The organism is Vibrio sp. 811, from assembly GCF_033339195.1.
In genome coordinates this window covers 1-57,671 of the sequence record NZ_JAWOUB010000018.1, presented here as the reverse complement: position 1 = coordinate 57,671, position 57,671 = coordinate 1, and the positions used below count along the sequence as shown (strand labels likewise).

General features: G+C 41.0%; 43 protein-coding genes, 1 other RNA gene and 4 pseudogenes (1 of these 48 running past the window's edge). 15 read left to right on the top strand and 33 right to left on the bottom strand.

Annotation, left to right across the window (positions count from 1 at the left end; genetic code table 11):
* Positions 1–194, bottom strand: the beginning of a protein-coding gene (gene sul2, locus R7Q46_RS20350; RefSeq protein ID WP_001043260.1) for a sulfonamide-resistant dihydropteroate synthase Sul2. Its footprint begins 622 nt before the window's first position; only the first 194 of its 816 coding nucleotides appear in the window; the start codon lies at positions 192–194; its stop codon lies beyond the left edge, outside the window.
* Positions 195–666: 472 nt separating this feature from the next.
* Between sul2 and R7Q46_RS20345 the strand changes: the two genes are divergently transcribed.
* The 3 genes from R7Q46_RS20345 (at position 667) to R7Q46_RS20335 (ending at position 4,858) form a co-directional block, all read left to right on the top strand.
* The gene (locus tag R7Q46_RS20345; protein ID WP_005381684.1) at positions 667–2,190 is read left to right on the top strand and encodes a Na+/H+ antiporter NhaC family protein; all 1,524 of its coding nucleotides are present in this window, start codon (positions 667–669) and stop codon (positions 2,188–2,190) included.
* A gap of 212 nt (positions 2,191–2,402) precedes the next feature.
* Entirely contained in the window at positions 2,403–4,085 is a 1,683-nt protein-coding gene (locus R7Q46_RS20340) for a chitinase (protein WP_137281743.1), read from the top strand.
* 182 nt (positions 4,086–4,267) lie between these two features.
* Entirely contained in the window at positions 4,268–4,858 is a 591-nt protein-coding gene (locus R7Q46_RS20335; RefSeq protein ID WP_005381682.1) for an acetate uptake transporter, read from the top strand.
* 100 nt (positions 4,859–4,958) lie between these two features.
* On the opposite strand, the gene R7Q46_RS20330 is transcribed toward R7Q46_RS20335, so the two are convergent.
* Positions 4,959–6,506: an alanine/glycine:cation symporter family protein gene (locus tag R7Q46_RS20330; RefSeq protein WP_005381681.1), complete on the bottom strand. Its 1,548-nt coding sequence runs from the start codon at positions 6,504–6,506 to the stop codon at positions 4,959–4,961.
* Between the two features lie 307 nt (positions 6,507–6,813).
* The gene (locus R7Q46_RS20325; protein ID WP_047102136.1) at positions 6,814–8,070 is read right to left on the bottom strand and encodes a D-amino acid dehydrogenase; all 1,257 of its coding nucleotides are present in this window, start codon (positions 8,068–8,070) and stop codon (positions 6,814–6,816) included.
* 106 nt (positions 8,071–8,176) lie between these two features.
* Here R7Q46_RS20325 and R7Q46_RS20320 point away from each other — a divergent pair, with 106 nt between their 5' ends.
* The 4 genes from R7Q46_RS20320 to R7Q46_RS20305 all read left to right on the top strand — a co-directional run bounded on the left by R7Q46_RS20320 (position 8,177) and on the right by R7Q46_RS20305 (position 12,844).
* Positions 8,177–9,088 carry a LysR substrate-binding domain-containing protein gene (locus R7Q46_RS20320; RefSeq protein WP_213871972.1) on the top strand — a complete coding sequence of 304 codons (912 nt, stop codon included), beginning with the start codon at positions 8,177–8,179 and terminating at the stop codon, positions 9,086–9,088.
* Between the two features lie 117 nt (positions 9,089–9,205).
* Complete coding sequence (locus R7Q46_RS20315) at positions 9,206–10,474, top strand: O-acetylhomoserine aminocarboxypropyltransferase/cysteine synthase family protein (protein WP_151514547.1); 1,269 nt, start codon at positions 9,206–9,208, stop codon at positions 10,472–10,474.
* Between the two features lie 208 nt (positions 10,475–10,682).
* Entirely contained in the window at positions 10,683–12,014 is a 1,332-nt protein-coding gene (locus tag R7Q46_RS20310) for an aspartate aminotransferase family protein (RefSeq protein ID WP_054575103.1), read from the top strand.
* The gene (locus R7Q46_RS20305; protein ID WP_151514548.1) at positions 12,005–12,844 is read left to right on the top strand and encodes a 3-keto-5-aminohexanoate cleavage protein; all 840 of its coding nucleotides are present in this window, start codon (positions 12,005–12,007) and stop codon (positions 12,842–12,844) included. The genes R7Q46_RS20310 and R7Q46_RS20305 overlap by 10 nt, the downstream gene beginning before the upstream one ends.
* A gap of 74 nt (positions 12,845–12,918) precedes the next feature.
* On the opposite strand, the gene R7Q46_RS20300 is transcribed toward R7Q46_RS20305, so the two are convergent.
* The 4 genes from R7Q46_RS20300 to R7Q46_RS20285 all read right to left on the bottom strand — a co-directional run bounded on the left by R7Q46_RS20300 (position 12,919) and on the right by R7Q46_RS20285 (position 17,796).
* A complete protein-coding gene (locus R7Q46_RS20300; RefSeq protein ID WP_005381672.1) occupies positions 12,919–14,286 on the bottom strand; it encodes a Na+/H+ antiporter NhaC family protein in 1,368 nt (455 codons plus the stop codon).
* A 180-nt stretch (positions 14,287–14,466) separates the two neighbouring features.
* Positions 14,467–15,054, bottom strand: coding sequence for a DedA family protein (locus R7Q46_RS20295; RefSeq protein ID WP_005383738.1), 588 nt, complete (start codon positions 15,052–15,054; stop codon positions 14,467–14,469).
* 204 nt (positions 15,055–15,258) lie between these two features.
* Positions 15,259–16,794, bottom strand: coding sequence for a bifunctional GNAT family N-acetyltransferase/carbon-nitrogen hydrolase family protein (locus R7Q46_RS20290; RefSeq protein ID WP_005381670.1), 1,536 nt, complete (start codon positions 16,792–16,794; stop codon positions 15,259–15,261).
* 120 nt (positions 16,795–16,914) lie between these two features.
* Entirely contained in the window at positions 16,915–17,796 is an 882-nt protein-coding gene (locus tag R7Q46_RS20285) for a LysR family transcriptional regulator (RefSeq protein ID WP_085569924.1), read from the bottom strand.
* Positions 17,797–18,194: 398 nt separating this feature from the next.
* Between R7Q46_RS20285 and R7Q46_RS20280 the strand changes: the two genes are divergently transcribed.
* A complete protein-coding gene (locus tag R7Q46_RS20280; RefSeq protein ID WP_005381668.1) occupies positions 18,195–18,758 on the top strand; it encodes a porin family protein in 564 nt (187 codons plus the stop codon).
* Positions 18,759–18,879: 121 nt separating this feature from the next.
* Here R7Q46_RS20280 and R7Q46_RS20275 read toward each other — a convergent pair whose 3' ends face one another.
* From R7Q46_RS20275 to R7Q46_RS20250, 6 genes and pseudogenes are all read right to left on the bottom strand, one after another.
* Positions 18,880–20,019: a lipase family protein gene (locus R7Q46_RS20275; protein ID WP_213871973.1), complete on the bottom strand. Its 1,140-nt coding sequence runs from the start codon at positions 20,017–20,019 to the stop codon at positions 18,880–18,882.
* Between the two features lie 3 nt (positions 20,020–20,022).
* Positions 20,023–20,487 carry a DUF6795 domain-containing protein gene (locus R7Q46_RS20270; protein ID WP_021707772.1) on the bottom strand — a complete coding sequence of 155 codons (465 nt, stop codon included), beginning with the start codon at positions 20,485–20,487 and terminating at the stop codon, positions 20,023–20,025.
* 1,113 nt (positions 20,488–21,600) lie between these two features.
* Positions 21,601–21,894: pseudogene (locus R7Q46_RS30820) on the bottom strand (helix-turn-helix transcriptional regulator); the annotation flags it as partial.
* Between the two features lie 281 nt (positions 21,895–22,175).
* Positions 22,176–23,507 carry an ATP-binding protein gene (locus tag R7Q46_RS20260; protein WP_318077749.1) on the bottom strand — a complete coding sequence of 444 codons (1,332 nt, stop codon included), beginning with the start codon at positions 23,505–23,507 and terminating at the stop codon, positions 22,176–22,178.
* A 281-nt stretch (positions 23,508–23,788) separates the two neighbouring features.
* Positions 23,789–24,571, bottom strand: coding sequence for a metallophosphoesterase (locus R7Q46_RS20255; RefSeq protein WP_069516251.1), 783 nt, complete (start codon positions 24,569–24,571; stop codon positions 23,789–23,791).
* 612 nt (positions 24,572–25,183) lie between these two features.
* On the bottom strand, positions 25,184–25,570 hold the full coding sequence (locus tag R7Q46_RS20250; protein ID WP_069516253.1) for a transcriptional regulator: 387 nt from the start codon (positions 25,568–25,570) through the stop codon (positions 25,184–25,186).
* Positions 25,571–25,927: 357 nt separating this feature from the next.
* Between R7Q46_RS20250 and R7Q46_RS20245 the strand changes: the two genes are divergently transcribed.
* Positions 25,928–26,503, top strand: coding sequence for a DUF2913 family protein (locus tag R7Q46_RS20245; RefSeq protein ID WP_025506924.1), 576 nt, complete (start codon positions 25,928–25,930; stop codon positions 26,501–26,503).
* A 285-nt stretch (positions 26,504–26,788) separates the two neighbouring features.
* On the opposite strand, the pseudogene R7Q46_RS20240 reads toward R7Q46_RS20245, so the two are convergent.
* The 4 genes and pseudogenes from R7Q46_RS20240 to R7Q46_RS20225 form a co-directional block, all read right to left on the bottom strand.
* Positions 26,789–27,523: pseudogene (locus tag R7Q46_RS20240) on the bottom strand (IS5/IS1182 family transposase); the annotation flags it as partial.
* 446 nt (positions 27,524–27,969) lie between these two features.
* Complete coding sequence (locus R7Q46_RS20235; RefSeq protein WP_318077748.1) at positions 27,970–30,330, bottom strand: bifunctional diguanylate cyclase/phosphodiesterase; 2,361 nt, start codon at positions 30,328–30,330, stop codon at positions 27,970–27,972.
* A gap of 13 nt (positions 30,331–30,343) precedes the next feature.
* Complete coding sequence (locus tag R7Q46_RS20230) at positions 30,344–31,018, bottom strand: helix-turn-helix domain-containing protein (protein WP_318077747.1); 675 nt, start codon at positions 31,016–31,018, stop codon at positions 30,344–30,346.
* On the bottom strand, positions 31,015–31,650 hold the full coding sequence (locus tag R7Q46_RS20225; protein ID WP_318077746.1) for an EAL domain-containing protein: 636 nt from the start codon (positions 31,648–31,650) through the stop codon (positions 31,015–31,017). The genes R7Q46_RS20230 and R7Q46_RS20225 overlap by 4 nt, the downstream gene beginning before the upstream one ends.
* A 346-nt stretch (positions 31,651–31,996) precedes the next feature.
* On the opposite strand from R7Q46_RS20225, the pseudogene R7Q46_RS20220 reads away from it, so the two are divergent.
* Together R7Q46_RS20220 and R7Q46_RS20215 are read left to right on the top strand one after the other, a co-directional pair.
* Positions 31,997–32,116: pseudogene (locus R7Q46_RS20220) on the top strand (transposase); the annotation flags it as partial.
* A 61-nt stretch (positions 32,117–32,177) separates the two neighbouring features.
* A pseudogene (locus R7Q46_RS20215) lies at positions 32,178–33,305 on the top strand (IS3 family transposase).
* 559 nt (positions 33,306–33,864) lie between these two features.
* On the opposite strand, the gene R7Q46_RS20210 reads toward R7Q46_RS20215, so the two are convergent.
* The 3 genes from R7Q46_RS20210 to abiEi all read right to left on the bottom strand — a co-directional run bounded on the left by R7Q46_RS20210 (position 33,865) and on the right by abiEi (position 37,646).
* On the bottom strand, positions 33,865–34,257 hold the full coding sequence (locus tag R7Q46_RS20210; RefSeq protein WP_014234433.1) for a hypothetical protein: 393 nt from the start codon (positions 34,255–34,257) through the stop codon (positions 33,865–33,867).
* A 904-nt stretch (positions 34,258–35,161) separates the two neighbouring features.
* Positions 35,162–36,835, bottom strand: a complete 1,674-nt coding sequence (locus R7Q46_RS20205) for a DUF262 domain-containing protein (protein ID WP_140263155.1) — start codon at positions 36,833–36,835, stop codon at positions 35,162–35,164.
* A 271-nt stretch (positions 36,836–37,106) separates the two neighbouring features.
* Complete coding sequence (gene abiEi / locus R7Q46_RS20200; RefSeq protein ID WP_301605819.1) at positions 37,107–37,646, bottom strand: type IV toxin-antitoxin system AbiEi family antitoxin; 540 nt, start codon at positions 37,644–37,646, stop codon at positions 37,107–37,109.
* Positions 37,647–38,525: 879 nt separating this feature from the next.
* On the opposite strand from abiEi, the gene R7Q46_RS20195 reads away from it, so the two are divergent.
* Both R7Q46_RS20195 and R7Q46_RS20190 read left to right on the top strand, forming a co-directional pair.
* Positions 38,526–38,813 (top strand): hypothetical protein, encoded by a 288-nt coding sequence (locus R7Q46_RS20195; protein ID WP_318077745.1) that lies wholly within the window; start codon positions 38,526–38,528, stop codon positions 38,811–38,813.
* Between the two features lie 626 nt (positions 38,814–39,439).
* A complete protein-coding gene (locus tag R7Q46_RS20190) occupies positions 39,440–40,030 on the top strand; it encodes a recombinase family protein (RefSeq protein WP_134647881.1) in 591 nt (196 codons plus the stop codon).
* A 994-nt stretch (positions 40,031–41,024) separates the two neighbouring features.
* On the opposite strand, the gene R7Q46_RS20185 is transcribed toward R7Q46_RS20190, so the two are convergent.
* The 10 genes from R7Q46_RS20185 to smpB form a co-directional block, all read right to left on the bottom strand.
* Positions 41,025–41,726 carry a M48 family metallopeptidase gene (locus tag R7Q46_RS20185; RefSeq protein WP_115385765.1) on the bottom strand — a complete coding sequence of 234 codons (702 nt, stop codon included), beginning with the start codon at positions 41,724–41,726 and terminating at the stop codon, positions 41,025–41,027.
* Positions 41,727–41,757: 31 nt separating this feature from the next.
* On the bottom strand, positions 41,758–45,129 hold the full coding sequence (locus R7Q46_RS20180) for a type I restriction endonuclease subunit R (RefSeq protein ID WP_318077744.1): 3,372 nt from the start codon (positions 45,127–45,129) through the stop codon (positions 41,758–41,760).
* Between the two features lie 101 nt (positions 45,130–45,230).
* The gene (locus R7Q46_RS20175) at positions 45,231–46,463 is read right to left on the bottom strand and encodes a restriction endonuclease subunit S (RefSeq protein WP_318077743.1); all 1,233 of its coding nucleotides are present in this window, start codon (positions 46,461–46,463) and stop codon (positions 45,231–45,233) included.
* 4 nt (positions 46,464–46,467) lie between these two features.
* The gene (locus tag R7Q46_RS20170) at positions 46,468–48,135 is read right to left on the bottom strand and encodes a class I SAM-dependent DNA methyltransferase (protein ID WP_318077742.1); all 1,668 of its coding nucleotides are present in this window, start codon (positions 48,133–48,135) and stop codon (positions 46,468–46,470) included.
* A 196-nt stretch (positions 48,136–48,331) separates the two neighbouring features.
* Entirely contained in the window at positions 48,332–49,411 is a 1,080-nt protein-coding gene (locus R7Q46_RS20165; RefSeq protein WP_318077741.1) for a hypothetical protein, read from the bottom strand.
* 4 nt (positions 49,412–49,415) lie between these two features.
* On the bottom strand, positions 49,416–50,741 hold the full coding sequence (locus R7Q46_RS20160) for a hypothetical protein (RefSeq protein WP_318077740.1): 1,326 nt from the start codon (positions 50,739–50,741) through the stop codon (positions 49,416–49,418).
* A 137-nt stretch (positions 50,742–50,878) separates the two neighbouring features.
* Positions 50,879–51,157, bottom strand: coding sequence for a helix-turn-helix transcriptional regulator (locus R7Q46_RS20155; protein WP_000115789.1), 279 nt, complete (start codon positions 51,155–51,157; stop codon positions 50,879–50,881).
* A gap of 396 nt (positions 51,158–51,553) precedes the next feature.
* On the bottom strand, positions 51,554–52,780 hold the full coding sequence (locus R7Q46_RS20150; protein WP_318077739.1) for an integrase domain-containing protein: 1,227 nt from the start codon (positions 52,778–52,780) through the stop codon (positions 51,554–51,556).
* A gap of 183 nt (positions 52,781–52,963) precedes the next feature.
* Positions 52,964–53,332: a transfer-messenger RNA gene (gene ssrA, locus R7Q46_RS20145) on the bottom strand.
* A gap of 66 nt (positions 53,333–53,398) precedes the next feature.
* Positions 53,399–53,884 (bottom strand): SsrA-binding protein SmpB, encoded by a 486-nt coding sequence (gene smpB / locus R7Q46_RS20140; RefSeq protein WP_005381642.1) that lies wholly within the window; start codon positions 53,882–53,884, stop codon positions 53,399–53,401.
* 119 nt (positions 53,885–54,003) lie between these two features.
* On the opposite strand from smpB, the gene R7Q46_RS20135 reads away from it, so the two are divergent.
* Together R7Q46_RS20135 and R7Q46_RS20130 are read left to right on the top strand one after the other, a co-directional pair.
* A complete protein-coding gene (locus R7Q46_RS20135; RefSeq protein ID WP_005381641.1) occupies positions 54,004–54,447 on the top strand; it encodes an SRPBCC family protein in 444 nt (147 codons plus the stop codon).
* Positions 54,437–54,796, top strand: a complete 360-nt coding sequence (locus R7Q46_RS20130; RefSeq protein ID WP_213872083.1) for an RnfH family protein — start codon at positions 54,437–54,439, stop codon at positions 54,794–54,796. Before R7Q46_RS20135 ends, R7Q46_RS20130 begins: the two co-directional genes overlap by 11 nt.
* Positions 54,797–54,897: 101 nt before the next feature.
* On the opposite strand, the gene bamE is transcribed toward R7Q46_RS20130, so the two are convergent.
* The 3 genes from bamE to recN all read right to left on the bottom strand — a co-directional run bounded on the left by bamE (position 54,898) and on the right by recN (position 57,668).
* Positions 54,898–55,257, bottom strand: a complete 360-nt coding sequence (bamE, locus tag R7Q46_RS20125; RefSeq protein WP_017820585.1) for an outer membrane protein assembly factor BamE — start codon at positions 55,255–55,257, stop codon at positions 54,898–54,900.
* Between the two features lie 242 nt (positions 55,258–55,499).
* Positions 55,500–55,982: a GNAT family N-acetyltransferase gene (locus R7Q46_RS20120; RefSeq protein ID WP_025768876.1), complete on the bottom strand. Its 483-nt coding sequence runs from the start codon at positions 55,980–55,982 to the stop codon at positions 55,500–55,502.
* Positions 55,983–56,003: 21 nt separating this feature from the next.
* A complete protein-coding gene (gene recN / locus R7Q46_RS20115) occupies positions 56,004–57,668 on the bottom strand; it encodes a DNA repair protein RecN (RefSeq protein WP_005383750.1) in 1,665 nt (554 codons plus the stop codon).
* Positions 57,669–57,671: the final 3 nt, after the last annotated feature.

Here is a 57,671-nt window from a genome sequence, read left to right as displayed (position 1 = left end):
ATTTCTGTGTCGGACGAAACAGGCGCGGCGTCGGGATTGCTGGATGCCGGACCGAGGTCGATCACATCTGCCCCCTCGGCCATCAGCTTACGCGCCTGCGCAATGGCTGCGTCTGGCGCCAGATACCGGCCTCCATCGGAGAAACTGTCCGAGGTTATGTTGACGATGCCGAAAATGATGAGCGATTTATTCATGGGGGCTTCTATAATAATAATAATCGAGCATGAGTCTCATACGGATGCTCGGGTCGAAAGGGAATCCCCAGGCGAGTAACCTGTTTGCGGTGATCCATTAGCTGCAGGAGCAGAATAGCATACATCTGGAAGCAAAGCCAGGAAAGCGGCCTATGGAGCTGTGCGGCAGCGCTCAGTAGGCAATTTTTCAAAATATTGTTAAGCCTTTTCTGAGCATGGTATTTTTCATGGTATTACCAATTAGCAGGAAAATAAGCCATTGAATATAAAAGATAAAAATGTCTTGTTTACAATAGAGTGGGAATAATTTTCCTCTAGACAGTTGAGTTTATAAGAACCAGCCTTCGGGCTGGTTTTTTTGTACTTCAAGTTTGTGAAGAGCTGGCTCAACTTTTTCGTGAGAGATATATACACGCGGTTAAATTAAATATATATTCACTTTAATTGTTTAATTATCATAAATGGTATTGCTATGGAACAGGCTGACGTTACCTCTCTCATTCCTATCCTTATTACTCTTTTCCTCGCGCTGACCACAAGAAATGTCGTTGTTGGTTTATTCGCCGGTGTGGTGAGTGGTGTCGCTATGCTTGAAGGGACATTTGTCGAAAAAGGGCCACTAGACTCGTTTAGTGCATTGATGAAAAGCTATCTACTGCCGCAATTAACTGACAGCTACAATGCGGGCGTCATTTTGCTCTTGGTCTTTATTGGTGGCTTTGTTGCCTTGATGGAGAAATCTGGCGGTGGTGTGGCGTTTGCTAAAAAGGTCACTCAATGGGTGGCGAGTAAGTGCCAAGCTCAACTGTCCGCATGGTTCGGTGGTGTTGTTATTTTCTTCTCAGACCTTGGTACACCACTGATTGTTGGCCCTGTTTTTCGCCCTTTATTTGATAAGTTAAAAGTATCACGCCAAAAATTAGCTTTTATTATCGATTCAACTTCCTCTCCGGTGGCAATCTTGATTCCTTTTATCGGATGGGGTGTTTACATCATGGGGTTGATTCAAAAAGAGTTTACTGCCCTGAATGTCAGTATGAGTGATTGGGATGCTTTCATTGGTGCGATCCCGTATCAGTTTTACGCCTTTCTTGCGATCGCGATTGTGCCGATTGTCTCTTTCTTCAAATTAGACTTCGGACCGATGGCGAAGGCTGAACAACTAGCAGAGCAGGGCTCCGACTTTGGGAAAGTGCAGGAGTCCATGAATGTGTTTACGCATAAAAATGCAAAATCTAGTTTTGTATGGGCACCTTTGCTCGTTATGTTGGTGGTTCTATGTACCATTCTGGTGCCACACGGTTTTCCATTTCAAAAAGTAGCAGGCTCAACGTTCAGGGCTGCACTTTCTTCGGCATATTTCTTCGCAGCCTTTACTTTGATTGCGCTGATGGCGTTTTATGGCGTAAGAAAGCTTTCGGATGGTATTCAGGTTTATCTGAAAGGGATGTCAAACATGATGTCAGTGGCGGTGATTCTGGTATTGGCTTGGGCGCTTAGCTCAGTTGGGAAAGAATTAGGTGCAGCTGCATACATTGCTGAACAAGCTCAAGCCGGTTTCCCTTACTGGTTATTGCCAGCGGTTGCGTTTTTACTGGCCGGTATTATCTCGTTCGCTACGGGATCATCTTGGGGGACGTTTGCCATCATGATGCCATTAGTGATCCCAACTGCCGTCGCGATTGATGCACCACTGTTGGTTTGTATTGGTGCGGTATTATCTGGTGGCTTGTTTGGCGATCACTGTTCTCCCATCTCTGAAACTACGATTTTGTCGTCGACAGGAGCGGGGTGTGAACAGTATGAGCACTTCCGTACACAATTGCCTTACGCATTACTCAATGGAATGATCGCATTGGGGTGTTTTCTTTTAGCTGGAATCAACGCCTCACCAGTGATTGTGCTTGCCGCAATTATTTCTCAGTGTGTGGTTTATTTTGTGCTGTCTAAACAAAAGTCAACCGCGAAGCTAGAGGTGGTTTCGGCAGAACAATAAAGAGAGAAACATCACAAAGCGGAGGCTCACAGGGTCTCCGCTTTTCTTTTGAGTCAAGGTAACATTTTTCTTGTGACAAAATGTGTGTGAGGACCTATTTATTCATTTTGTCTCGCAGAATCAACGTACTTGGCTCGGTGTTTCGTATATATGATCCACTATATGTCTAGTTATTCCTCGTATATTGTATTGTTGAAATCCGGAGACTAGACATGTTTGCACTCAAACATCTTCCTCTTGCATTGAGTTGTGTCTTAGCAGCACAAGTGAATGCGAGTATGAATATTCAGCCCGATCCGCAAAATCCGAATGGTTATGTTATTGCTCGTGGTGACGTTCAAGCCGTAGAGCAAAGCAAAACTTCTGATCCTATGTATGCCATTTGGTCACAAGCATTAGAGACACGCCCGAACTCAGTGGTTGAAGCGATTGTTCCAGGGGCGACAACCAACCCAGAAAACGTGAAGCGTGTAGAGCGTGTATTCCCCGAAAGTGAGTGGGACTTCCTGACTCAAATGGCGGCACCTGAATACACTTACACGCGTTTCCTACGTGCAATTGGCAAGTTCCCAGCATTCTGTGGTGAGTACACTGACGGTCGTGATTCGGATGCAATTTGTAAAAAATCGATCGTGACAGCGTTTGCTCACTTTGCACAAGAAACCGGTGGCCATATTTCGATTGATAACGTATCGGATAATCCGCTTGGGTTGGAAGAGTGGCAGCAAGCTTTGGTTCATGTGCGAGAAATGGGATGGTCTGAAGGGCAAGAAGGTTACACAACAGGTTGTGGTCAAAATGACTGGCAAAACAAACGTTGGCCATGTGAGCCTGGACAAGGTTACTTTGGACGTGGTGCAAAGCAGCTTTCTTACCATTTTAACTATGGCGCGTTCTCTGAAGTGATGTTTGATGGCGATGCATCTGTATTGCTGAAAAATCCAGGCTTGGTTGCGGATTCGTGGCTGAACTTAGCATCGGCTATCTGGTTCTTCCTAACCCCACAAGCACCGAAACCTGCAATGCTACATGTGATTGACCGTACTTGGGTACCTTCACAGCGTGAGCTTGATGCTGGCATTGGTTACGGCTTTGGTACCACCATCAACGTGATCAATGGTGGTATTGAGTGTGGGGAGCAAAACAAAGATAAAGGTCAACCTGTTAACCGTATTCGCTATTGGGAAGGACTTGCCGCTCATTATCAAATTCCAATTGAAGCCGATGAGACCAATACCTGTTGGCAGCAGACGCCTTACGGCAGCTTAAATCTGAATGGTGCGACAGACGTGTTGTACACTAACTGGGATGGAAACTGGAAATACTACTCAGATCGTCCGGGAGGCCACTCTTTTGAATGTGAACTTGTTGGTTTCCAAACGGCTTACTCTGCGCTAGTTGCAGGTGATTATGAGAAATGTGTAACTAACTTCTACCAATCTCATGCGGGTTGGCCAGAAGTTCGTGTAGTTGACAAGTTAGATCCAGTGGATCCGGTCGATCCGCCTGTAGGTGGTGTGGCAGCTTGGGATTCTGGCAAAGTATATAACACGGGTGATCAAGTTTCTTACCAAGGTGCTGTTTACGAAGCGAAATGGTGGTCACAAGGTAATGAGCCAACGAAAGGAGACCCTTGGAAGCTGGTTTCAGGCACTCCTACGGAGCCGCCTACAACGGAACCTGAACCACCGGTGATTGAGCCAGAGCCGCCAGTAACCGAGCCAGAACCACCAGTGACAGGCAATTTTATTCAGTGGGAGCCGGGTGTAACGCAAGTCGCTAACGGCGATAAAGTGACGTACCAAAACAAATGTTTTGTCGCAAAAAATGGCCCTGGAGTATGGGAAAGCCCAACGCAAAGCAACTGGTTCTGGGACGAGATTTCTTGTCAGTGATCGAGTAAAAAACAACCTAACCATCTATAAAGACTCTGCTTTTTTGCAGGGTCTTTTTTTATATATGTAGTGGTTTATTTATGGAATCTAAGTTTTCAATAACAGCTTTTCTCTTTTGTTCTGCAGCCCATTAAAATTCGCGCGCATTTTTTATCAACATTTTTGAAAAAAGGTATTTGTACATGTCGACAAAACTGGCTAACCCAGCACCGCTAGGTCTAATGGGTTTCGGTATGACCACTATTCTGCTCAATATTCATAATGCAGGATTTTTCCCAATTGACTCTATGATCCTAGCGATGGGCATCTTTTACGGTGGCCTTAGCCAAGTAATCGTTGGCATCATGTGCTTTAAACGCGGTGATACGTTCGGCACAACTGCGTTTACTTCTTACGGTCTATTTTGGCTAACATTGGTTGGTCTAATCGTAATGCCTCACATGGGTCTTCCTGCAAGCCCTGCAAGCTTTATGGGTTGGTACCTAGCGCTTTGGGGCATCTTCACTGGTTTCATGTTCATTGGTTCTCTATGTTACCCAACAGCGAAGCAAGTGGTATTTGGCTCTCTAACTATCCTATTCTTCTTGCTTGCTGCTCGTGATTTCACTGGTAGCGAAGTGATCGGTGCTATCGCTGGCTTCGAGGGTATCTTCTGTGGCGCAAGTGCAATTTACTTCGCAATGGCACAAGTACTGAACAACGAATTTGGTCGTGAAGTGTTGCCTGTAGGTAAAGCAAAAATCGCTCGTAAAGTTGAAGCGGTTATCGCCTAAGCTGTTACTCATAATGAAGAAAGGGGGATTAACCATTGGTTAATCCCCCTTTTTTATGTCCTCAATCGGACCACTGCTTTTTCTTATTTATGTGATAACGCTATGTTGATGGTTGCTCAACAGTTTCTGCGCTATTGCTGTCTGCCGTTGGTGCTTTACCCGTTTTACGTCGGTACTTATCTTCCCAGTAATCTGCGCCTTTAATGCCCAGTGCAACAGGGTTAAATGTAAAATCGGTCACACCACGTTTTTGTTGCTCTTCGTAGTCGTTCAGTGCTTTGAGTGCAGGCTTCGACATAAAGAAGATGATCAAAATACCGATGATGTTTAGCCACGCCATCAGTCCTACGCCTACATCACCCATCGCCCATGCTAAGTTGGCGGTTTTCACGGTTCCGTAGAACACGGATGAAATAATGATGACTTTCAGAATAAACATCAGTCCATTTACTTTGAACGTACGACGAATGTAAGCAATGTTCGTTTCTGCAATGTAGTAGTAAGCCAGAATGGTCGTAAACGCGAAGAAGAATAGAGCGATTGCGATGAATGGTTTACCCACGCCAGGTAGTGCGCTTTCGATCGCCATCTGTGTAAACACAGGACCATTTGCACCAATATCCGCTGGTAGGTTTTGAACCAGGAATGTACCTTCAATCGCACCATTTACGTTGTACGCGCCAGTGATAAGAATCATGAACGCGGTTGCTGAACACACAAGTAGTGTATCGATGTAAATAGAGAAAGATTGAACAAGACCTTGCTGAGCTGGGTGATCAACACTCGCTGCTGCTGCTGCGTGAGGACCAGTACCTTGACCTGCTTCGTTGGAGTAGACACCACGTTTTACACCCCAGCCGATTGCTGCACCAACGCCTGCCATTGGTGTGAACGCGTCACCAATAATCATGCCGAAAATGCGCGGAACCTCACCAATGTTTAGAAGGATGATGACAAACGCAGTAATGATGTAAGCTAACGCCATAAATGGTACAACGACTTGGGTAAAGTTCGCGATACGCTTTACGCCACCAAAAATGATGAAAGCCAAAATGACACAAACAACCGTACCAGTGAAAATTTTAGCAAAACTGAAGGTACCAATAGCGGTTTCAATCATGTCACCTGAGCCAAATGCGGCTTCTACTGCGTTACCGATACTGTTCGATTGAACGCCAGGAAGTAGAACACCACAAGCAAAGATGGTCGCGATAGCAAAGATCCAAGCGTACCATTTTTGTCCCATTGCTTTCTCAATATAGTAAGCAGGGCCACCACGGAACTCGCCTTCGTCTTCTTCTTTATAAATTTGTGCAAGTGTTGATTCTGCGTATGCGGTTGCAGCGCCAAAGAAGGCAACGACCCACATCCAGAATACGGCGCCTGGGCCACCGAAACCGATAGCAGCGGCAACACCAGCAATGTTACCTGTACCTACACGGCCAGATAGTGAAACGGCAAGTGCCTGAAATGATGATATCCCTTTTGTTGAACTCTTCCCTGAAAGTAATAAGCGCCACATCTCAAAGAAGTGACGAATTTGTACAAAACGCGTCATGATTGAATAGAACAAACCTGCGCCAAGGCACAAATAGATCAGTACCGGGCTCCAAATAATTCCATTCAGAAAATCAACTAATGACTGCATGAGTATTTTCCCTGTTAGTTGTGTTTGTGGTTGTTTTTCACACAATACATTACCCTTTATGTAATGCAATTGTTAACTTTTTTAGCTACAAATCCTTTGTAGCGTGATGATGAACACAGAATGGAGAGTAGTTGTTAAAATTTGGTTCTTGTTGCTTATTTGCTCCTTTTAGGTAGAAGATTTGCCTGATGATTAATTATGCAGCACATTGTCATTTAAATGTGCTGCGATTTTGATGAGTTAAAAATGCCAGTGGTTATGCATTTTGTGGAGTAAGTGTCTGCCTGTTTTTTGTTCAGTCATGTCCTCAGGCGTAACGACAAAGGTTAAGCTCCGCATTATCCATCACTTTTGCTTTTTCACCTTTCATTACGCTTGCTAGCAATTGACCTGAGCCACAAGCCATCGTCCAGCCCAGAGTTCCGTGTCCGGTGTTAGTAAAAAGGTTATCGTATTTAGTCGCACCGATAATTGGTGTGCCATCAGGCGTCATTGGCCTAAAGCCGCTCCAAAACTCAGCTTGGCTGAAGTCACCACAACGAGGAAAAAGATCACGGATGACCATTTCGATGGTGTTTTTGCGCTTTTGTGGAAGGGAAGCATCAAACCCTGCTAATTCTGCGGTGCCAGCTACGCGAATTCTGTCATCAAATCGAGTCATAGCGACTTTATAGGTTTCATCCATCACAGTAGATCGAGGAGAGAAGTGTTCATCTTCCATCGGGATGGTGAGTGAATAGCCTTTGACAGGGTAGACCGGAATATCAATATCGAGTTGCTTGAGTAGCGCTGTAGAGTAGCTGCCAGAGGCCACCACATATTGGTCTGCTTTAAATTGTCCTCGGTTCGTTTGGACACCTATGATCTTTTTGCCTACTGTAACCCAATTGCTTACTTCAGTATCGAACTCAAATCGGACACCGTGTGCCTTAGCAAGCTCCGTTAGTTGTTGGCAAAATTGATGGCAATCGCCCGTTTCGTCATCAGGTAGATGCAAGCCACCAACCAGTTTGTCTTTCACAAGTGCAAGCCCTGGCTCTTGTTCAATACATTGTTCGACGTCCATTAGCTTAAATCGGGTTCCGCTTTGTTCAAGGAGCTGCATGTCCTTTTCAATAGCTTGCAGCTGTTGATGTGTTCGGAATACTTGCAAGGTCCCAAACTGACGCCCTTGATACTCAATGGCGTGTTCTTGGCGTAACTGTTCTAAGCAAATACGGCTGTGGTTAGCGATAGAAAGCATGCGAGCCTTGTTAACTTGATAGCGAGGTAGGGTGCAATTCGCGACCATTTTACTCGCCCAGCGGATCATGTCGGCATTCAGGGTGGGTTTGATTTTAAGTGGAGCATGCTCTTCCATTAACCACTTAATGGCTTTAACAGGAACACCAGGCGCAGCCCAAGGTGAAGAGTAACCATATGAGATCTGCCCGGCATTGGCGAAGCTCGTTTCCATGGCACTGCTTGGTTGGCGGTCAATGACGGTAACTTGATAGCCTGCTTGAGATAAATACCAAGCAGAGGTTAAGCCGATAACGCCGCTGCCTAATACGATGACTTCCATTGATGCACTCCACACATTTATCAGAGTGCTCAGTTTCTTTTCTTTACCTTTTGTTAACAATCGATATAAATTACACACTGCGTTTAGAAAAACTATAGGCTCAAGGATGAAAAGTAATCTGATAAGTGGTTTGTGCCTATTTAGCCAAGTCGCGGAGTACAGCAGCTTTACTGGTGCCGCAAGACATTTACACCTCACCACTGGTGCCATAAGCCAACAAATTATTCATTTAGAGGCGTTATTAGGTTTTACTTTATTTGAACGCCACTCTCGCGGTATTCGTTTAACCGTAAAAGGCACTCAGTTACACCAAGCGACGCAGTTTCACTTTTCGGAACTGAGCAAATTGCTTGATGAGCTCAAAGTAGAAAAGCAAACCAATGAAATTCGTTTGAAGTTGACGCCTTCTTTTGCTTTCAAATGGTTAGTCCCAAAGCTCGAAAGCTTCCATCATGATAATCCGGATATCCAAGTACAAATCTTTGCGGAAGGTGCGCTGGTAAATAGTGAGATAAAAGACTATGACGTCGCAATTGACTATGGTCTTCATCCTTATAGAAATGCTAACGCGGAGCTGATTTTGGATGAGCATCTGCTGCCGGTGATGAGTCCAAAATACCTTGAGGATCATGGCTGGCTAAAAACGTTGTTTGGTGAACAAAAAACCTCAATGCCAGTGAAGCAATGGCAAGAGGCGACGCTACTACACGATGCGATGCCATGGGAAAAAGCGACGCGTGACTATGAGTGGCTATATTGGGCGTCAGCGATGGGGTTGGATTTTAAAACCGATATCGGACACTTTTTTAATCGAACGGATATGGCGATGTCTGCAGCCGAAGCAGGCGTTGGGATTGCGATGGCACGAATGGCACTGATTGAGGATGAATTGACGACAGAGCGTTTGGTTTCTCCATTCAAACCGATTCCTGCCAATGCAGGGTATTACTTGATCATGAACACACGTACGAATGCGACAGAAACGTTTCGTCACTGGTTACTTGGACAGTTGAATTAGCGTTTTATCTCTGTGATTCATCCCTACGTTATTTGTTGAAAAATTGGGCAATATAAGTTTTAAGCAAGGTAAGTGCTTTGCTTGCCGCTATTTGAGTGATGAAAGACAGGGAAGAACATGAAAGACGAAACGCTATCCATCCATTTTGGTTACGAAACTGACCCTACCACTAAATCTGTCGCGACGCCGATTTATCAAACAGTCGCGTACGAGTTTGACAACGCGCAGCACGGCGCTGATCTGTTTAACTTGGAAGTGCCGGGGAATATCTACACTCGCATCATGAATCCGACTAACGATGTTCTGGAAAAACGCATGGCGGCGTTAGAAGGCGGCATTGCTGGATTGGTCGTGAGTGCGGGGAGTGCAGCGATTAACTATGCAATTCTGACCTTAGCGCAAGCGGGCGATAACATCGTTTCTACGCCGCAACTTTATGGCGGTACTTATACCTTGTTTGCGCACATGCTCCCAAATCAAGGTATTCAGGTGAAGTTTGCTAAAGATGACAAGCCAGAAAGTTTGGCCGAATTAATTGATGAAAATACCAAAGCGGTGTACTGCGAGAGCATTGGTAACCCTGCGGGTAATATCATCGATTTAGAACGTGTGGCGGAGCTTGCTCATGCACAAGGCGTACCTGTGATTGTGGATAACACCGTTGCGACGCCAGTGCTTTGCAAACCCATCGAATTTGGTGCGGATATCGTAGTTCACTCTCTCACTAAATACGTTGGTGGGCATGGCACCACATTAGGTGGCGTGATTGTGGATTCAGGTAAATTCCCTTGGGCGCAGCACAAAGACCGCTTTCCTGTTTTCAACCAACCAGAACCTTCTTACCACGGCGTGGTGTATACCGAAGCGTTTGGTGAGGCGGCATTTATCGGGCGTGCGCGTACCGTACCACTGCGTAATACCGGAGCCGCATTATCACCGATGAATGCATTTATGCTTATGCAAGGGCTAGAAACGTTACCGCTGCGCATGGAGCGCCATACCGAGAACACACTCAAAGTGGCTGAATTCTTGGAACAGAATGACAAAGTCTGTTGGGTAAGTTATGCCGGATTGCCAAGTTCTGAACACTTCCATCTCGCCGAAAAATACATGAAAGGTAAGCCTTCTGCGATTTTGTCGTTTGGTTTAAAAGACGGTTATGAAGCCGGAGTGCGCTTTTATGACGCTCTGAAAATCTTTAAGCGTTTGGTGAACATTGGCGATGCAAAATCATTGGCTTGCCATCCTGCATCGACGACTCATCGTCAGTTGAGCGAAGCAGAACAAAAACAAGCTGGTGTGTCTCCAGAGATGATTCGTTTATCGGTGGGTATTGAACATATTGACGATATTCTAGCCGATTTAGAACAGGCACTAAACTCGTAAAACGATTCTGTTTTTAGCTTTGGGTTACCCATAGGCCAGCCTTTAAAAAAGCTGGCCTATTTTTATTTTATTGTTTAAATATCAAGGGTTTTGGTGTTTTTGGTTTGTGGCATTCCAAAAGCTCATAGAGGGTGAGATTTATTCTCTTGTCACGTTTGGGTTTGTTCCTGATGATGTGTGCAAGTATTACACATTGGAAGGGACTCAAATGTCTTACGTATTTCACCGTCATTGCCATGCCACGCTGCCAATCATCGATAGAGGTGAAGGTGTTTATCTATTCGATAAGCATGGAAAGCAGTATCTCGATGCTTGTGGTGGGGCTGCGGTATCAAACCTTGGCCACAGTCATCAAGCCGTTAAAAAAGCGATGTTGGAACAGATCGAGCGAGTGCCGTTTGCTCATACTGGATTTTTTACTAGTGATAACAGTGAGCGCCTAGCAGAATTGGTTTGTCAGCACATGCCTGAACAGTTCAACCATGTGTATTTAGTCAGTGGCGGATCAGAAGCGGTGGAGTCGGCACTAAAAATGGCGCGGCAGTATTTCGTGGAATCAGGTAAGCCAGAGAAAAAGCAATTCATCGCGCGTCAGCAAAGTTATCACGGCAATACCTTGGGGGCTTTGGCTGTCGGAGGTAATGAATGGCGACGTGAACCGTTCAAACCCATCTTACACCCGAGCCATCATATCGCCCCTTGCTATGCTTATCGTTATCAGCAGAGTCATGAGTCGGAATTGGATTACTCATTGCGAGCGGCGAATGAGCTAGAGGCAAAAATTCTTGAGTTGGGGGCTGATAATGTCATGGCTTTTGTCGCCGAGCCCATTGTGGGAGCCACCGCTGGAGCTGTGCCTGCCACACAAGGTTATTTCAAGCGTATTCGCGAAATATGCGACCAATACGATGTGTTATTGATCTTGGATGAAGTCATGTGTGGCGTTGGACGCAGTGGTAGTTTTTTTGCGTTTGAGCAAGAAGAGGCAGACCCCGATCTGGTGTGTATGGCTAAAGGGCTTGGTGCGGGTTATCAACCTATTGGCGCGGTGGTTGCGAATGATCGAGTCTACCAAGCTATTGCCGGTGGAAGCGGTTTTTTCCAACATGGCCATACCTTTATGGCGCACCCTGTGGCGTGCGCTGCTGCCGTGGCAACCATTCAAACCATCTTCCAAGATGATTTATTAACGGCGGTGAATCAGCAAAGTGCTTTGCTGCGTAATGAGCTTACTTCTGAATTGGCCCATTTACCGTACATTGGCGACATTCGTGGTAAAGGCTTATTTTTTGGCATTGAGCTGGTGGCGGATAAAGAAAGCAAGGCGCCTCTGAGTAAAGCCACATTGGCAGACAAACGCATCAAACAGCAAGCAATGGAAAATGGCTTAATGTGCTACCCAATGGGAGGAACGATTGATGGCGTTAATGGGCACCATATCTTGCTTGCACCGCCATTCATTATTCAGCCTCACCATATTGATGAGCTAGTTGGCAAACTCTCATTAACGCTAAAAGAGGTAGCGAAGGAATGGAATTAGAAAATCGATGTATACGAGAGCCTATCGCTATTATCGTGGCCCCAAACGGTGCAAGAAAAACTAAGCACGATCACGCCAGCTTACCCATGACAAAAGACGAACTGGTTGCAGAGGCTATCGCTTGTCAAACGGCAGGGGCTGCCATGATCCATTTACATGCTAGAGACGCCAACGGACGTCATTCATTAGACATCGACGACAACATGGCAATTTACTATGCCGTGAAAGAAGCGGTGGGACAAAACATGATGGTACAGCTCACCACAGAGGCGGTGGGCTTGTATTCTCCGCCACAACAGATGGCGTTAGTTAAAGCTGTGAAACCAGAAGCGGCTTCTTTCGCATTGAGGGAGTTCATCCCTGATCGAGCAAGTGAGAAAGAAGGGCATGCCTTTTTCCATTGGGTGGCAGAAAACAACATCGTGAGCCAAATTATTCTCTACGATGCAACCGACATTGAACGTTATTTCCAACTGCGTGATGCGGGCGTGTTACCTAAAACGTATCAGCATGCATTAGTGGTGTTAGGGCGTTATCACCAAGCTCAACAGTCTTCGCCATGGGATTTACGAGGTTTGAATTTGGCGCATTTTGTCGAGGAAGAAATTCGATGTGCCATTTGTGCTTTTGGCGCGCGAGAGCAAGACTGTTTAGCGAGTGCGATGTTACTTGGATTCGATGTGAGAGTGGGGTTTGAGAATAACCACGTCGATGTGGCAGGCGAATTAGCAATCAGTAACGCGGCTCAGGTGGAAGCTCTACGCGATGTGGCGCATCGCTTTGCGATTCCTTTACACAGTGCGCAAAGTTTGCGTTCAGCTTTGAAGTAAATCTGCTCGCGGAAAAGAAAAAAAGAAGAAAGGAAAGTAAAAAGGCTCCATCGGAGCCTTTTCGGTATTTGTCGTTAGTTCTCAGTTTGCGCTACAGGTTGACGAGCGGGATGTTTGATAAACACCGCGACAACAGCCGCTATCGCTAATGCAAAACAGTAGTAAGAATTGGCAACTACTTCAAGTGGCGAGAGGTTGAACACGGAACCTAGCAGCAGTACTTGAGCACCGTAAGGCAACACGCCTTGCACCACGCATGAGAAAATGTCTAACAAGCTTGCTGAGCGGCGAGGAGAGACATTATTCTCTTCCGCCAGTTGGCGAGCAACGCTGCCCGATACAATGATGGCTACGGTGTTGTTTGCCGTACAGCCATTGACCATTGAAACCAAACCTGCAATACCTAGCTCGCTTGCACGACTGTTCGCATGCTTAGAGTGGCTAGAGCCAAACGCGTGGATAAGGCTACTAACGAAATTTGTTAGAAAAGCAAGACCACCTTGGCGACGCATTAGTTCACTCAAACCACCAATCAGCATGGATAACAAGAAGATCTCTTGCATGTTACCAAAGCCTTTGTAAACGTCTTGGGCTAGATTAGTCAGTCCGTAATTGTCAATCGATGCCAAGCTCACGCCGCCAGCCAAAAGAATGCCAATCGACAGAACCACAAACACATTTACACCAGATACCGCTAGGATCAAAATAGTGATGTACGGCAAGACTTTTAGCCACTCAATATCGCCAGTTGCAGGCACTTGAGTCGCGGTACTGTTGAAAGCGAACACTGCAATCGCGATCAACGCCGCAGGTAAAGCAATACGAATGTTCTCTTTAAACTTGTCTTTCATCTCACAACCTTGAGAGCGTGTCGCCGCGATGGTGGTGTCAGAGATGATAGAAAGGTTATCACCAAACATAGCGCCGCTCAGCACAACGCCTGCGGTTAACGGTAAGCTCATTCCTGCTGATTCAGCAATACCCAACGCTACAGGGGCAACGGCTGCGATGGTACCCATCGAAGTCCCCATTGCTGTTGCGATAAAAGCAGAAATCAGAAAAATGCCCGGTAAAATCATGCTGGTTGGAATAGCGGATAAACCAAGGTTTACTGTTGCATCAACACCGCCAGAGGCTTTTGCTACCGCAGCAAAGGCACCAGCAAGCAGATAGATCATACACATTGCGATGATGTCTGGGTGGCCAACACCACGCATGAAGTGTTCGATTGAGCGGTTAAGTTTCTCTTTACTTAAAAGAAACGCAATGATGATGGCTGGTAATACCGCGATGGGTGCAGGCAGCTGGTAGAAGGCAAATTCCACGCCTTGCAAAGATAAGTAAGTGCCTACGCCAATAAATAGCGCAAGGAATACAATTAATGGGATCAGTGCGACCGCAGACGGTGCAACTGTTTTAGTAGTTTGTTGGGAACCGGACATGTAAACGACAATGTTAATGATAAGAGAGAAGAGCAGACTAATATCACATTTCTACATTGTCAACGTCTAGACGTCTAAATGGCTGTTTAAATTTTGCGCGTAAAGAAAAAGATAAAAGCTCGTATTACGTATCTCACTGATACCACGAGCTTTAGTTATGCGCCAATTAAGAGGCTGTCGTTATTGCATTGATTTAGCTTTTTTGCGTTTAACAATACCTAAAACCATCCACGTAAATAAGACAGCAGCAAATGCCCATACCAGATATTTATATTCGGTGTACAGGTTGCTCAACACGCTTAAATGTTCAAATGCAAAGTGAGTTAACAAGCTGAATACCAATACCCAAACCGTCGCCGCGAGGGCGTTACCGAGCAAAAACTCTCTACGTGGCATTTTCGCGATACCGCATGCAAGAGGCATAAATTGCTTCATTCCTTCAATAAAGCGGCTGACGACCAAGCACGTAGGGCCGTATTTCTGGATAGTTAATTGAAGCGTTTGCATCTTCGGGCCGGAAATGTAGCCTTTTTTATCTAACCACCCCTCAAAGTAATAACCGATTAAGTAGCCACAGGTATTACCAAAAAAGCAACTCAGCCACGATACCATCATTACCATACTTAGGTTCATGACTTGTTCTGACGAGAGCAAAGATGCCGCGATCATCAGTGATTGACCAGGCATCGGGATACCTATCCCTTCTAGAAATATACTGACAATCAGCGCAACGTAGCCATATTGCTCAAGCAAAGGCTTCATTGACATGAGAAGTTCGTTAATATGTTCCAAAAGCTTTCCCCTAATAAAAGCGGAACGAAGTTGGAGTGATACTCCGAATGTCCTATTGGGTCAATTCTTGTTTCTCACCGTTGAGAAAAACTGACATGCCTCTGATAATTGCGCTGAATCAACCTGCAGCTTGCTTTACTCGCCGCTACGCTCTTTGGTAGCGGCGAACTAGGGAGATCCTTATGACTCTTTGGCTTTGGTGAATGCGCCATACAAATCAAGGCGGCGATGACGTAAGTTGGTGACAGAGCCTTCGGTATTAAGCTGTTTCAACTTAGTCAAATCAACATCAGCGAAGATTATCATTTCGGTGTTGGCGCTTGCTTCTGTCAAGGTCGCATCGTGTGGGAAATAGATATCCGACGGTGAGAATACGGCAGATTGTGCGTACTGGATATCGACATTATCAACACGAGGTAAGTTGCCGACACTGCCCCCAATTGCAACGTAGCATTCGTTTTCGATGGCTCGTGATTGGGAACAGATTCGTACTCGTTGGTAGCCATTTTTTGTGTCTGTCCAGAAAGGAACGAACACAATTTGTGCGCCTTGCTCGGCGAGCATTCTTCCCAATTCAGGGAATTCGCTGTCATAACAAATCAGTATGCCGACTTTGCCCGCATCGGTTTCGAACACTTGAACATTGTCACCACCGTCGATCACCCAGTCTTTTTGCTCATGGGGCGTGATGTGGATTTTATATTGAGCGTTAATTTCACCATCTCGTTGCAGCAAGTAGGCCACATTATACAGTTTGCCATCCTCGATGACGGGCATACTGCCAGCAATAATGTTGATGTTGTAGGTGACTGCCATCTGCGAGAAGCGGTTTTTGATCTCTTCTGTAAAGCTAGCCAAAAAGCGAATTGCTTCGACGGAATTTTGGTCGTTTTGCAAGCCCATCAGCGGCGCGTTAAAGAATTCAGGAAATAGGGCGAAATCGGCTTTGTAGTTCGCAAGAGAAGAAATGAAAAACTCAGCCTGATCGAGCAAGTCCTCTAAGTCATTCATGGCGCGCATTTGCCACTGCACAACACCAATACGAATCAGCGTTTTTTCTACATCATGGACGGATTGAATATCCTCTTCGTAGAAGAAGTTATCCCACTCCAGTAGAGTTGCGTAGCCTTTAGAAGCACTATCCTCTGGCAAGTAACCACGCATAATACGCTTTACATCGAAGTCATTTGCAAGCTGAAAAGACAAAATAGGATCGTGAAGCTCACGGCGTTTTATCTTGTCGATGTATTCAGCCACGCTCAATTCGTCAGCATATTTGTGGTAATTCGGGATGCGGCCACCGGCTAAAATTGCTTTGAAATTCTTACTCCGGCAAAGTTCTTTACGCGCATCATACAGACGGCGACCTAAACGCAGCCCACGGTAGTCCGGGTGAACAAATACATCGAGACCATACATGGCGTCACCGGTCACTTGGTTTTGGATGACGTTGTTCTCGGTGATGATGTCGGTGTACAGGTGAGGAAGTGAAAATCGGTTGTAGTCCACTTTGATTGTTAGCGCTGCGCCGACAATTTTTCCGTTATCCTCAATACAGATTTGTCCATCAGGAAACTGATGAATGAGATCCATGATGGTCAGGCGTGGCCATGAGCCACCAACATCAGGAAAAACAAGGTCCATTAATTCCGCGAGCTCTGGGTAATCGGTCGGCTCAATGGTGCGTAAAGAGAGTCTTGGCGTGTTGCTGTCCATATCCTACTATCCATTTATCCTTTTTAAATAGTATGGATGAGAATGCCATAAATTTGAGCAGACAGATACCGAAGTCTTTGAGTTGTTTTGGTTTACCTAAACGAGCTTAAAGAAACAACATTAACTTAGCTTGCTCTTCAGCCATTCGTGAAACACCGCTACTTTTTTAGCCGAAAGGCGATAATTTGGGATCATCACGTAATAACCATAACCGCTCTGTAAAGAAAGGTTGAGAACATGCTGAATGTCCCCTCTTAAAATCGAATACTGCGCCATAAAATCGGGAAGCAAGGCGAGCCCTTTTCCCATTCTGACAGCTTCGCAAGCTAGGTAAAAATGTTCGACGCCTACAGGTTGATAGGTAACGGGAGATTCTACAGTGTAGACCGCTTTAAATTGCTCCCATAGCTGAGGGCGAGTGATTTGAGGTATAAAAGGATAATTGCTAACAGCGTGCACACTCTCAATTGCAGGAGCATTTGTACAACCGACTAATAACAATGTTTCTTCGCACAGTAAGTGGCTGTATTCATAATGTGTGGATAATGGAAGGCAGCGAATATGTAAGTCACTTTCGTTGCTCGAATCTTTGACGTTCCCATCCCCAGTACAGACTCTTACTCGGATGTTAGGATGTTGCTGGTGGAAGTCATCAATATTAGGTATCAACCAAAGACTGGCAAAAGAAGGGGTTACGTCCACGGTGAGTAATTCTTGCTTTGAATCTGACTGGATTAAGTTGGCAGTTGCATGCTGAATAAGCTCCAAAGCTTCTGTGACTTGCGGCAGATAACGCTTGCCTTCTTCGGTTAACTCAATACCACTCGCCCCTCTTTGTATTAAAGGTAAACCCACCAATTGCTCCAGCGATGCGATTTGTTTGCTTACTGCGCTTTGCGTAATACATAGGGCATCCGCTGCTTTAGAGAAACTGAGGTAATTAGAGACCGCGACAAACGTCCTTAATGCTCGAATAGAAGGGTATTCACTGCCTTTTAACATACTTCAGTTCCATTAAACTCTGCTTAGGCAAAGAGTAGAATATTCACGGCTTGAAGCAAAGTAAGATGCAACGTATGTGTGATTAGCTTCCTTTCTTATAAAAACTAGCTAAGCGTTTTTTTACTGATTAATCTACAAGAGTATTTTAGATGTTTATTTAATTTCTTTGAAAAATCTACAAATTAACAAGAATCTTTTTCACATCATCGATTAACCTCAATTTAGTATTGTTTATATAAAGTAAACAGACAGATCTTTTTTTCTGTTTTTGTTCGGCGTTCTTTAGAGGATTGTCAGTATTCTATAAAATTAAATATATTTTTCATTAATTTAAAGTTGGCATTGCATTTGCTCTTTACTATTCGAACCTTCAATGGAACTTATATTAGGAGAACGAAATGAAAAGCAATGTTGTTACTTTGATTAGCCTTTTTTCTTTAGCAACGTTTAGTACTTTATCACATGCTGCGGACTCCAACGATCATGGTGTATATGTTGGCGCCAACTACGGTTACTTAAAAGTTGATGGACAAGATGACTTTGATGATGACAGCGACGTTATTCAAGGTTTAGTTGGTTACCGTTTTAATCCTTACTTAGCGTTGGAGGGTGGTTACATTGATTTCGGTAGCTATGGTAATAACCTAGCAAATGCCGAAACGGACGGTTACACCGCAGCACTAAAAGTTACAGCCCCTATTGCTGATCGTGTCGACCTTTACGCAAAAGGCGGTCAAATGTGGTACTCGACGGATTACAACGTTGCTGGCTTCCAAGGCAACAAAGATGATGAAGGTGTATTCGCTGGTGCCGGTGTTGGTTTTAAAGTTACTGATAACTTCTTAGTTAACGCAGAATATATGTGGTACGACGTAGAACTCAATGCGGAGAATGTCGCGAACGGTGCAAACACGGAAACAGACTTTAACCAAGCATCACTAGGTGTGGAATATAGATTTTAATATTGTTAACAACTCTAAGCCCTAATAAAAAGCGAAGCCTAAATAGCTTCGCTTTTTCTGAACTCAATCTAGTTGAGGATAATAGAGCGTTTTTTAGAATAATTGTTCGTGCCTTTTACTGTCACTCTACTATATTTAGAGCATTTCTAACATGACTATCTAACCTTCTTACTAGTCTCGAAAAACAAAGTTTTATCACTCTATAAGTAATACTCGATAGGTCGATCGCTGCGCTACCTGACATTACATTCATGTGACCTAAAATACCGCGAACGTGTTCTGTATACTCGTTTTTTAGTTTTGAGATGTACGCCATAGCTTTAGCTAGTTGATCCCAAGCAGTAAGGCCTACAGTTGCTATTTGTTGTATTATATGACCCAGACCTGAAATTCTTAATAAGGTCAAAATTGAAGAGACTATTTTACTTACCCAACCATCAGTCATCCGAGCATTATATCTATTGTTGAAGTCAAGAAATACGTTGCGTTCTAGGTAAGTTTGAGATTTGGGTTGTAGTGCCGACCACTCATTACTTGTAGCGGTATTGACATAACCCGGAACAGATTTTTTTCCTAGTCCATGAGCGCAGAAGTAGATGCCAGAACTTCCATCTAGCCGATACTCAATACCACCGTGAGTAAATGGCCAAAGAGGAGACATAGGAACTGGATCTGCACCATGAGTGCAGCGATATGAAGAATCTAACTCCCTTCTTGCGTATGGTTTAAAGCCAACTTTTGGTGCGCCAAAAGTATATAGGTGTACGCTATAGCCGTACTGACTCTTCACCCAATCTGCCGCTAATGAAGCAAGAGCACCACCTAAACTATGACCTACACAGTGTATTGCCTTCGGTGCTTTCATGTTCTTTTTCGAATAACCAGCGATGTATGCTGCAAGTTGTGGCTTTATCGTATTGAAGAGATTTACAAAACCTGCATGTACCCTGTAACCGGATGAGGTACCTGATATCCCAATGTTTCCATCGGTCATAATGTCGCCGATGTTTACTTGAGTGCCACGGAAGGAAAATACCAAAGTATCGGCAAACTCGCCCTTACCTCGACCTATCGCTACAAAATCTGATGTCATTCCACCAAATCCCATAAAGCCACTTGTCGTTCCTTTTTTGACATCATTCCTTAGATCAAATGTAAAAAACTTTGCTATATAACCACTAACGTTACGAACATTAGTTGCGAATACAGAATAGGGGATTTCTGCGATTCTAGATGATAGTTTTGGTGAGAGTGATTGCATTCTTTAATTTCCATATAAGTCAGAGTCAATATATCCAAATAAATCACATTGACTATTTACGTAGTAGTCATCGTTTTCGTCATCATCAATTGAAAAAGCAAAGTACTTAAGAGGGTTTGCTGCATCACAGACTAGATTAGCCATATTGTTTTTTACGTAATCCTCTATTTCATAGCCATCGAACGAACCTTCCCAAATAATAACGCTTTCATCAATATCTAGTTCTGTGGTTAAAACAATAGTTACATAATGTTCAATAAGCGGGATCTTAACGCTCTCTTTGTTCTCATACACAGGAGAAAATTCAAACCGACCATTGCTGTCAGTAAATGTTGATAAGTCTATTGATTTTCCTGAAGCGCTTAAACCAATATTAAGACTAACCTTTTGGTTATTAATCGGCTTCCCTTTTTTTGTTATCACACCATTGATTTGTGGTGTGTATTGGTTAACTTTATCGTTATTCAATATACTCTCTCCAAAACTCATATTAATGCTCAACAATATGATTGTAATAAATCCAAATAAGTAATTTCTCACATCGACTTTTTTTCATTTTAAAAATCTATAAATCTATATGTATTGTGTGTTTTTACAATATTTAATTTTAACTATGTGATTCATATTGCATTGCTCTGTAACTTGTGAATTTGAAAATTACATTTTTAGATTTATGTTTATCTATTTGACCGATTTTTATTAGCATTAATAAAGTTTAAATCTGGAAAACTCAGTCTGCGCTAATCTTAGGTAGTTATATTGTATTGGATTTTTGAGGCTTTCATCAGGTAATGTGAAAGCAAAATAAACGAGAGCTACCGAATGATAAAAACTCTATAAATACTAGGTTTCAGACAATGAAATCGTATTGAAAACAGTTAATTATTCGCTTTGTCAAGAGGTATTTTTATTGCTTTACATCGTAATGCTAGATTGACTTGATAATTTATTTTTCCGCCAATTGTGATAACCAAGAGCAAAAGAAAAGGCTTATTTAGTATCTTTTGATGGTTAGTGATAAACCCAAATTGTTCTACTTTAACCCATCATAATTCTATAACTTAGATTTAGCACTCGTAGTTGTTGATAACTCAAAAACTTAGAACACTTTAAATCGAAGAACATATAGACACACTTTTGTCCTTGGATGAGTTCTTCTGAACTTCCGTGTAGTTTTGGTGGTGTATTTATGAGCGTATCGTCTGTTACTTAATACTCAACGAGTTTTTAAATCGGCGTACGTTCAGAGTTATGCAGTAATGCTCGTGAAAAGTTATCAGGTAGCATGAGTGCGTGAGAAAAGAAGACAATGTGGATAGTGGGTTGTTGATACAAAAAAGGCCACCCGAGGGTGGCCTTTTCCAAACGTTTGGTGGAGCTGGCGGGAGTTGAAATGGTTTCTCAATTCTCATAAATTCAGTGACTTATAACGACATTGCCAATTTGGTGTTGCATCAAATGTTACATTAGTTTCCTGCTTCAAAAGGAACTGAACCCGCGTCCATGTATTCCTGAATTATTTAAAAATGCTAGTTTGTTATAGCAATTTAATCTAAAGCAATAGCGCTGACACTGAGTATTTTACCCAGCCTCACCATCCATTAATAGCGATTTTAACGCATCGGAAGAAGAAGGGAGTAGTCCGACTTTTAAGCCAAATGGTTTGAATACCTTATTGAGAATCTCTGTATTGTAGCTGCCCCGATCATTCTCTATATCTGAGAGTGTTTTTCTTGAGACATCGACAAGTCTTGCAAGCACATCCTGTTTGAGTCCCAGTATCTTAATGCGTAAACTTTTCAACGCTTGGCCTTGTGTTAGCTCTCCAAGCAATAAGTGTTTGATGATTTTGTTTGCCTCGGTTTTGCGTTCTGATGGACGAGTGGAGGGGGAGATTTTTGAGACTCTCTGACTTATTGAGGTTTTGGGTGATGTATTAACGACATGGCTCTCTGATATCTCGTGAGGTGCATCTCGATTGGCCCTTAAACGAGCTATGACCTCTTCTACAGACTCTCTTTTTTCTGGAGCAATTTTATTCATAGCAGCCTCGCTTTATCAGATCCTCTAAGCTTATGAATTAGTTATTAATGTTATGAGTAAAAAATTACTCATAACATTAATTCTTAGATGTTAATGAGTATTTTCTTACTCATTTAGCTTTTATCTAGATCTCTGAGGTGATCAAGTAAGTATTCTGTGTAGTAAAGCGGCATCACGATGTGTTCTCTCTCTGTTGCTGGAGAGCCTTGAGTACCTGTAAGTTTGATTGTCTTGTGGGGCTTACATTTCTCGATGTAGGATTGCAATGATTTCGCACGGGTTCGCTTACCGCTTTTTACTTCTACAGGTACGATTCGACCTAGGTCATCAGCGATAATGAACTCTATCTCTGCTCTTGCGTCTCCCCAAGAGAAGCTTGGTTCAATACCTAGCGCAGCGATTTCCTGTTGAACATAGTTTTCGGCGATATATCCCTTGTATTCATATCCTTGCTGTTTGATTTCACGGTAGCCAGTGCCGAGCATATGGTTCAATAGCCCAACATCAAAGAGAAACAGCTTAACCGTATTTTCCTTCTGATAAGCAGCTAAAGGAGAACGAGGCTGCCCTTCAATAGGATGATTTTTTAAAGCAAGCCGACACTTGTGAAGCCATGTGATCGCACTTTCATACTCAGCATAGCGAGACTTGCGTTCGTGAACTCCCTTGAATTTAAAACGTTTAACGGAGTCGTCGAATACCGAAGATAGTTGAGCGGGAATGCTTCGAAATACAGATTCGATGAGCTGTGCATCCACTTTTCCAGAGTACTTTCCGAAATCACGCATGTAGCCCTCAATTAAGTTCCTATGGACTTCAGACACGGCTTCAATGCGTTCAATAATACTGAGTTCTGAGTTTTCGAACCATGAGTTTACGGCTTCAGGCATGCCGCCAACAAAATAATAGTCGGTTAGTAGTTCGATTAATTTTGTATGAGCTGCTGGAGAATTCAGCTTTTGGTCAAACGCTTTTTGCAGTGCTTTTTCTCCAGATGCCCACAAGAACTCCCTGAAAGTCAGTGGCCTTAAATTGTGTTGCTCAACTTTTCCAACGGGAAAGGACGTGAGCAATCCGATATTTGAACCACTAGCAGCAACATAAGCTTTGGGAGCCTTTTCTGCAAAGTACTTAAGAGAGGTGACCGCTCTTTGACATTCACCAATTTCATCTAAAATAAGAAGATCTGTTGATGGCTCGAAGATTTCTCCTGTTAATAGTTCAATGTTGGTGATGACGTCATCAGGGTTTAGAGAGCCTGAAAAAGCTTCAATTAACTCAGGGCTTTCTAGGAAATCGATTCTTATGACATTTTCGAATGTACTTCCTAATAGCTCCTGTAATAAGAATGTTTTACCAGTTTGTCTAGCACCGTCAATCAGCAAAGGCTTCCTTGTCGGCTTGTCTTTCCAGGCGAGTAGGTTTTCAAGTAGTGTTCGTTTCATCTAGCCACCTCAGTTAAAGTGCTTATCTGGTTGAGTGTATATTACACAAAAATGCGCAATTAAATGCAAGGTATAACATTTTTTGCGCTTAAAAGAGGGGGGGGGTGACATTTTTATGCGCGTAAAAGTGTTTTGAGTAATTTCTATGTGAATGATAGTGTTGGGGCTGTGAGGTGATGGATCTATGCATCATTTCTGTTTGGTTGGTTCACAAGGGTAATGATCATAGTGAGAAGGCCCTAGTGGGCTTTCAGATACCAAAGTTTCTTGCTGGCTAGCTCTTATAGGTAATAAGCTTTATTAGTAAGTAATCCACTAGTTAAGCGTACAGAACCCTTGGCGTTAGAAATGAATGTGGTACTACCGCCTGCGATCACTTTCTCTACAGCATCATGTTGATGCCCTGCAACCCAGAACCTCGCTTTTGAGATCAACTCATTACTCAACCCTGCATGGTAGTAGGGGGCATAAACACTATTGGCATTTTCTTCTGTCGCGAAAGCTTCTTTAGAAGGAAGATGATGTGAAACAACAAGATCTACTTTCTCAGGGAGGTTATTGACGAATGCTTTGTACTGCTCTTCAATTATAGAGCTGTCAATAAACTTAGCGTCGTTCATCAACTCAGAATATACATTTACAAGCTCGACCGAATAGGTGTGAATGGGAAACCAAAGGGTTCCACCGAAGATAGTGAATCCGTTCAATTCAATCGACTCATTGTTCAAAAAGAACAGGTTTTCAGTGGTATCGCTATGAGCCTTAAGCTTTGCTAATACTGAATTCTTAGAAACGTTGAGAGAACCAGAGTTAGTATTAGATTCGCACTCACTTGTATATCGGTAGGATTTACTCTTATTGCTATACCATTCATGGTTTCCAGCAACCATGATGACCGCCTTAAAGTGGCGGCAAAGTACATTCTTTACGTATGCTATGCCTAATAGACCGTTTGCCGTGTCACCAGCAACAACCAACGTGGCTTCTTTATCGAACTCATGCCAAAAATCGCGGCGTATTCCGTGAGTGTCCAGGTGTAGGTCAGAAACAACGTAAAACTTCAAACTATCATGGCCTTAAGATTGATTGACTACTTCATGCATGGTACATGGATTATTTGGATTAGAGAAGTGAGCATATGCGCTAAGCATTTCTACTCAAGGTACTTGAAGGGTGCTTTTGAACAGGACAATGATTGGACGTGTTGTTTGATTTTTCGGCACTAAGATTTAGACACTAACTTTTAGTGTCTAAATCTTAGTTGTTATTAACAATTTGAAATTGTTAGTTTTTAGTTGAGGTGCTTTGATTTGGCAACATCGTTGAGGCTAGCAAAAGTGTTAGTGTGCTACCGTAACTACGGCAGGCATTTTTATGAGTGAGGCTTATATGAAGAGCGAGGTTAAGGCTAAAAAAGTGATAACGAGCAAGCCGACTAACATGATCGTGACGTTGCGCTAGATGGGGTTATTGACTTGCTCGATTACGATATCTCTACCAAACACAGGTATGGTAGTTTGAAGTAACTGAAGCCCTCACAGAGCAGCTGGAAGAGAGCATTGGTGACGAGCAGGTTGACCTAGACGGAAAGTATTAAGAATAACCCCTATTTGAGGTTGCACAGCATAAAGCTGTGCTTTTTAAGCGGCATACGCCGCAGTAACGAGTGATAGACATCATGCACAATATCTTTCTTGCAGTGTATCCTCTAATTCTTTGCCCAGAATAATTTCAAAGTCAGTAAATAAAGCGACGGGACGAGAAGTATTGTCTTTCTTCTCTATTTGGATAAACCCTTTCGATGATAGTAAGTGGAGTGTACGTGACAGTTTACGAGTATTATGACCGCTGATGTCCGCAAGTTCAGCTAGATTTTCAGGCTTTTCCCTACTCATCAGGAGCATTAGCTCGATATTTTCATTACACAGTAACTTTGATACTTCATCTAGTGATGTGAACCAAAATGTCGGTAGATGCTTGCTATGACTAATGTTGCCTGCGGCCACACTAATCATGTGCCTACGAATGAGGTCTTCTGACATAACTCCAATACGAGCTTTCATTACTATCCCTCCCAGAACGAAATAACAAAACCCTAGTGTATAAAACGCTGCTCTGAAAGAAAAAGTGGATAGTTATATTCAACGAAAAAACGATACCATCGGACACAACTTTCGAGATCGTGAGGATAATAGAAACAATGAAATCCTAGTATCATTGAGCCTTTTTTCGGGTCACCCTATCCTAAGGTCTACGAGGCTCTTCACTAGAAAAACACTTGTGTATTAGCTGACCAATCAAGACTAGAGAGTTGGTTTTCGTGTGACTCATGGGGGGGCAAAGTAAACTAGTTGCAGTGTTAGTTTGCTTTTCTTTTTATATGTTAGAATAACAGCATGAGTAAATAATCAATGCTTACAATGTCAGAACAATTATATTACAAGCTTTTAAAATCTACTTTTGAAAATGCACTGCTTCATCTTTACTTTAAAGTCAGCGCGTCTCAAAGCTTTGTCAAAGAAGAGCAACGCAACAAAATCCTCATTGATTTCTTAAAACCAAAATTGAAAGAGCAACGCTATTCACTTATCAAAAAGAATTTAAAAACCATCTGTTTAATGAAAAACAAGTTTGGGTCAATCGAGAAATATTTAAATGGGATTGTACAGCAATATAGTTCAATCAAGAGCAAGAGTGATGTAGACAAACTCTATGAGTTGCTTGAGCAGCTTGAGAAGGCAGGGTTTGAAACAAAGTTGATTGAAGAAACTCCAACACAGAATCAAGATGTTGTTTATTTAGATAGAGCACACATTAACAACTGTTTCGATGAGTATGACAATCACCAGGTTGCGCCCATTTCTTTGCTCATTCATACAGAACAAATAGTTAAGTTCACTCAATCCCTAGATGAGCAAGCTTATTTTGAATATGAAGTATTTCAAGTTAATAAATCATTGAAGAGCTATCACTATCGCTTACACCCTCGTTCCTGATTGCTGAACATATAAAAATAATAGTTCCAAGTATTTCGAATATTTCATAATGTAGTCTTGGAACTTTTCTGTACCAAATGTTTAGTTATTCGACTTTACCTTGATACATATTATAAAAATACTTCAAGAACAATATGTTAAGAATTACGCCTTTTCTACTATATCCTGGAAGAATCCTCATAGGATGTTGTTGGTTGCCAATTCATTGGTGCGGATAAGCATTACATTTTCCAATGTCAGGAACATCACAGGGCTTTGTTAAGTAATTCGGATAGATAACCAAACCACCTGAGCATTGTAATTTCTCATGTATATCTTCCTACCAAGCGACTGCTTCACTCTATACATCGTACTTTTTGAGAGTAAATGCTTGCAATAACGATATCGCTTTTTCACTTTTTGTTAAAGCCGTAAAGCTTCTGGCAAACTACCGCTAAGATCCGAGAGTGGCTTTTTCTTGTAGAGATTAGCGGAACAGCTCGCTTAACCCGTATAGTATTGTGACAACTCCTTGTATCATAAGCTCCATCACCAGATATCTCGATAATTCTTCGGCGTGTTTGATTTACAAAGTTAAGAAGGACTTCTGTATCGTAACATGAGATAAACTCAGTTCTTCTGCGATTATTTTGTGAGTGCAGCGTCGGATACTAAATGCAAATTTGCTCAAACTCTACGCATCCGTCAGTACCATGATTTTTGACCTTCCGTTTACCTTCGCCATAAACCTTGAGGCTGCCAGTATCAGTGGCTAGGTATTGTATTGCACCTCCAGTTTTTGTCTCAAAAGAGACCTCAACTTGTTTAACTAAAAGACTGATACAAATGAAGTATGAGAGGGTAAGAGTAGTATTAGACAACATAAACAAGGAATCGATAAACTGATTACATGCTAGTGTTGTTGTTTTTTATTCACCTTCAGTACGGTAGTGATGGCTAAGTCGATGAATCGACGAGGTCTGCTACGGTTGATTAACGCTTTGTTGTACTGTTGCAGTTAGTTTTATTATAACTAGGTCTCGCATAGGCCTAAGATGATTAACTGATATACACGTTTAGCTGTTAAGTTATTGATTTATTTTTAATCTAATTGCCCCCAACCAAACCGTTGAACTAAAACTTACCAAACTTGGAAAGGCTATGGAAGATAAATAGTTTATTGACGGTAGCGAAAAAATAAAAATAGAATAGACAATATCAAGTCAAATAAAGATATGATATTGTCTTAATTTATTAGTCGATTTGATAAGTTAAAATTTGATTTCAGTATTTTTAATGAAACTTTCAAATATAATGATCTAAATTAATTGTATTTAACCTTTTTGTATAAATTTAATGAAAAGCCTATAGTCTTTAAAGATAAATTCACAATCTTTACAAAGGAATTTTTTCTTGATTATAATTTTCTCTATAAACTTTCTTTCTATTCTATAGCATCCAAAACTAGAACAGTTTCTACACTTCATCTAAACCTCTTCCATTAATACATTATTTTTAAAAAGGAATTTATTTACAATAGATTTCATACTTTCTGGTTTTCCATATAAAAAACCTTGAACAAATATACAGTCATTTATTTCTATCAAATGATCATGTTGCGCAATGCTTTCTATCCCTTCTATAACAATTTTATATTCTAAGTTATACAAAAGATTAATTATAGAATTTAAAAGTGAGTTGTCTTTTAATTCATTTGGAACTTTATCTAAAAAACATTTATCTAACTTAACTTCATATAATGGCAATTTTATTAGATTGCTTAACGTAGAATATCCCTTACCAAAATCGTCTAGGGAAAACCTAAACCCTAGCTCAACCAAATCATTTATTATCTCAATTTTATTTTCATTTTCGACAAAAAAAACATTTTCAGTTACTTCAAATATTATATCTGAAGTATCAATTATTTTTTTTATTATTAATTTATTTAAATAGTGTTTTAAGTTTTCATTTATCTGATTTGGTGACAAATTTATTGATAATGTCACATTATTATGAAAATATAATTTATTTTCGTAATAATCTTTAATTGCATAATCTATAACTCTAAAACCGACAGAATCAATTAAATCAGCAGACTCAGCAGTTTCTATGAAAACATCTGGAGGAATATTACCTTTTTTAGGGTGTCTCCACCTAACCAAAGCTTCTAAACCAACTAATTGACGATTCTTGATATCAAACTTTGGTTGATACTCAGTATAGAACTCATTATTTCGACAAGCCTTTCTCAAATCATTTACTAGATCAAATTCAATATTAGCCTTCTGAAGTAGACCAATATTATATTCGGTATAATGTGACCTTCCTTTTTTCTTGGACTCATACATAGCTAAATCTGAATATTGTAATAAAAGATCCAATTTATCTCCATCGTTTGGATATTGAGAAACACCAATACTAGCAGTAGTTTCTATTCTTCTATTTTTTATAAAAACAGGCTTATTTATTGAACGTGATAAATTGTTAATCTTACTTAAAATGTCAACATTACCTTGAAATATAACAATGAATTCATCGCCACCAAATCTATACAAATTATCATCAATATCAATTCCTTCAGTGATATTATTAGATATTTTCTTTAGAAACAAATCACCAAACGAATGGCCTAACGTATCGTTTATATACTTAAAGCCGTCCAAATCAATAAACACTAAATAAAAACTGTTGAGACAAAATGTTTTTCTAAAATCGATTTCCAAACTTCTTCTATTTGGTAAGCCTGTTAAGTAATCGGTTTTTGCTATACTATCAATTTTTTTATTTGAATCTTTTAACTTTTTTTTCTCTAGCAATACTTTATTACTATATTTAGTCAATATACGTGATATTTTTCTATGTAAAAAATAATATATAACAAATGAAAGAGCTAATAGAATAGAGAATGAGCTAACTATTGTTTTGATATCTTCATATAAGAACTCTTTAAATAGATATTTAAAATCATCGTTTAGTTCATATTTGAAGTTTTTAGCCATAGAGAGTGATATATTTATCCCATATTCACTTATGGTTTTGTCAATATAAAGAAACTCACTGCTGCTATCTAATTCAAGAAAGTTGTTATAGATATAATCATAGAAAAAATAAAGTGAACTTTGACTGTTTAAGTATCTATTTTGTTTAACCTTTTGGTCATATATAATACCGTTATGAGTTGAGTAGACCCTATATTCAATATTGTCATCCAAACTTGAATTTTCTAAAAGATTAAATATTTCATCATGTACACGTTCGAGAAGAAACTCGTTAACATATCCACTTGCCAAATATAGTTCTGTGTTAGGTATTTGTTTTATATACGATACTTTGTTAGAACCAAATTTAGAAGGTACTTTATATCTATACATTCCACCATTGATAGGGAAGTTTTCAAAAAAACTATTAGAATATTTATCTTTAAGATTATCATTAAGTTGGTTAAAAATATTTGATTCTATAATGTTCTTATCTTTATAGTTTACTATAAAAACATAATTATCTTTGAAGGTTGAGTTAAACTTATTTACTTTTTCTTTTATAAAGTCTTCTTCTATACTATCTTCATTAGCAAATTCAATGATGGCAGTATTTTTCTTAACACTCTCGATAAGTTCGTTTTCTATTAAATTTATAATTGAATAAATAGAGGCTGAAATAGACTCTGCCTCTTCTATTAATGCATTTCTTTTTTCAACTAGTTTGTTTTCACTAAACTTATCAATATATAATGAATATTGCTCTAAATTACCTACAAATACTCTAAAAAAAATTATAATAAAAAAAGCCAAAAGCAAAAATAGATAAACGGATAAATTAATACGTGAAATCTTATTATTAATCACTGACATATTGATATTAGATTTTTTTAAATAAATTAATGAAAATTTTTGGAGTCATTCCATAAACAATTTTAAACTTCTTTATAAAAAAAGAACTACTGGAAAAACCTAATAATTTCGAAGTTGTAACAACGCTTTCTGTAGATAATAATAATTCCACTGAGTTTTCAAGTTTAACTTTAATCACTAATTCAGACATTGTCACATTTAGCTTAGACAAAACTAATTTAACATCTCTAATACTTAAATTTGACTTTTGACAAAGCTTATCAATATTCCAGTTTATTCTTGGATGTTTTTTTATACACTCTCTTATTTTTTCTAATGTTGGTTCATCTGATTTTATCTTGGGCAAGAAAAGATCTTTTTTAATTAGGTCTAACAGATAATTTTTATAATATATTGATGATAGCTCTAAATCGTTCTTTGTTTTTAAATAAATATAATAATCACGCTTGGACATGATTTGCTTTAAATGACTGAATGATATGACTTTAAGCTCTACTATTTCTTCTTCTACAGAATGATGAATAACTTCTCCTTTCGGAAGATAAAGGTAATCACCTGGTTTAAATATACATGAAAACCCGTTATACGATACAGCGCCACTCCCTTCTTCAATCTGGATAATATGTTCATTCTTATTGAAGTAAGCGCCTAATTTACAAGGTTTAACTTTAACTGATTTCATGATGCAAACCTTTTCGGTGGATTTTTATAATATCCCTGATAGTATATTTTGTTAGAACTTTTTAAATGTTGTTTTATGCTTGAGTCAACGCCATCAATAATTACGCCAACGTTACAAAATGGAATTAAAATTTGTGCTACATGCTTTTCTAAATCCTTAAATGAGTACTTTTTGTCTATTTTAATATAATCCCAATCTATATAACCTAAACATTGATTAAAAGTTTCATCTTTGTGACAAAAAGAGTCTAAGCAAAATTCAATTCCATACTCCTTGAGTTTTTTTATTGATAGATACAAGTCAGGTAGCATATTATTTTCTATTTCATTAACTTCTATCACTAAATTTTTGTTATTAAATAAAGAAATTCTCGTTATGAATTCATCACTCAACAATATATTTGCGGTGATATTAATACTAAATTTGTTTTTTTTATTGTTTTGAAGTTTTTTAACAATATTTAATGCTGACTCCATTATTATTTCATCGGATACAGTCATATCTAAAAACTGCTCCTCATAATATCCATCAGGTATAGTGTATAAAACCTCAGAGAAAGCCACATCTCCAGTTTCACTTGAGTAAATAGGATGCAAAAAAATACTATTTGAAATGCTACTTTTTAAATTCATATCTCACTACACCTTTTTTAATATGAATATTTTTTTAAGCGCAAGATTAATCACCTCTTAAAACCTAAGCAACCAGTTTTCTATTATTAGCCATGATATCTATTGTTATTTATCACCCTCAAACGTACTGTCATTATATTGACATTAAATTGACCGTACATTAACAGATAGCTTATTGAACATTTAAAATCAAGAGTGCATTAGTGTGGTCTATGTTTAAGGCTTTGTTACGTAACTCGATGAAACTAAGGCAAGAGGTGATGAGCTGTACGACAACACAGTTGATCCCCCTAGTCTTATGGAGAAGCCTCGTTACACAACAACTAACTGAAAACAGTACAGCAAAGTGCTAATTAATCGTGGTTCACTCACTTTCTGGATTAATGAAGGAGTTATAAGCGAATAGAAGCAAAGCAAACAGAACAAGCGTGGCAGGCCTCGTCAATTCAGCGACCTCGCCATTACTGAGCCGCACCAGTTATCTTGGACCCTTAGTTAAGTGAGTAAAATCACTAACGAGGTGAATCATGACAAACAAGAAAAAACTTATTATCCATTCTTCCGAATTTAATACTTGAGATTGCGGAGAAAGTCGGCGCTGCTGTTGCCGCTAGATAACTATCTCTCCATGACTCTCAAATCTATGGCTGGCGTAAAGCCGCAAATAAAAACTCCAGTACTGCTGAGCGAGAAAAAGAGGTAGGAGTAGTAAAAAAGGCCGCCACCTACTTTACGGAGAATCTAAAGTAGCTTGTGCTTCGAATTTATGTTTGAACATCTGCAGTATTTCCGTGTATCTCACATGGCAGAGGTGTTTGGCATATCGCGAAGCAGGTTTTACTACTGGATTAAGCATCGTCATAGAGACTGCCTGCGAGAACAAGCCCGTCAGGTATTAGACGACAAAGTCAAAGAGGCGTTTGATAACCGCAAAGGCAGGGACGGTGCTAGACGTATCCAGATAGAGTTAACTGATAACGGTAGCAGGCATAATGTGAAGACCATTGCCAGTAGCATGAAACGTCAAAATCTAGTAGCGAAAGCTGCTCGTAAGTTTAAATGTACGACGGATAGCATTCATAAGTTGCCAATCGCTCCGAACTTGTTGGAACAAGACTTCTCTGCAACTTCCGCCCAATCAGAAATGGGCGGAGATATTACGTATTTGGCGATAAGTGAAGGTTGGTTATACTTAGTGGTAATCATTGATCTTTATTCACAGCAAGTCGTTGGCTAAGAGGATGACTGCAACATTAGTCAGCGATACTCTTTCAATTACCTTATTCCATCGTGGCTTTCCTGAGCGAGTCATCGTTCATAGTGGCCATGGTAGCCAATATTGCTCGAAAGGTTATCGAGAGCTGATAAGTACCTATAATCTAAAACAAAGTATGGATAGAAAAGGGAAATTGTTGGGACAACGTTATATAGAGAGTTTCTTTCATGCCATGAAGGTAGAAGCTGTACTACATGAGCTGATAATGTCGAGAGAATAGATGCGTCAATTGGTCTTCGAATACATTGAGGTTGAATATAATCGGACGAGAAGGCACAGTGCTCTTGGGCGTCTAAGCCCAGTTAACTTTGAAAAGCCAATAAAGTCGCTTAATGCAGTGTCCAGTCTGGCTGGAGCTTCTTCTCGTATCTTCATTTAGTTGAACGGAGAACTATGTTCTCCGAATGACGAAAGGCTGAGTCAGGTATTATCCGACTCGTGTTTGGGTATATAGGCAAAGGTTGGTAGCGTTCAAACGCTACTGCGAGAACACTGTTCTCGCTCAAATCATCAAAAACTAAAGTTTGCTCATTTAATTAATAGATAAAAAAGCTCTCTTAGTGCCCAACTCTCTGGTGAAAAATGTGTTACCTATTATCTTCATAAGTGGGTTTGTCAGAACCAATGGACTAATGAATTTAAGCTCTGAAACACTTTTGCCCCTTTCTGTTGTATCTCCGAATCCAGTATACATTTTGCCAATGTGCGTTTGGCTTACTAAAGTTTATACGACGAAGTCTGAATGTTAGACTTTCTAAAATTATGCGCCATTTTGCAGTCTAATCTCCCATACTTCTAGCTAACATACTGATTATCAATTGAACTACGATAAGAAAGACGAACGCATTATAGAACGATAAAAGACGGCTAAAAGCCGTATAGAGCGTTAGTACGGGCTTGGAATCAAAGGTAATCTGCTTTGGCATCTATAATTTAACTCACTCAATGATTATCTCTCCACTACCACCTTGGCCGTCTCCGCTCGCTTTAAATCGAACTTTGCGACCCTTGTAAATTGCATAGGCAAACAACCCAGTTAATAAGGTAGCAATCCACGCAATAAGCATTAATTCTCCTCCAGTTAGCATTGATTTCATATTGCTGGAGATGATAGATGCGATAGGTGTTGGCTGATTATTCTCAACTTTCTCAAGCTCTGCCTCAACAAGATCCCAGCTCTTGGTATTTCGAAGCCGTTTCCATAGCTTTGAGTTGTGCTCTGGCTTATGATTCTCAAAGCGAATAGTAACTATGTTTCCACGTTTAATGTTTGTATCCAACAATTTAAAGAAATCTGAATCTTCTTCAAATATAAGAACAGCTCTGCTCATCCTAAAAATCCTCAAAAAATGATTACCAGCTCAGTGGTAAGCTCGATAGTCGGTTTTGAGTATACAGCCTTTCGCTAGCCATATCTTGCTCTGTGTCATAACGCACTGCAAGTATATGTTTTTTAGTTTCTTTCTGGTTTCAACATATGCGGGAGTGTTCGCTCTGATTTCTCTGTATACGGCTCTAGCTCTTAGGCTATTTCTTTGGTGTTTCTTCATTTTATCGGTTATTTACAAAGCCAGAATTTATTTCGTTTGGTGTGGTAGTCGAACTCCGAGGAGCGAATCCTCTTCTAATTTGAAGCTTGCGAAAGTGGGGCAATTTCATGCGTTTTTATCTAGCCAGCTTTTGTCTCTCAATCGGGGGCACGTTTTGTAGCCGCCCGTCTTACTTTAATGCTCAAAGCCTTTCATATCATGCCAGTTTTCAATATCTTGGAGCGCGTAAATAGAAGAGGCGAATGTACTAACAAGTGAGCCGAACCATCAGTATTGGACTCCGAGTTAAGTGAGTTGGACTGCCACCTTTCCCTTGCTCGATCTATCGAGTTTAGTGGAATGGAGGAGCGTACCATCTTATTACCTTCACTGCAGGCACACTAGGGCCTGAGAATTTGAAACGACTCTTTGCCCCATTCCTTGTTTCGACCGATTTAACACAGATATCACCAAAGCCTCATTTGACTTATTTTTCCAATCTAACTGCGTGACCAAACTCAGTGTGCCACTACATTTCTATGGGGTTTAATCTGCTATCGATTTTTATAAATCATTGGGTGCAAAATCACAGGGTGAATATCTGAAAATCAGATCCCTTGTACTTCTTCATAACTTTGTGACATATATGAACCGTTTTTTGCCACTATCCAGTCTCAATAGGTTCTGGATAGTGGCTGGTTACCCTTTATCGAAATGACCACTCAGTGATCGCAAAGTCCACGATTTTGTTATGCCGTTCATTTATTGCTTCACTATCCCACACTGGGTTCTCGCTATCTTTAACGAAAGAAGTAATCTCAGCCTGTTGGTTGAGAATGGGGTTCTTTCTGTAAGACATTAACTTATCGGCAAATGGTTTGTTTCCGATGGACGCATTGTGCGACCCTGATATGAGCATGAGGTTACCAAGACAATTGAGGTATTCAGAGCTAAAGTCTTCGGAATATTCACCCTGCTCATTTAATTCATATCCTGTTTCGAGACGACTTCCATCAGTAGGCTTGCGCGGTGCTATATGTTCAATTTGTTGGTTAGTAATCTTGAACCCTTCGACTGAATATCCCGCTCTCTGAAGATAACTCTCGTAGCTCCAAAGTAAGTAGCTTAGGACATTATTTCCGTACATCCCACCATGTAGATAGTTCTTCGTATTTGTATCACTCCAATACCATGTATCGTTGAGCTTACTTGTTATTTTTTCTGACAAGACAGCATTGTTGCCATCGTAGGAGAGCAGAATTTCATTGAGACGCTCTTGGATATTCGCCCGACTATTGATGAGCTTAGCCCTAAAGGTTATCACTTCAAGAATGCGGAAAAGAGTTGGGAGATCTGAAGAGTTATAACGGTAGCCCTTAATAATGAATGGGTAAATGTACGCGGGGATCCCAAGTTTAAACAGCCTTTTCGCATACAGACTCTCTTCATGTTGAAATTTATCTATGGCCACGAATGAATCGTTTAAACTTCGAACGTACTCTTTTATCCAGGTAACTTTGTCATCTTTGTTGCGGAAAGCTTCCTTCAAGTCATCCAAAGTGCGGTAGGCATACCCCTTGATATACGCATTGTTGTGGTAAATCAGCACACTATCTTCATTAATCCGCTCTATGTTGTTGATTACCTGATAAATGCGTTTAAATATGTTCGATACAAATTCGATATTGTTATCAACATCGTCAGCAGGGCTATTCACGTACATCTGATACATGAAATACGATTTGACCTTTTCCATATTGGTCAATTCTTTGCCTCTATTATTTTCCAGCTCAAACATCAGAGCCGCATCCTTCTTACCCTCCAACTCGATGATGGTAAGGTCGGTATTTTCAAGTTTCTCTTGGATACTGACAAGGCGTGCGGTATCAAGTTTAGAGAGTTGTTTAGTGAAGTATGCCTTCGCTTCAAGTAGTTTCTTTTGTGATGGGGAGTAGGCATCAAACTGATCGTGATTTTCGACAATTAGGCAGTCATAACAACTTCGATCATATTCAACTGGGCGGAGTTTAATATTTTTATCTCTGATGAAAGCTTCTTCAGTGTCATCAATGTCAAAATCATGCTCTGACAAATCATTTCGTGTTTTTAATACATTGAGTAGAGAGCGAACAAATATAGTAATGGTAGTGACCCTTTGCTGGCCGTCAATGATTTCGTATAACTTGTTCTTTTCAACGCATTCAAGAAGAATATTCCCGAAAAAATAGTTGTTTTCTCCATCTACTTGCTCATAAAGATCTGACAAGAATTCATTCCAGTTGTTCTCTCCCCAAGCATAAGCCCGCTGGTATACAGGGATCTCGTAACTAACCTTGGAGGGCTCAAAGAAAGCCAATACTGTGGTTTGATTAAAGTTCATTTCACTTCCATTACTAAATATTATAAAGTTTTTAATATCAATAGGTTAATCATAGCGGATACAGGAAAAGGAAACAGCGAATAATGCAGTATTTTTTGATTCATTACATTAGAACCCATATTTGGGCTTGTAGTGGTTCACTAAAATTGGCCACTGATATAGAGTTTTCACATATTTTTATTTATGCGAACAAGGCCGACACTGATGGTATTCGTAACTCAGAAATGTCCAAAAGTGAGTTGTGTTGGTTTTTGGGAGTGCCAGCATCTGCCTACTCGTGATTCGTCACAATCAAGTGCGTGTTTCTGCCAACCCTTTTCAAATCTCGAATCGCAGCTTCTTTTTTCGCAATTCGCAGGGGGCGATCTGAAGTTATAGTATTGTTGATAATGTCAATATCATCACGTTTTGTATGTGTGAACTCGATAACTCCGTAGTGGGTTCTAAACTCCCCTTTACGCCCTGTTGTCATGATAGTGATTCGATCAAGCATCACTTGGGAAATGACACTGTATTCAGAGAGTGCCGATTCTAGAGAGATGTAATTGTACTCTCCCCGTCGCAAGCATTTAGCAATGTATTCAATGGTATAATCGCCCTTATGACGACTGTATGAGAATACATAAACACCGTTGCACACCCGCTCTAGTACTCCAGCTTTCACCAAACGAGGTAAACTTTGCTGGAATGCTGTAAGTGAATCATCAAAAAATAATCTCCTGAGGTCACTTTTTCGGTAAACGTGTATACCTCGCCTATCAAATTTATGCAGGCGTTCCAATGCAGCCTTAATCTTCACTTCAACGCTCATAAGTAGTCACAAAAAGTAAGTATGACATATATTTTTGTACACTTGTGATTGAAGATAGCAACTGGTGATCGCTAATACCCTTCCTGAACCCTGATTGGTTTTTCCGAGTTAGGATCCTAACTTGGAATTTGTAGTGATGATTGTGGTTGCTATGAGGCTAAGGAAATGGCGACACCAATAGTCAAAAGCTGGTCCCCATTCTCGGTAAGGATCCTAACTCGGAACTTATGGGGATGATTATGGTTGCTTTGAGGTGAGGAAATGGCAGCACTAATCGCCAGATGCGATGTTCATTCTCGGTAAGGATCCTAACTCGGAATTTATGGGGATGATTATGGTTGCTTTGAGGTGAGGAAATGGCAGCACTAATCGTCAGATACGATGTTCATTCTCGGTTAGGATCCTAACTCGGAATTTATGGGATGAATATGGTTACTTTTAGGCTAGGAAAATAGCAGTACTAAGCGCACAGCCAGACTCCGATGTTCATTCTAGGTGAGGATCCTAACTTGGAATTTGTAGTGATGGACGTGGTTGTTATCAGGTTAGGAGAAACAGCAGTACTAATCGCAGCCAGACTCCGATGAGCATTCTCGGTTAGGATCCTAACCGAGAATTCATGGTGATAAATATGTGGTTCTTTGAGGAGAGAAATCGCAACACTAATAGCCCAGAATCTGATCTTTTTCATTTTTAGTTAGAAGTTTAACTAATTATTATTTTCTAATTTAATAATTAAAAAACCAACCGTTTTTATTTAATAATTAAATGTTAATGTAATTTTTAAAATAGTGATTAAAGGTCCTTTACAAAGAGAATATTACTTGATAAATATAATATTCATTGAATTTATCTATATATATCAAGAGGGTTGTCGATATGTCTCAAGTTCTGGTTTTTTCTAAACGTAATCGTGAAATGAGTTATCTATCCGTAAGAGAAGAACGTGAAACTAAGCTCAATAATTTTAAAGTGGTCTACAATGACATTTCAGACGAAGAGGCATTACATAGAGCAAATTCTATTAATTTAGATGAAAAGAACAGTGTTCCCCAAGTTCGTTCAAAAAGACAATCTATTAAAGAAAAAAAAGAATGTCGAGTGCCTGGCTTATATGGCTGTAACCGTTACAAGTCAAGAAAAAATGAGACATTCAACGTATTCTAATGCAGCTCTTTTTTTGCACAACGTTAAAGCCTATTGAATTGTGTTAGGCAAGTGATAAAAGCCTTAAAAATTCCGTCATTAAAGCAGGTGGCAAGAGAATTTGCCAAGATTGGCAATCAATGTGCCAATGCTGGCATTGAAAGTGCCAATAGTGGCAGAAGAATTCTTGTAATAAATTAAGCTTACTTTGGCTTAACCTTCACTTTTTTAAAATCTAACGTTATATTAGAATTATAACTTTATAATAGTTATAACGGTTATAATAGTTATAACATGAAAAATTAATAAAATAAAATTTATTTTTATGTATTAATTTTATTGCCAAGGAAAATTAATAGTAACTTTGTTTTTATTATAGATGAATTAAATTTAGAGTAATGTTTGTTACTCATGGATATTTAATTATTTTCTAGGTTTTCTTAAGGCAAAGGTACTTTGTCAAAATTATCGACTTAAGTAGTCAACTTTAGCGAGATGTAAACATCCCAGGGTAGTATCAACAAACATCCCGTTTTCTGATACCAGACGGGAATGAAGTGTTTGCGGTCTCATAAAGTAGGGTTCGGATTTTTATGATACCCAACCGATTGATGATACCAATTGTGATGCCAAAAGGAGTGAATAGTATGGGACGGACATTCGCTTATTGTCGTGTATCGACTAGCGAGCAAACTGTGTCAAATCAGATCTTAGCTATCAGAAATGCTGGCTACGATGTTCAAGAACACCGAATTGTACATGAAACAGTTTCTGGTAGTGTGCCTGCAACTGAACGACGTGAGTTCAAAATGTTGATTGAGCATAAACTAGAGCCAGGGGACAAACTAGTTGTATTAAAGCTAGATCGACTTGGCAGAGATAACATCGATGTTCAGCATACGATCAGTATGCTGTTAGAGAAGGGCGTTACACCAATTTCTCTGGATCTGCCAACCGCTGATCTAAGCTCAGCTGAAGGACGATTGATGCTGCAAATGTTCTCAGCATTTGCTGAATTTGAGCGAAACCGAATTCGAGAGCGGACGCTAGAAGGTCAGGCTAGGGCTAAGTCTGAAGGTAAGCGGATTGGTAGACCAGAAGCACTAACCACTACTCAAAAAGTCCAAGAATGTAGGGCAAGGGGGCTGAGTCAATCTAAGACAGCAAATGCTCTTGGCATCTCGATCCCAACGGTTAAGCGCCATTGGAATAAGAAACTAACGGAAAGTACTCAATGAGAACAATGTTCCATGATACCTAGAGCTACCAGAAGTAGTTATTAGCTAAGAAGTTTAAACGATATTGTAAGAACCTTGTTCTCGCTTAGCTTATCAAATAATACCAGGTTCTCTCGCCGACATTCAGTGGAAGTCTTATCTTTCGCTAGTTTTGAGTAAGCTGCTAATTGATGCCTGATAATCATATCGAGAGTGAACTGCTCTTTACTCGGAACAATGTTCTTATGCTAACCCTAAAATAGTAAAGATTGGTTATTTGATTAATCAATAAAAAACTGTGGAAGAACAATGTTCCGAATGATAAGTCAGAGAACCTTTCTTTTAATAAGAGAGGCTTTCAGAGAGTAGTGCTTGTGGAGTTAATAATTAATACTCAACAACTAGCCTTCTAAAAATATAATTAATTAAAAGTCCTGAAGAGTAGTTTTGCAATTAATAATAAAAAGGCCGAGATAAACTCGACCTTTTTATCCAACGCTTAACCGCCAGTTGGCGCGGAAGTAACCATCTATTAGCGGATAAAATAGTGATACATTTACTTGTATTAAAACTAATTTTTCTTTAAGCCACCAGTGAGGTGGAAGAAATTACTTTTACTGTTAAAGATGAAGTAATATTAGTTTAAATATATCTTTAAGCCACTTTCTAGATAGAAGCTCTGCTTCTTGCTACGGGATTTAATATATTAGATTGTTTTTTCTTAATCAAGAGTTTTTTCAACTTGACTAAAAAGTTTTTTATGTATAATGAAAAACATTAAAAACTATATTGAATTAAAATTTGTTAGTTGAGTGGTTTTAATTGGTGTGTATGTATCATAAACCTATTTGAACACCTAAGTTTGATACTGCGAGAACATTGTTCTCGCTAGGTTCCTAAAAGATGAATGTTATTCAATTAAATTAGCGAATAAAAAGTCGTGAGTAGAGGGCGAGTGAAAGATTTAGAGCAATGGGCAGTGCCTCTTGGCATTTTCAAAGTGCAGTAGACTCCGCTAGATCCCCATCCCAGAACGCTCTACCTCTTCATGCAGCTCTTTCCAGTCAGGACAATACTTGGCGACTAGTTTCCAAAAGTCTTTGCTATGGCTTTTTTCTACGGTATGACATAGCTCATGAAGGATTATGTAATCCATCACCTTATTGGAAAACTCCATGCAACGAGGGTGGAACTCCAGAACATTGTTCTCGGTGCAGTTAGCCCAACGTGCATCAAACTTTTTTATGTGGAAAGTCGTGGCTTGCATGCCCGTTTCCTGCTGCCAATAGCGTAAGCGAGAAGCGATTTTTTCTAAGGCTTTCTGTTTGTAGAAACGTTCTAAAGCTGGTTTGAATCGCTCACGGCTGACGAAGTGGCCTTCGGGAGAAAGAACTTTAAAACGGCTTTGGTTAAACTTCACTTCTACCGTCGATAACTCTGGCGCAGGGATCACTTCACAATAGAAAGAACGACCACGGTAGGGCGCTCGGCTACCTGTGACGATTTCTTCTTTTAACGGTTGATTGACTTCCGCTAAGCGCTCTTTAATCCATCTTGCTCTGTAACGAATCAGCTCACGTTGCTCATCCTCAGAGGCACTTGGGCCTCTGAGAAGAACGGTCTTACCTCGTTCTACAGTAACGTAGTGGTGACTGAGTTTTGAGTCGAGCTTAAATTCCCACTCGATTTCAGTTGTACCGTATTGAAAAATTGGCATGTGTTTCTTTCGTCATTGATGAAGCAAAGGATCAGTTGTTCAGCATAATACTGAAAATTTCAGCAGAGTGCTGACGTGCTACAGTCATATCCCAGCCGCCAAGACCACGTAAAATAGTCCTGATTGTTTTTTTGATCTCATTATGAATATCAGTCTGTTTTTTCCATATCGGTGACAACATGACTTCAGCGATATCAGGGTGGCTAAAGATGCTTTTAGTCCATGCCAAAGCTTCTGCTTCCTCTACCTGTTTTTCCAGATAGTTGAACACGGCTCGCTCTGTTGCTGTTCCCAGGCCCATTTCAGATGGCTTGGCATCTTTATCACGAACACGCTGAGCAAAAAGCTCTAGCTGTTCAAGGAATAGAGCTTGTTCAATACGTCCTTCACGTTCATCTTGGATAAGCTTTTCTAGCTCTTCTTCCAAGTCACCAAAGAAGGCGGGATCTTTACCTTTCCCCGTTTTAATGGTGTGCTTGAGTTTGTTCTTCATGACCAACGCGGCACTCCCCGCACTTTTTTGTTTGCGGAGTAGATCCATATCCGCAGCATCCAGAATTGAAACTTCACGACCTAGTAAGCTCTTAACTTCACTTGCTTCTATATGCTCGTCGAGCATGTTTTTAAGCAGCTCAGATTCAGATGCCGTAATGCGAACCGTATCGGCACTCTCAGGCATTTTGTTGCGCAGTTGGAGTTTTATTTCATTCAGTACTTTGAAGTAAGGCTGATATTTATATGCGCGTTCGTCGGGTAACACGATATCTAAGCGGCTATTGAATCCAGCGAGAGCAACTAAGAAGTCTTCAACAATATCTAGACGAGTATCTGGGTCTAGGTAGAGATCGGCATCCTCTTTGTAAGGTTCAGGTTGTTTCACTGGGTTGTGCTTTTTCGGAAGAATGTCTAACACTTTTGTCAAAGCAGATTGAAGGCGTGGTAACTCCGCTTCGACGTCCGTCCATACTTGATCGGGTTGTACGTCACCCCCATAAACTTTCAGCGCTTCATCTAGGTACTCAACCACACCGAAATAATCGACAATGTAGCCTGCTTTCTTGCCTTTTCGAGTTCGGTTTACACGAGCAATAGCCTGAAGCAAAGTATGTTCTTTTAGCGGTTTATCCAAATATAAAGTGCTGACAATAGGCGCATCCCAGCCAGTTAACAGCATGTCAGAAACGATGATTAACCCAATGTTGTTAAACTTGGTTTCTTCTTTGGTATTAGCGGATTCATCACCATAAGGCAGCTTAAATTCCTCATTCACCAAGCTTGGGATCTTTTCAGATGGTACGGCTATCGGTGTTTGGCCTTGTTTGAGTTCCCGCTTGATACGCTCTTCGATAGTTTCAAGTTTTGAGGTTGAGCCTGATGCATAGTGAGCTTGTTGTTCACTAATACCTGTACGCTTATCTGTCATGCTACCGAGAGAGATAACCACTCGGCTTTCAAAGGTCGGCAGACCTTTGTTTTGACGCTCCTGCATGATTTGGTTCAGTACGTCTTTATAGCGAACAGCCATATCACGCCCGTCACATACCAGCATGGCTTTAAAGCCGCGAGGTTTCACACTTGATAGAAAATGTTCGACGAGATGGCGAGCATTCTCCTCAATACGACCGATAGCACCACGACGTTTTTTGAGTAACTCTTGCTTTAGCTTTTTCTTACGGGCTAGAGGCTCATTACCAAATTCATCCTCAAAAGCTTGTTTTAGCTTTCCGTCGCTCCCCCATTGCGCCATACCTTCAAGATATTTAATAGGCAGTGTCGCGCCATCTGCAACCGCCTCGTCGAGGCGGTAAGTATCGATGTACTCTTTACCGCCGAATGTACCCAAGGTTTCTTTATCGTCTTTAAAAAGCGGGGTGCCAGTAAAAGCTATGAACTTCGCATTAGGTAAAGAAGCACGCATGAATGCAGCAAGGAATCCATACTGGCTGCGGTGCGCTTCATCAACCATCAAGAAGAAGTTGGGCTTGGTACTCAGAACACGAAAATCAACTTTCTCTTCGCTAACGAGTTCCCATTTGGCTTTTTTAGGGTTGCCATTAGCATCAGTTTGACCGTGAAGAACATTGTTCTCCTTTAAAATCCAGCATTGTTCTTGCCCAGAATCATCCTTCCTCAAAACGCGTCTGACACGACTTTTAGAGTCTGCAATGGAATCCTCATCTTCAGACTCTTTTGCGGCCTGTATCTGCTTACCATCGCTTTCTTGAAACTTTTGAACGGTCGAAGTGAAAATGGTGCCGTAGTCATTGCTGAGCATGGCTTCTAGACCTGCGACGGAGTCTGCTTTAATCGATTCAAGGCCGACATTAGTAAAGGTATTGTGGATCTGACGGTCAAGGTCAGTGCGGTCGGTAAGAATCAAAATACTTGGGTTATTGAAACCAGAAATTTCGGCTCGCATTAAACGGGCAAGCAGCGCCATCGTCAGTGATTTACCACTCCCTTGCGTATGCCAAACTACGCCGCCAAGTTCTTGGCCTAATAGCTGTGGGTCTTTACCCTGTAGACGGAGTAGCGTCTTCTCTACTGCACGCCACTGTTGGTAACGTGGCAGCTTCTTGATCATAACGCCTTTTTCAATTTCATACATAGGGTAGAAACAGACTAAACGCACGAAGCGGGAAGGCTCGAATAATGCCCACAGTAGCTTGTCTTGCTCTGTAGGGGGCTTGCCTAATTGATTTTCTAATTCGGTAAGAACAATGTTCTCATCAGGCTTTTTCGGATCAAATTTGTAAGTTAGATAGAACTGTTCTGGTGCATAGATCGCGCCATACTTGGCTTGGCTGCGATTAATGGCGGCACAAACCATATTAAAGGCAAAGTGTTGAGTGAAAGTGCCTTGGTAGCCATCAATTTGTGCAATGCCTTTGCTGAGCTTAATTGAGCTGTTCTTACACTCAATCAAGCCAAGGGGTAAACCATTAATGAATAATAGTAAATCAGGCTTAAAAAGTTCATCGTTGATATTCTTACCGACATACTGATCAATCACATGGAATAAGTTACCCTCGGCACCCGTTTGATTGATGAAGCGGATGCTACGAGGTTGACCATTTTTGTCTTTTTGTTGCAGATTCGATTGAAACAGAACATGCTTCCAGAACGCATGGTTAGCCAGCATTAAGTCGCTGTTATGCTCAAACCATATGTCTTTGAGCTGTTTAATCGCTTTGTTTGCACCGTTCGGAACCTCGGCCAGCCAAGGGTTAAGGGCGTGTAGTCTGTCAGTTAACACCGACTCTAGAATAACAGGCTCGGTCTTGTGTGTTTGCTCTACATCGCGACCTTTAATATGCTGATAACCAAGAGTTTTTAACCATTCAATCGCTGGGCGTTCTACCCCAACTAGCTCTGGATTCGATGATTCAGCCTGACCTGACATACCTTATTCCTTTATTTATTGTTATTCATTTTTTATTGTTCATTTAAATTACGTTTTTTTGCTTTTAGATGCCTTCGCTTGAAGGCATCATGAAGCAATAGCTAAGCGGCTTCAGTTTCCTCAACAGGAACTCGCCATTCGCCCGTAAGTAGCTTCTGCATTAAGCCTTTTTTAAGTCTCCGAGTCTCTTCAATCTGCCTGTTGAGCAATATTAGTTTTCTGTCCACTGTGGATAATATATTTACTATCTCATATTGCTCTGCTTCTTGTGGTACCTTTACAGTTACTAAATTGAGAGTTCGACCAGAAACTAGAGGTTGAGCGTTTCGACTCGCGTATTTATTCAGATCTACGGAAACCAATAAATAATACAAAAATTCAAAACTTACATTGATTAAAGTTTCAGTAATAAGGAGTGCATTATCTGTTATCCATGACTTTTCGGGAGTAATATGCACTGCTCCACAATATTCACCAACTCGCCCAATAACTAGTTGTGGTGAGTTGAAATTAGCTTTCGAATGATATCCTGAAATCCCATTTCCACCGAAGACAGGAATACATCCTTCTTTCATGTTTTTTTTACTCAAAGAGTCACCACTTTTAACTTTAATTACCTGAGATAAAGTGGTTTTTAGCCAACCTTTAGGGATTTTACTTCCCTCCAGTGTTTCATAATCAGTATGCGGTTGCCACTCTCCATTCTCGTCCTGAACACCGACACCTTTTGAAAATAGCTTTTGCATTAAGCCTGTTTTCAGCTTTTCGGTTTCTGCAATTTTTTGGTCGATAAGGTCGATTTTCTTATCAACAGTTGAAAGGATTTCCGCTATTTTTTGTTGAATCGCAATATTTGGCAAAGGTATTGAAAATTCTTTTATCTGTTTTGCGCTGATGTGTGGAATTCCACTGCTTGTTTTTACGCTATCAACATAGTTAGTAAAAATCTTGGATCCTATTAGTTGATGTAAAAACGGTAGATGTAAGCCTTCTTTTGCACGAATTCTAGCGACTCGTTGGACGAGTAAACTAGGGAGATCTTTAGGTGATACAAGAGCATAATTTCGGCCCACTTTTGAACCATCCATTGAAATGACTAAGTCGCCTTCCTTAAGGTAGTATTTATCAAGGTCAGTAGATGAGTTAAACCAAAATTTGTCGATAGTATCGTTATTTCTTATAGCATTTTCTGTAATATTGATACCACGAAGCAAGCGTATGTGCTGTTCTGTTGTTGCGACGTCAGAAAATTCATTGCTCTTAAATGCAAACCCGCTTAGTAGATCAATCAATGGACCAATTTTTTTTAGTGTATAAGGAGACTTTTTGAGCATCGATTTACTTCTCCAATCCTAAAATAGATAAGTATTTTGAGATTTGAATTTCAGTATCAAGGAGCTGCTTTTCGATATTTCTTAGATGATTAAGGCATTTTTCTACATCTATAATTTCCTCAACCTCTGACGTGTCGATATAGCGACTGATATTCAAAGTAAAATCGTTTGCCTCAATCTCTTCAAGTTCAACTACTCTTAGGTATTTTTCCACTGAAACTGAGTCCAGTAGATTGGAAAGTCTATCTTCCGTTTGCTCTCCTGCATCAACTAAAGTTTGTTTCGCTTTGCTGTACTCGGTTGTGATACGTTCGATATCATTTTCACGAAGATAGTTCATCGCCTTACCTTCACCAAACTCAGCAGATGCATCAACGAAAATAACCTTGTTCTTCAGTGCAGCAGGTTTGTCTTTATTGATGATTAAAACCGCAGCCGCAATGCCTGTGTTGAAGAAAAGTGCTGGCGGCAAACCAACTACACCTTCGATCAAGTCACCTTTAAATTCATCGTTGCCGATAAGCATACCTTTACGAATTTTACCCTCATCACCTTCACGGAAAAGTACACCGTGAGGAACGACAACGCCGATTCGACCATCATCTTTCGTTGAGGCAATCATATGCTGAACAAAGGCTAGATCTGCTTTTGTCCTCGGTGCAACGCCAAGACCAAAACGACCATAAGGATCTTTAAGGTCAGTGCTGTATTTAACATTTCTTTCTTTGCCGTTATCGCCAACTATTTTGCCGCCATTCAATTCCAATGGTTCCCACCAGTTTTTGATTGAAAATGGAGGGTTGGCAATGACACGGTCGAACGTTTGAAGGCCTTCGCCATCTTTATGTAATGGGTTTACGAGAGTATCGCCGCGCTTGATGTCACCATCTAGGTTGTGCAGGAACATGTTGAGTTTGGCAATTGCCCATGTTCCTAGGTTCTTCTCCTGACCGTAAAGTTTACAGTTAGGTTTACCCATGATGGTGCCATTCTCGTAGTTCTCTTTGATGTGACGAGCGGACTCAACCAACATGCCGCCACACCCACAGGTCAAATCGTAAATTTCATGGCCTGGTTGTGGGTCAATCAGCTTAACGATAAGTTCTACAACTTCATGAGGGGTGTAGAACTCGCCGCCTTTCTTACCAGCATCATCAGCAAACTTGCCAATCAAATACTCGTACGCATCGCCAAGTAGGTCGGCTTTGTAGAGGTTTTTATTGCCCAGCTTGTGCTGGTTAAAGTGACGGAGTAGGCGAGTTAGTAACTCATTGCTGAGCTTCTCTTTATCGCCAAACTGAATGGCGGTAAGCACTTTTTCTAGTGATGGGTTTTGATGTTCGATTTCAGCAAAGGCTTCATCGATGTACTCACCAATATTTTCCGTTCTTTCGATCAGCTTGTTCCAACGTGCATACACAGGAACGAACTGCTCTGGGTTATCTTCCTGAATGAGCGCCATTGCATCTTCGGCGCTGCAACCTTCCTCTTCCATCACGGCTTCTACACGCTCGTCAAAAACGTCTGAAAGACGTTTTAAGAACAGGAGGCCAAATATATAGTTTTTGAAGTCTGAGCTATCTACGGTGCCACGCATGATGTTTGCGCTGCCCCAAAGCCATGTCTTTAGCTCTTCAAGGCTGATTTTTTCTACTGCGGTATTGTTTGTCATAAGAATCTCTTAAACGTTCACGGCTCGCTCAGAACCTTGGTTTGAGCGAAGAACAAAATTGTGGGCATTATAACGCAACAAGCTTCGATTGAGAGGCTTTAGATCCAGGAATTGAGCGCTGTAGTAAGATTATGATTTGATGTGGGATATTCCCTGCTACCTTCTGAGTGTCGTGGTAGCAGGGCAGTGTTGGTTGTTAAGCTGCGGACTTGGTAGTTTCAGATGGGGCTGTCTTAAAGTAAGCATAATTACGAGCGTTTTTATGCAGCTCTACTTTTGCTTTCTTGCTACTGCTGCGGAATGTCCCAACTTCGAAGCCTAATGAGTTTAAGAGTCTTTTCAAGTATGACGTTGCCTTGTTTGGCTTTGCCTCTTGGTGAAGAGGCTTGCTAATGTGTAAGCCATCTTTAAAAGCCCAGTTTAATACCTCTTGCTTCAAATAGCAGGCTTTTACAATCTGGCGAACATCGTCTTTGTGAATCCAAAAAGCGTCACCATCGACAGAAAACCCATACTTTCTCAAAATATTGTCATAGATGAACATCGCGGCAGAATGGTGCTTCGTTTCGATTTCCACTTTGTCACTAGAGCGATTCACGAACGGGAATGAATCAAACACACTTCGATTGGCTAAGAACTTGAAGTGGAAGTTAACGTCATCTTCTGTAACCTTTTTCACTCCGTAATCCCGCTTGATCTGAAACTTAGTTAAAGAAGCATTATCAGAAGACGTCCTTCTGTCTTTAGTCCATAACCAGGAAGCTTGTTCTTGAGTTAAATCAGGTGAGGATACAATCGCTTGCACTTCTAACTCTTTGTACGCTTTGGCTGCCAGAGTAACACTCTTTTGAGCAAACAGTTGTGCTGTAAAAGAGGATGGGGCCGATGTAGTCATGAAACCGAGTTCTTCCAACGTTAAATGTAAATGCAAGGCTAAAGGAGCGAAGAAGCGCTTTTTAACGTTGTTGAATGCAATGTTTAACTTGTCGGTTGGTTGAACATGGACTGTTGGTTTGTACGTCGTCTCTTTGGCATGTGGCGTAATGAAATCTTTGTATGCATCAACGGCAAACCAAATTTGTTTTGCTGTACGAAATCGACGTGCGAAATTAATCAGCTCTAACGGTGTCAGTGTCTTATCGCAGAAAACAACAACTTTATCAGTAAAGTGCGTAGTAATTGAAAATCCTGAACTTAAGCAAGGAGATGCCATGATTGCTTTATACTTCTTAATCTCTTCGTTTGGATTCTCCAAAAAGGCTTTTTGAGCAGGCATGTCTTTATTGTGAGCGTGAATAATTAAGACCCCCGTCTTTTAGTGCTTCTTCTTCACAATCTAGCCTATTAGAATCTTTATAGCCCAGTGATTGGGTTACCTGGCGAAGTGTGACGAGAGAGTCAAACAGAAATACTTTATCTTCATCAATAAGGCGCTCTTTGAGATAAACGTTGGAGAGGTACTGGTTTTTATCTGTTATCACAGCTTTGATTGAAGAGTACGGGTTCTCAGTGCAATCCAATAGCGTCACTTCGCTTCTTAACTCTTTGATATAACCCAAGCTGATATCTGAAAGATCAGCATCACCCACAATCAATTGTGGGACAGTACGAATGGCTTCTGACAAGCTTTCAAAAACTTGTTGCTTTGGCAACTGTTTACTTGGTTCAGAACATACGACAGTCGTCAGTACTTTTTCGAACTCATCAATGATAAGAATATCCGCCTGATTAAGCACAGAGCGAATATGAGATTTCCAAATGCTGTTTACAACAACCCCCATTGCATCCGCCTGTTCTAGCTCGCATAAATCTTGGTTGTAGCTGACTGCGAGATTGTCATTACAGTATTGTTCGACCAGTGCGGTCAGGTAAGACAGGTAAACGATCTTCTTGTTTTTGCTTCGAGCCGCCTTCGCTAATGGACCAAATAGATGCTTGGTCTTCCCTGTGCCTGTTGCCGCTCTTACTGCAAGAGTTTTGCTGTCGTTAATAAGCTGTGAGCACAGCGGAGAGTGCAATGAATCAACGGTGATGGTCTTAGTTTGAAGAGTTGGAGACATGAACTTTCGCACTCTATTGCGATTCTGTTCGAGTTGCTCATCAAGTGCAGCTCTCAATAACTCAATACTCTGAACGCCCTGTAAATCAGACAGAAAGGTGTTAACACATGCCTCGGTTGTGCTGTTTGTCAGAGGAACAGTACGAATCAATTGTCTGGAAAGCCACTGCGATGTCTCTTTGCACGGTGATAGAGAGTTGCAAAGGGTTAGATAAGTCACAGTGCTTCTAAAGTTCTCTAGGCTGTAGTAAATCCCTGTCGCGCTATCTAACATTGGAACACGACTTCCACAGTAGTTGCTTTTCATTAATCTAGCCGTTTGAGTCGGGAACAGCTTTGAATCGGCGACTAATGTAATCGTATAGCCAGCATCTAAATAATATTGGACGACATCCATCGCATTGCTTCTGTCGTTGCGTAGAGCAACGACTCGATGATCATTCGAGCGATGCTGAAGGCACAGGTCGAGCATAATGAAAACCGATTTAGCTTTTGAGGTTTGAAGTAGAGTATGTTCTGTAGCTTGAGATTGCGCGATGACGTTCATTTATTCTAATTCCTGCTTGAACGTAAAAGTGCAAAATTTCTAGATAATATATATAACTAAAAAATTCTGCACTTTTACCAGCATGCTAAAGCATGCAGTAAACAATTGATTTATTTGTGCTTAGTGAGAGTTTTTAGTTATGCGGCTAGTGCATAGAGACTGTTGTCGAAAAGAGACTGTCTTTGCTCAACAAGATGAGAAACGGTTTGCTGTAGATCTTTGCCCAATGCCATGGCTGCGATAATTGCATCGACTTCATGAGATAAGAAACCAACAGAGTTTGCACCAAGTGGAATTGACGGTGGGAAAGTTCCATCATTGATTTTGCGATGGAGAGTCGCTCTTGAGAATGGAACGCGCTGTAGAACGTCAGATTTACGTACGATTTTTAGAAGAGGAGTTGTATTTACAGACATAACGATAACCTACATTAATTCATGTCTAGTACTAACTTTATATTCCAATACTTACACTGATCCACGGAAGTTTATTATCAGTGAAGGAACACCTAGATGGGACTGAAGCCTATTGGGTTACAGACTCATTCCTTAACAATTAAAGGAAGGTATTCGTATGTAATGGAATAGTGAAGTCTTCAAAAAAGGCTCCGAAAGTTAAGTTAATACCAAAACAATAAACAAATAGTTAAACCGAAGTTTAACGGGAATAAGTTACGTTGCCGCGTAGCGGACTTTAAATGTCTGTTTCCTATGTGAAAATTAAATATTTAAACGCGATTTAAAATAATGCGGGCGATTCTCATCGTCAATACAAAATTACCCGCATCTCACTAAAATTGTGATATTTGTCACTTAAATTTTTGGTTTTGCTATAGTATTGGCGTTTTTAGAAGCATCAAGTATGAAATTACTCCACCAATCCATGATCTTTCGTCGCTCTTCCAGATATTCAGCGTTGTTGTAGATGTCACGGATTGTGTTCTTGTCTACGTGTGCCAGACACAGCTCAATAGCATCTTTGTTGAAGCCCTGTTCGTTGAGCGCTGTACTGCCGATGGAACGCATACCGTGACTTACCAGCTTTCCTTTCATTCCAGCACGTTTTAGTGCGGCGTTGACGCTCTGGCTGTTCATGTGCTGATCAACTGATGTTGAACTAGGGAATACATAGCGTTGTCCGTATGAGATGGGCTTCATAAAGTTTAAAAGTTGAATCGAAGCGTCCGAAAGAGGGATTTTGTGATCGCGCTTCATTTTCATTTTATCTTTGCTAATGACCCAAAGTTTGTTTTCGAAATCAATTTCACTCCATTCAGCGGCAGCACACTCAACGGGACGGGTCAGAGTGTGGAGTTGGAATTCAAAAGCGCAGCGGGTAGCAAGCTTGATATTGGCTAACGACATCGCTTGCATTAGATCACTAAGTTCATTTGGTCTGATAGTGCTCATATGAGCAGTTTTTGGCTTCTTAAATATTTGCTTTATCCCAATCAATGGGTTGGACTGAATCTTTCCGCAATTCGCCGCGTAGTTCATCACTTCATTTATTCGCTGACATACTCGCTTAACTGTCTCTAATGCGCCCTTTGCTTCTACAGGTCGTAAAACTTGAATCACAATTGGGGCAGTTAGCTCACTTATCGGCATGTTACCGAGGTTGGGAAAGATATGTAGCTCTAGAGATCGCCAGATATCGTTGGCATAGTCTTCGGAAACGTCATGCTTTTTTACTTCAAACCATTCTTCGGCAACTGATTTCAGAGTTGATGACTGAGCTATCTGTGCGGTAATGAGTTGGTTATCTCTGTGAGTTTTCGGATCAATACCTTCAGCGACATGTTGGCGCATTTCTCTTGTTTTCTCTCTCGCAGATGCGAGAGTAATGTCAGGAAAAGCACCAAGGCTGATGTTCTTGCGTTTTTTAGTTACTGGGTGGATGTAGTTGAAAATCCAAAGTTTTGCGCCATTCGGCTTTATACGTAAGTACAGACCGTTGCCATCGGCAAGCGAATATTCTTTTTCTAAGGGCTTAGCTTTGGTTACTTGAGTTGGTGATAAGGGCTTGATTTGCTTAGCCATTTTAATGGTTCCTTTCTGATGTAACACCAATTTGTGTTGTTATTGGTTAGTGTTACGCAGAATGTTACTAAATGACTGAGATTAAGTGAATCTCGATGAGACGCCCTGAACCACTTAAAGCTAGATGGGACAAGGGTTTAGAAAAGAAAACGGGACGTCCTGAGACGTCCCGTTACTAGTGATTGGTGGAGCTGGCGGGAGTTGAACCCGCGTCCGAAAACCGTTCATCATTGGTACTACATGCTTAGTCGATCTTTAATTTCGCCATCCACCTGCGAACCGACACGCTAATGAATGACTAGCCTGAATTAAAATTCGCCGTTCATCTCTCAGGCGGGAGAATCCGGGCTAGCGCGTTTGGGTTTGATCCCTCGTTATTCCCCGTCTTACGTGCGGAAGCTAGGGCGAGAGAGCTCTTAGCAGGTTATTAAGCTGCTAGTGCGTAGTTTTCGTCGTTTGCGACTATTTTTTTTGCGGTTTGTTAACGAGGCCTACCGCACCTCGGCATGCACCTCAGACTTCTGAATTCCCGTCGAATCCTAAATCAGCCCCAGGTAATATTCGCATAGTAACAGAAAAGCATTGGCTGTCCAGTACTATGCGTTTAAGTGGTCAAGATTAACGCAGCGCGCTCTTCATTACGCGTGCTTTTTCTCTTGCCCAGTCTTTTTCTTTTAGATCCGTACGTTTATCGTGCAGCTTTTTACCTTTTGCTACGCCAATTTTTAGTTTCACCCAAGAGCGAGACCAGTACAGTGAGAGGGCCGTTAATGTCATACCTTCACGGTTTACACGTCCGAATAGGTTATCCAGTTCACGACGACTCATTAGTAGTTTACGCACACGTGTGGGATTCGCCACAACGTGTGTCGATGCCTGATTTAAAGGAGTGATTGTCATGCCACTCACAAAGGCTTCACCGTCACGCATAAATACGTAACTTTCAGAAATATTGGCTTTACCTTGGCGAAGGGCTTTCACTTCCCAACCTTGGAGCTCCAAGCCAGCTTCGATTTCATCATCGATGAAATACTCGTGGCGAGCTTTTTTATTCAGCGCGATAGTATTGCTACCCGCTTTTTGTTTCGTTTTTTTCTTTGCCATAATAGCGTCATTATACGGGTTGGATATCGGATAGGAAATCCTTTTATTTGCGCAATCGTGGAATAAAAGTAAAATTGGCGAGTAGCTTTAAATCTGTACATGTATCGATAGGAGTATGTATGAAGCAAGTCAGCCGTTCTGCGCTTGTGTCTTTTAGCGCCGAACAGATGTTCAATCTGGTTAATGATGTTGCTAAATACCCTGAATTTCTGCCTGGTTGCTCGGGCTCTAGAATCATTGAGTCTTCGGGGAATGGTATGGTGGCTTCTGTCGATGTGGCGAAGGCTGGAATCAGCAAAACGTTTACGACTTCAAATGAGTTGATCCCCGGTCAGGCAATTATGATGAACTTGGTGGATGGCCCGTTTAAGACGTTGCGTGGTGGTTGGATTTTTACCGCGCTAGATGAGCAAGCTTGCAAGGTTGAACTAAAGCTTGAGTTTGAATTCTCAAGTAAAATGATTGAGATGGCCTTCGGTAAGATTTTTAACGAGCTTACTAGTAATATGGTAAATGCATTTACTAAACGCGCAAAACAGGTCTACGAGTGTTATGAGTATTGAGTCAGATATGATTCACGTTGAGGTTGTCTATGCTCTTCCTCATGAACAGCGTGTATTTAACTTAGTGGTAAATAATCACGCAACGGTAGAAGAGATCATTAGACAATCCGGTGTATTGGAGTTGTACCCTGAAATTGATTTGTCCAAGAACAAAGTGGGTGTGTTTAGTCGTAACGTGAAGTTGGATGCGACCGTTCGAGATCGAGATCGAATAGAGATTTATCGTCCGTTACTTGCCGATCCGAAAGAGATTCGCCGTAAGCGGGCGGAGCAGGCTAAAACCGAGGGGAGTGCAGACCCAGTCGCCGGTGGCAAGCCTAGTTCTGTACGTAAAAATAAGCAGGATTAATATTAACCCAATAGCTCATGTGAGTTACTCAAAGTTTGACTAACATGATTTCTATATAATAAAAAACCTCCCAAACGGGAGGTTTTTTTGCAAAAGTCAGTTTACTGAATTTGCTCGTAAAATGCGTCACTTTTTGGAAAGTCACCACTGATGTCTGCGAGCGTGCCTTGGTCATTAAAGTTTACAATCAGATCTTTCTGTACTGGTTCGCCATGGCCAGGAGTATGATGATAGATGTAATACCAAGTGTTTGGATAGCCGTTTTCAATAAGCATTGGCGACCCTAATACGAAGCGAACCTGTGCTTTAGTCATCCCAAACTTTAATTTATCAACCGCACTTTGTTCTACATAGTTGCCTTGGTTGATATCAATACGATAAACCAGTCTTTCCAATACCGAACATCCTGTCAGCAATGTCATTGCTAATGGTACGGCAACTAACCACTTCTTTAATTGCATAATAATTTCTTAGTAACCTTTAAAATACTGCGCTGATAATAAACAAGCTCGACGCAGATGTAAAAAGCTATGCGTCGTATGGTAGACAATCTGACAACGAATTTTGAGTTGAGTTGCATTTATTCACCGATATTAGACGGTAAATGTCACCACATGACGTATTAGTTAGGTGACGAAGAGCAAATTTCAATCGGAAGTAGGGTGATGGACGCTTTCAGCGGTGAGCCAAGCCTAGTGACTCGTTAGTCGGTTTTGGCGAATTCGCGTAATGCATCACCTGAAAAACGATAATACTCTTTTTCATGAATTAGTGTTGCACCAATTGAGCGGTAAAACTGACCTGCGGTAGGGTTACTACTTTCAGCTGTCCAGTCCAACCTTTGGCATCCACACTTGATCGCCAAAGATGCCAGATACTTCATTAACTTGAGACCAACCCCTTTTCCTCGAACCTTCGAAGATACGAACAGATCTTTTAAGTACATCTGCCCTGAGAGCTTTGGGGCAGGGAACATGACGGTATAAGATGCAAAGCCTACGACGTCATCATTATCGTAAACCGCAATGATATGAACGCCAGAATGTTCAGAGAAAACTTGGTTCTTTAGATAATGGACCAGATCGTGTTTTGATGAAGCTTTTTCTTTGAAGTAGTAATGTTCTAACTCAATAAAAATAGGGATGAGATCTAAGCAGTTGGTTTTGTGTATTGCTCTGATATCCATTTCTCATCCCTTGTCGATTTATTAAGCGGCGATAAGCAGTTCTTTTGCGTTTGCCAACGTTGAGTCGGTTATTTGACTACCCCCAAGTAAGCGAGCTAATTCTGCCACACGTTGTTGTTCATCTAATGCGTGCATTTGGGTTTCGGTTTGGCCTGCTTTGGTTTGCTTAGCTACAAACATTTGTTGATGGCCGCATCCGGCAACTTGAGGGAGGTGAGTGACACACAATACCTGAGTAGATTCGCCAAGCTTGCGTAGCATTTTGCCCACTACGGCAGCTGTTGGGCCACTAATACCTACGTCCACTTCATCGAAGATTAAACTTGGTGTATCTACTTTCTGAGCGGTGATCACTTGGATCGCTAGAGAGATGCGTGATAGCTCACCGCCTGACGCAACTTTTGCTATAGGTTGTAATGGTTGTCCCGGGTTGGTCGATACTAAGAAGCACACGCTGTCCATGCCAAGCGGCGATGGGTGCGTGTTGTCATTGCTAACTTCGATACTGAATACTGCTTTCTCCATGCTCAATTCGTGCATGCTTTGTGTGATCAGTTTGTTCAGTTCTTTTGCGTAACGGCTGCGTGATTTGTGCAGTTTTTCTGCTTGTGTTAGAAAGCTTTGGTACTTGTGTTCTACTTCTTGAGCAAGTTCATCTAAACGTTCATCGGAGCAATCTAACGCTTCTACTTGGGCCAGAAGATCTTGATGATGCTGGTAGAGTTCTTCTGGCATTACGTGGTGTTTACGAGCTACAGACATCACTTTAGAAAAACGTTCTTCTACATAAGCCATACGAGCTGGATCAACATCGATGCCGTCTAAGTAGCTGCGTAATTCATTCTTCGTTTCTTCAAGTTGAATCATCGCTTCTGACAGCATGTTAGGTAGCTCAGATAGCTTTTCATCTAATTCGGCTAATTGAATTAGGGAGTGATTGGCCGATTGCAAAATACCAAGCGCATTGACTTCTTCACCTTCGTAAATAAGTTCGATGGCTTGCTGACAGGTAGTGGCGAGTTCACCACTGTTGGATAGTCGTTTGTGCTCTTGCTCGAGCTCTGCAAATTCTTCTTCACCTAGCGATAACTCATTTAGTTCTTTGATTTGGTATTCAAGCAATTGTTTTTGCGCCTGGTTTTGCTGGCTATTTTCTTTTAGTTGCTTGAGGTTATTGTCTGCCTGACGCCAATGCTGGTAAGCACTTCGTGTGCTTTTTAGTAGGTTTAAATGCCCAGCATATTGGTCGAGCATGGCCATTTGGTGCTCACTTTTCATCAATTGATGATGAGCGTGCTGCCCATGGATATTGATAAGTAGCTGCCCTAGAGATTTGAGTTGTGATAGTGGAACAGGGCTGCCATTAATGAAGGCTCTTGAGCGGCCTTCTTTTGTGATAATACGACGCAAAATACACTCACTGCCATCTAGCAGATCGTTATCTTCTAACCAACGTGTTGCATGTAAGTTGTTGTCCAATAAAAAAGCGGCGCTAACTTCGGTTTTCTCTTCACCTTGTCGCACCATGCCGGCATCGGCTCGTCCGCCTAAGCAGAGCCCTAAAGCATCGATAGCAATGGATTTACCCGCGCCTGTTTCACCTGTAATGGTGGTCATGCCCTTAGAAAGCTCGAGTTGTAAAGACTTAACAATCGCAAAATTATTAACACTTAGATGAGCCAGCATTTT

Bases quoted from the DNA above. Each gene is read 5' to 3' on its own strand.
- R7Q46_RS20205 (WP_140263155.1), bottom strand. From the start codon at position 36,835: ATGAACTTTAATCAAACCACAGTATTGGCTTTCTTTGAGCCCTCCAAG.
- R7Q46_RS20260 (WP_318077749.1), bottom strand. From the start codon at position 23,507: ATGAAACGAACACTACTTGAAAACCTACTCGCCTGGAAAGACAAGCCG.
- R7Q46_RS20250 (WP_069516253.1), bottom strand. From the start codon at position 25,570: ATGAAAGCTCGTATTGGAGTTATGTCAGAAGACCTCATTCGTAGGCAC.
- R7Q46_RS20225 (WP_318077746.1), bottom strand. From the start codon at position 31,650: ATGAATTTAAAAAGTAGCATTTCAAATAGTATTTTTTTGCATCCTATT.
- R7Q46_RS20275 (WP_213871973.1), bottom strand. From the start codon at position 20,019: ATGCAATCACTCTCACCAAAACTATCATCTAGAATCGCAGAAATCCCC.
- R7Q46_RS20300 (WP_005381672.1), bottom strand. From the start codon at position 14,286: ATGTCCGGTTCCCAACAAACTACTAAAACAGTTGCACCGTCTGCGGTC.
- R7Q46_RS20150 (WP_318077739.1), bottom strand. From the start codon at position 52,780: ATGGCTAAGCAAATCAAGCCCTTATCACCAACTCAAGTAACCAAAGCT.
- R7Q46_RS20245 (WP_025506924.1), top strand. From the start codon at position 25,928: ATGTCAGAACAATTATATTACAAGCTTTTAAAATCTACTTTTGAAAAT.
- R7Q46_RS20315 (WP_151514547.1), top strand. From the start codon at position 9,206: ATGAAAGACGAAACGCTATCCATCCATTTTGGTTACGAAACTGACCCT.
- R7Q46_RS20190 (WP_134647881.1), top strand. From the start codon at position 39,440: ATGGGACGGACATTCGCTTATTGTCGTGTATCGACTAGCGAGCAAACT.
- R7Q46_RS20120 (WP_025768876.1), bottom strand. From the start codon at position 55,982: ATGGATATCAGAGCAATACACAAAACCAACTGCTTAGATCTCATCCCT.
- R7Q46_RS20155 (WP_000115789.1), bottom strand. From the start codon at position 51,157: ATGTCTGTAAATACAACTCCTCTTCTAAAAATCGTACGTAAATCTGAC.
- R7Q46_RS20135 (WP_005381641.1), top strand. From the start codon at position 54,004: ATGAAGCAAGTCAGCCGTTCTGCGCTTGTGTCTTTTAGCGCCGAACAG.
- R7Q46_RS20185 (WP_115385765.1), bottom strand. From the start codon at position 41,726: ATGCCAATTTTTCAATACGGTACAACTGAAATCGAGTGGGAATTTAAG.
- R7Q46_RS20285 (WP_085569924.1), bottom strand. From the start codon at position 17,796: ATGTTAAAAGGCAGTGAATACCCTTCTATTCGAGCATTAAGGACGTTT.
- R7Q46_RS20325 (WP_047102136.1), bottom strand. From the start codon at position 8,070: ATGGAAGTCATCGTATTAGGCAGCGGCGTTATCGGCTTAACCTCTGCT.
- R7Q46_RS20165 (WP_318077741.1), bottom strand. From the start codon at position 49,411: ATGCCTGCTCAAAAAGCCTTTTTGGAGAATCCAAACGAAGAGATTAAG.
- bamE (WP_017820585.1), bottom strand. From the start codon at position 55,257: ATGCAATTAAAGAAGTGGTTAGTTGCCGTACCATTAGCAATGACATTG.
- R7Q46_RS20340 (WP_137281743.1), top strand. From the start codon at position 2,403: ATGTTTGCACTCAAACATCTTCCTCTTGCATTGAGTTGTGTCTTAGCA.
- smpB (WP_005381642.1), bottom strand. From the start codon at position 53,884: ATGGCAAAGAAAAAAACGAAACAAAAAGCGGGTAGCAATACTATCGCG.
- R7Q46_RS20130 (WP_213872083.1), top strand. From the start codon at position 54,437: ATGAGTATTGAGTCAGATATGATTCACGTTGAGGTTGTCTATGCTCTT.
- R7Q46_RS20345 (WP_005381684.1), top strand. From the start codon at position 667: ATGGAACAGGCTGACGTTACCTCTCTCATTCCTATCCTTATTACTCTT.
- R7Q46_RS20170 (WP_318077742.1), bottom strand. From the start codon at position 48,135: ATGACAAACAATACCGCAGTAGAAAAAATCAGCCTTGAAGAGCTAAAG.
- recN (WP_005383750.1), bottom strand. From the start codon at position 57,668: ATGCTGGCTCATCTAAGTGTTAATAATTTTGCGATTGTTAAGTCTTTA.
- R7Q46_RS20230 (WP_318077747.1), bottom strand. From the start codon at position 31,018: ATGAAATCAGTTAAAGTTAAACCTTGTAAATTAGGCGCTTACTTCAAT.
- R7Q46_RS20280 (WP_005381668.1), top strand. From the start codon at position 18,195: ATGAAAAGCAATGTTGTTACTTTGATTAGCCTTTTTTCTTTAGCAACG.
- R7Q46_RS20305 (WP_151514548.1), top strand. From the start codon at position 12,005: ATGGAATTAGAAAATCGATGTATACGAGAGCCTATCGCTATTATCGTG.
- R7Q46_RS20175 (WP_318077743.1), bottom strand. From the start codon at position 46,463: ATGCTCAAAAAGTCTCCTTATACACTAAAAAAAATTGGTCCATTGATT.
- R7Q46_RS20320 (WP_213871972.1), top strand. From the start codon at position 8,177: ATGAAAAGTAATCTGATAAGTGGTTTGTGCCTATTTAGCCAAGTCGCG.
- abiEi (WP_301605819.1), bottom strand. From the start codon at position 37,646: ATGAGCGTTGAAGTGAAGATTAAGGCTGCATTGGAACGCCTGCATAAA.
- R7Q46_RS20330 (WP_005381681.1), bottom strand. From the start codon at position 6,506: ATGCAGTCATTAGTTGATTTTCTGAATGGAATTATTTGGAGCCCGGTA.
- R7Q46_RS20195 (WP_318077745.1), top strand. From the start codon at position 38,526: ATGTCTCAAGTTCTGGTTTTTTCTAAACGTAATCGTGAAATGAGTTAT.
- R7Q46_RS20210 (WP_014234433.1), bottom strand. From the start codon at position 34,257: ATGAGCAGAGCTGTTCTTATATTTGAAGAAGATTCAGATTTCTTTAAA.
- R7Q46_RS20310 (WP_054575103.1), top strand. From the start codon at position 10,683: ATGTCTTACGTATTTCACCGTCATTGCCATGCCACGCTGCCAATCATC.
- R7Q46_RS20295 (WP_005383738.1), bottom strand. From the start codon at position 15,054: ATGTCAATGAAGCCTTTGCTTGAGCAATATGGCTACGTTGCGCTGATT.
- R7Q46_RS20335 (WP_005381682.1), top strand. From the start codon at position 4,268: ATGTCGACAAAACTGGCTAACCCAGCACCGCTAGGTCTAATGGGTTTC.
- R7Q46_RS20160 (WP_318077740.1), bottom strand. From the start codon at position 50,741: ATGAACGTCATCGCGCAATCTCAAGCTACAGAACATACTCTACTTCAA.
- R7Q46_RS20180 (WP_318077744.1), bottom strand. From the start codon at position 45,129: ATGTCAGGTCAGGCTGAATCATCGAATCCAGAGCTAGTTGGGGTAGAA.
- R7Q46_RS20290 (WP_005381670.1), bottom strand. From the start codon at position 16,794: ATGGACAGCAACACGCCAAGACTCTCTTTACGCACCATTGAGCCGACC.